The 57,671-nt window shown below is 73.2% G+C and carries 50 protein-coding genes and 1 pseudogene (2 of these 51 running past the window's edge); 27 read left to right on the top strand and 24 right to left on the bottom strand.

Translation table 11 applies throughout. The features are described 5' to 3' along the window. The 6 genes from BJ961_RS10335 to BJ961_RS10310 form a co-directional block, all read left to right on the top strand. A protein-coding gene (locus BJ961_RS10335) for a sulfate adenylyltransferase subunit 1 (RefSeq protein ID WP_271321028.1) crosses the window boundary here: on the top strand, window positions 1-201 show its 3' end. 1,155 nt of this gene lie to the left of the window's left edge; the window shows 201 of its 1,356 coding nt (coding positions 1,156-1,356); the start codon falls outside the window, past its left edge; the stop codon is at window positions 199-201. A gap of 233 nt (window positions 202-434) precedes the next feature. Then, window positions 435-1,538: an aliphatic sulfonate ABC transporter substrate-binding protein gene (locus tag BJ961_RS10330; RefSeq protein ID WP_271321027.1), complete on the top strand. Its 1,104-nt coding sequence runs from the start codon at window positions 435-437 to the stop codon at window positions 1,536-1,538. Window positions 1,539-1,570: 32 nt separating this feature from the next. Then, on the top strand, window positions 1,571-2,365 hold the full coding sequence (locus BJ961_RS10325; protein ID WP_271321026.1) for an ABC transporter ATP-binding protein: 795 nt from the start codon (window positions 1,571-1,573) through the stop codon (window positions 2,363-2,365). Continuing rightward, entirely contained in the window at window positions 2,352-3,254 is a 903-nt protein-coding gene (locus BJ961_RS10320) for an ABC transporter permease (RefSeq protein WP_271321025.1), read from the top strand. The genes BJ961_RS10325 and BJ961_RS10320 overlap by 14 nt, the downstream gene beginning before the upstream one ends. Before the next feature lie 8 nt (window positions 3,255-3,262). After that, window positions 3,263-4,015, top strand: coding sequence for a sirohydrochlorin chelatase (locus BJ961_RS10315; protein WP_271321024.1), 753 nt, complete (start codon window positions 3,263-3,265; stop codon window positions 4,013-4,015). A gap of 389 nt (window positions 4,016-4,404) precedes the next feature. Then, window positions 4,405-6,675, top strand: a complete 2,271-nt coding sequence (locus tag BJ961_RS10310; protein ID WP_271321023.1) for an MMPL family transporter — start codon at window positions 4,405-4,407, stop codon at window positions 6,673-6,675. A 71-nt stretch (window positions 6,676-6,746) separates the two neighbouring features. On the opposite strand, the gene BJ961_RS10305 is transcribed toward BJ961_RS10310, so the two are convergent. The 5 genes from BJ961_RS10305 to BJ961_RS10285 all read right to left on the bottom strand — a co-directional run bounded on the left by BJ961_RS10305 (window position 6,747) and on the right by BJ961_RS10285 (window position 12,154). Continuing rightward, window positions 6,747-8,000 carry a glycosyltransferase gene (locus BJ961_RS10305; protein ID WP_271321022.1) on the bottom strand — a complete coding sequence of 418 codons (1,254 nt, stop codon included), beginning with the start codon at window positions 7,998-8,000 and terminating at the stop codon, window positions 6,747-6,749. Further along, window positions 7,997-8,776, bottom strand: a complete 780-nt coding sequence (gene erm(O) / locus BJ961_RS10300) for a 23S rRNA (adenine(2058)-N(6))-methyltransferase Erm(O) (protein ID WP_271321021.1) — start codon at window positions 8,774-8,776, stop codon at window positions 7,997-7,999. The genes BJ961_RS10305 and erm(O) overlap by 4 nt, the downstream gene beginning before the upstream one ends. Window positions 8,777-9,084: 308 nt before the next feature. After that, a complete protein-coding gene (locus BJ961_RS10295) occupies window positions 9,085-10,377 on the bottom strand; it encodes an ABC transporter substrate-binding protein (protein ID WP_271321020.1) in 1,293 nt (430 codons plus the stop codon). Beyond that, the gene (locus tag BJ961_RS10290; protein WP_271321019.1) at window positions 10,377-11,210 is read right to left on the bottom strand and encodes a carbohydrate ABC transporter permease; all 834 of its coding nucleotides are present in this window, start codon (window positions 11,208-11,210) and stop codon (window positions 10,377-10,379) included. The genes BJ961_RS10295 and BJ961_RS10290 overlap by 1 nt, the downstream gene beginning before the upstream one ends. Beyond that, on the bottom strand, window positions 11,207-12,154 hold the full coding sequence (locus tag BJ961_RS10285; RefSeq protein WP_271321018.1) for a carbohydrate ABC transporter permease: 948 nt from the start codon (window positions 12,152-12,154) through the stop codon (window positions 11,207-11,209). The genes BJ961_RS10290 and BJ961_RS10285 overlap by 4 nt, the downstream gene beginning before the upstream one ends. Window positions 12,155-12,399: 245 nt before the next feature. On the opposite strand from BJ961_RS10285, the gene BJ961_RS10280 reads away from it, so the two are divergent. Beyond that, window positions 12,400-13,266, top strand: a complete 867-nt coding sequence (locus BJ961_RS10280; protein ID WP_271321017.1) for a phosphotransferase enzyme family protein — start codon at window positions 12,400-12,402, stop codon at window positions 13,264-13,266. Between the two features lie 25 nt (window positions 13,267-13,291). Here BJ961_RS10280 and BJ961_RS10275 read toward each other — a convergent pair whose 3' ends face one another. Together BJ961_RS10275 and BJ961_RS10270 are read right to left on the bottom strand one after the other, a co-directional pair. After that, on the bottom strand, window positions 13,292-14,026 hold the full coding sequence (locus BJ961_RS10275; RefSeq protein WP_271321016.1) for a 3'-5' exonuclease: 735 nt from the start codon (window positions 14,024-14,026) through the stop codon (window positions 13,292-13,294). Window positions 14,027-14,142: 116 nt separating this feature from the next. Then, complete coding sequence (locus BJ961_RS10270; RefSeq protein ID WP_271321015.1) at window positions 14,143-15,390, bottom strand: SAV2148 family HEPN domain-containing protein; 1,248 nt, start codon at window positions 15,388-15,390, stop codon at window positions 14,143-14,145. A gap of 365 nt (window positions 15,391-15,755) precedes the next feature. On the opposite strand from BJ961_RS10270, the gene glgX reads away from it, so the two are divergent. Then, window positions 15,756-17,864: a glycogen debranching protein GlgX gene (glgX, locus tag BJ961_RS10265; RefSeq protein ID WP_271321014.1), complete on the top strand. Its 2,109-nt coding sequence runs from the start codon at window positions 15,756-15,758 to the stop codon at window positions 17,862-17,864. A 147-nt stretch (window positions 17,865-18,011) separates the two neighbouring features. Then, window positions 18,012-20,489 carry a malto-oligosyltrehalose synthase gene (gene treY, locus BJ961_RS10260; RefSeq protein WP_271321013.1) on the top strand — a complete coding sequence of 826 codons (2,478 nt, stop codon included), beginning with the start codon at window positions 18,012-18,014 and terminating at the stop codon, window positions 20,487-20,489. A 108-nt stretch (window positions 20,490-20,597) separates the two neighbouring features. Here the strand turns inward: treY and BJ961_RS10255 are convergent, their stop codons facing one another. Both BJ961_RS10255 and BJ961_RS10250 read right to left on the bottom strand, forming a co-directional pair. After that, window positions 20,598-21,923 (bottom strand): M14 family zinc carboxypeptidase, encoded by a 1,326-nt coding sequence (locus BJ961_RS10255; protein WP_271321012.1) that lies wholly within the window; start codon window positions 21,921-21,923, stop codon window positions 20,598-20,600. A 248-nt stretch (window positions 21,924-22,171) separates the two neighbouring features. Further along, a complete protein-coding gene (locus BJ961_RS10250; protein ID WP_271321011.1) occupies window positions 22,172-22,723 on the bottom strand; it encodes a DUF1707 and FHA domain-containing protein in 552 nt (183 codons plus the stop codon). A 175-nt stretch (window positions 22,724-22,898) separates the two neighbouring features. Between BJ961_RS10250 and treZ the strand changes: the two genes are divergently transcribed. After that, entirely contained in the window at window positions 22,899-24,644 is a 1,746-nt protein-coding gene (gene treZ / locus BJ961_RS10245; protein WP_271321010.1) for a malto-oligosyltrehalose trehalohydrolase, read from the top strand. 100 nt (window positions 24,645-24,744) lie between these two features. Here the strand turns inward: treZ and BJ961_RS10240 are convergent, their stop codons facing one another. Beyond that, window positions 24,745-25,683: an aminoglycoside phosphotransferase family protein gene (locus BJ961_RS10240; protein ID WP_271321009.1), complete on the bottom strand. Its 939-nt coding sequence runs from the start codon at window positions 25,681-25,683 to the stop codon at window positions 24,745-24,747. 55 nt (window positions 25,684-25,738) lie between these two features. Beyond that, entirely contained in the window at window positions 25,739-26,869 is a 1,131-nt protein-coding gene (locus BJ961_RS10235) for an aminopeptidase P family protein (protein ID WP_271321008.1), read from the bottom strand. Between the two features lie 181 nt (window positions 26,870-27,050). Here BJ961_RS10235 and BJ961_RS10230 point away from each other — a divergent pair, with 181 nt between their 5' ends. Then, window positions 27,051-27,806: a phosphodiesterase gene (locus tag BJ961_RS10230; protein WP_271321007.1), complete on the top strand. Its 756-nt coding sequence runs from the start codon at window positions 27,051-27,053 to the stop codon at window positions 27,804-27,806. Here the strand turns inward: BJ961_RS10230 and BJ961_RS10225 are convergent. The 4 genes and pseudogenes from BJ961_RS10225 to BJ961_RS10210 form a co-directional block, all read right to left on the bottom strand. Further along, window positions 27,799-28,397 (bottom strand): annotated as a pseudogene (locus BJ961_RS10225) (PDZ domain-containing protein). The gene BJ961_RS10230 and the pseudogene BJ961_RS10225 overlap by 8 nt on opposite strands. A gap of 75 nt (window positions 28,398-28,472) precedes the next feature. Then, complete coding sequence (gene cyc2 / locus BJ961_RS10220; protein ID WP_271321006.1) at window positions 28,473-30,689, bottom strand: germacradienol/geosmin synthase Cyc2; 2,217 nt, start codon at window positions 30,687-30,689, stop codon at window positions 28,473-28,475. A 127-nt stretch (window positions 30,690-30,816) separates the two neighbouring features. Next, window positions 30,817-32,028 (bottom strand): damage-control phosphatase ARMT1 family protein, encoded by a 1,212-nt coding sequence (locus tag BJ961_RS10215; RefSeq protein ID WP_271321005.1) that lies wholly within the window; start codon window positions 32,026-32,028, stop codon window positions 30,817-30,819. Between the two features lie 17 nt (window positions 32,029-32,045). Next, window positions 32,046-32,693, bottom strand: coding sequence for a ScbR family autoregulator-binding transcription factor (locus BJ961_RS10210; RefSeq protein WP_271321004.1), 648 nt, complete (start codon window positions 32,691-32,693; stop codon window positions 32,046-32,048). Between the two features lie 385 nt (window positions 32,694-33,078). On the opposite strand from BJ961_RS10210, the gene BJ961_RS10205 reads away from it, so the two are divergent. The 5 genes from BJ961_RS10205 to BJ961_RS10185 all read left to right on the top strand — a co-directional run bounded on the left by BJ961_RS10205 (window position 33,079) and on the right by BJ961_RS10185 (window position 38,100). Then, window positions 33,079-34,092, top strand: a complete 1,014-nt coding sequence (locus tag BJ961_RS10205) for a substrate-binding domain-containing protein (RefSeq protein WP_271321003.1) — start codon at window positions 33,079-33,081, stop codon at window positions 34,090-34,092. A gap of 248 nt (window positions 34,093-34,340) precedes the next feature. After that, complete coding sequence (locus tag BJ961_RS10200) at window positions 34,341-36,716, top strand: sensor histidine kinase (protein WP_271321002.1); 2,376 nt, start codon at window positions 34,341-34,343, stop codon at window positions 36,714-36,716. Next, window positions 36,713-37,132, top strand: coding sequence for a roadblock/LC7 domain-containing protein (locus BJ961_RS10195; protein WP_224302313.1), 420 nt, complete (start codon window positions 36,713-36,715; stop codon window positions 37,130-37,132). The genes BJ961_RS10200 and BJ961_RS10195 overlap by 4 nt, the downstream gene beginning before the upstream one ends. A 1-nt stretch (window position 37,133) precedes the next feature. Continuing rightward, window positions 37,134-37,493, top strand: a complete 360-nt coding sequence (locus tag BJ961_RS10190; protein ID WP_271321001.1) for a DUF742 domain-containing protein — start codon at window positions 37,134-37,136, stop codon at window positions 37,491-37,493. Further along, window positions 37,480-38,100 (top strand): GTP-binding protein, encoded by a 621-nt coding sequence (locus BJ961_RS10185; RefSeq protein WP_271321000.1) that lies wholly within the window; start codon window positions 37,480-37,482, stop codon window positions 38,098-38,100. The genes BJ961_RS10190 and BJ961_RS10185 overlap by 14 nt, the downstream gene beginning before the upstream one ends. A gap of 26 nt (window positions 38,101-38,126) precedes the next feature. On the opposite strand, the gene BJ961_RS10180 is transcribed toward BJ961_RS10185, so the two are convergent. The 4 genes from BJ961_RS10180 to BJ961_RS10165 all read right to left on the bottom strand — a co-directional run bounded on the left by BJ961_RS10180 (window position 38,127) and on the right by BJ961_RS10165 (window position 41,675). After that, the gene (locus tag BJ961_RS10180; RefSeq protein ID WP_271320999.1) at window positions 38,127-39,089 is read right to left on the bottom strand and encodes an ABC transporter substrate-binding protein; all 963 of its coding nucleotides are present in this window, start codon (window positions 39,087-39,089) and stop codon (window positions 38,127-38,129) included. 74 nt (window positions 39,090-39,163) lie between these two features. Continuing rightward, window positions 39,164-39,829, bottom strand: coding sequence for an ABC transporter permease (locus tag BJ961_RS10175; protein WP_271320998.1), 666 nt, complete (start codon window positions 39,827-39,829; stop codon window positions 39,164-39,166). Continuing rightward, window positions 39,826-40,527, bottom strand: coding sequence for an ABC transporter permease (locus BJ961_RS10170; RefSeq protein ID WP_271320997.1), 702 nt, complete (start codon window positions 40,525-40,527; stop codon window positions 39,826-39,828). The genes BJ961_RS10175 and BJ961_RS10170 overlap by 4 nt, the downstream gene beginning before the upstream one ends. Next, window positions 40,524-41,675, bottom strand: coding sequence for an ABC transporter ATP-binding protein (locus tag BJ961_RS10165; protein ID WP_271320996.1), 1,152 nt, complete (start codon window positions 41,673-41,675; stop codon window positions 40,524-40,526). Before BJ961_RS10165 ends, BJ961_RS10170 begins: the two co-directional genes overlap by 4 nt. Before the next feature lie 196 nt (window positions 41,676-41,871). Here BJ961_RS10165 and BJ961_RS10160 point away from each other — a divergent pair, with 196 nt between their 5' ends. Then, complete coding sequence (locus BJ961_RS10160; RefSeq protein ID WP_271320995.1) at window positions 41,872-42,588, top strand: response regulator transcription factor; 717 nt, start codon at window positions 41,872-41,874, stop codon at window positions 42,586-42,588. Next, a complete protein-coding gene (locus BJ961_RS10155; protein ID WP_271320994.1) occupies window positions 42,585-44,024 on the top strand; it encodes a sensor histidine kinase in 1,440 nt (479 codons plus the stop codon). Before BJ961_RS10160 ends, BJ961_RS10155 begins: the two co-directional genes overlap by 4 nt. 54 nt (window positions 44,025-44,078) lie before the next feature. On the opposite strand, the gene msrB is transcribed toward BJ961_RS10155, so the two are convergent. The 4 genes from msrB to BJ961_RS10135 form a co-directional block, all read right to left on the bottom strand. Next, window positions 44,079-44,486, bottom strand: a complete 408-nt coding sequence (gene msrB, locus BJ961_RS10150) for a peptide-methionine (R)-S-oxide reductase MsrB (protein ID WP_271320993.1) — start codon at window positions 44,484-44,486, stop codon at window positions 44,079-44,081. Window positions 44,487-44,500: 14 nt separating this feature from the next. Beyond that, the gene (gene murC / locus BJ961_RS10145; protein WP_271320992.1) at window positions 44,501-45,898 is read right to left on the bottom strand and encodes a UDP-N-acetylmuramate--L-alanine ligase; all 1,398 of its coding nucleotides are present in this window, start codon (window positions 45,896-45,898) and stop codon (window positions 44,501-44,503) included. Between the two features lie 61 nt (window positions 45,899-45,959). After that, window positions 45,960-46,433: an indole-3-glycerol phosphate synthase gene (locus tag BJ961_RS10140; protein ID WP_271320991.1), complete on the bottom strand. Its 474-nt coding sequence runs from the start codon at window positions 46,431-46,433 to the stop codon at window positions 45,960-45,962. 124 nt (window positions 46,434-46,557) lie between these two features. Further along, window positions 46,558-47,439, bottom strand: coding sequence for a pyrimidine reductase family protein (locus tag BJ961_RS10135; RefSeq protein WP_271320990.1), 882 nt, complete (start codon window positions 47,437-47,439; stop codon window positions 46,558-46,560). Between the two features lie 245 nt (window positions 47,440-47,684). Between BJ961_RS10135 and zapE the strand changes: the two genes are divergently transcribed. From zapE to BJ961_RS10090, 9 genes are all read left to right on the top strand, one after another. Beyond that, window positions 47,685-48,797: a cell division protein ZapE gene (zapE, locus tag BJ961_RS10130; protein WP_271320989.1), complete on the top strand. Its 1,113-nt coding sequence runs from the start codon at window positions 47,685-47,687 to the stop codon at window positions 48,795-48,797. 190 nt (window positions 48,798-48,987) lie between these two features. Then, window positions 48,988-49,413: a hypothetical protein gene (locus tag BJ961_RS10125; RefSeq protein ID WP_271320988.1), complete on the top strand. Its 426-nt coding sequence runs from the start codon at window positions 48,988-48,990 to the stop codon at window positions 49,411-49,413. A gap of 86 nt (window positions 49,414-49,499) precedes the next feature. Then, window positions 49,500-50,081 (top strand): carbonic anhydrase, encoded by a 582-nt coding sequence (locus BJ961_RS10120; protein ID WP_271320987.1) that lies wholly within the window; start codon window positions 49,500-49,502, stop codon window positions 50,079-50,081. 8 nt (window positions 50,082-50,089) lie between these two features. Further along, window positions 50,090-51,580, top strand: coding sequence for a SulP family inorganic anion transporter (locus tag BJ961_RS10115; RefSeq protein ID WP_271320986.1), 1,491 nt, complete (start codon window positions 50,090-50,092; stop codon window positions 51,578-51,580). A gap of 173 nt (window positions 51,581-51,753) precedes the next feature. Beyond that, window positions 51,754-53,121, top strand: a complete 1,368-nt coding sequence (locus BJ961_RS10110) for a PhoX family protein (protein ID WP_271320985.1) — start codon at window positions 51,754-51,756, stop codon at window positions 53,119-53,121. Between the two features lie 75 nt (window positions 53,122-53,196). Beyond that, window positions 53,197-54,720, top strand: coding sequence for an FAD-dependent oxidoreductase (locus tag BJ961_RS10105; protein WP_271320984.1), 1,524 nt, complete (start codon window positions 53,197-53,199; stop codon window positions 54,718-54,720). 89 nt (window positions 54,721-54,809) lie between these two features. Beyond that, entirely contained in the window at window positions 54,810-55,688 is an 879-nt protein-coding gene (locus BJ961_RS10100; RefSeq protein ID WP_271320983.1) for a polysaccharide deacetylase family protein, read from the top strand. An 18-nt stretch (window positions 55,689-55,706) separates the two neighbouring features. Beyond that, entirely contained in the window at window positions 55,707-55,901 is a 195-nt protein-coding gene (locus BJ961_RS10095) for a hypothetical protein (protein WP_271320982.1), read from the top strand. 74 nt (window positions 55,902-55,975) lie between these two features. Then, window positions 55,976-56,722, top strand: a complete 747-nt coding sequence (locus BJ961_RS10090; RefSeq protein ID WP_271320981.1) for a peptidyl-tRNA hydrolase — start codon at window positions 55,976-55,978, stop codon at window positions 56,720-56,722. 3 nt (window positions 56,723-56,725) lie between these two features. Here the strand turns inward: BJ961_RS10090 and BJ961_RS10085 are convergent, their stop codons facing one another. Next, window positions 56,726-57,671, bottom strand: the 3' portion of a protein-coding gene (locus BJ961_RS10085; protein WP_271320980.1) for a DUF2804 domain-containing protein. It continues 110 nt past the right edge of the window; 946 of the gene's 1,056 nt are visible here — the last part of the coding sequence; its start codon lies beyond the right edge, outside the window; its stop codon occupies window positions 56,726-56,728.

Genomic DNA, 57,671 nt, shown 5'->3' with positions numbered 1-57,671 from the left:
GCCAACGACATCGGCCGGGTGAAGATCCGCACCGCGGAGCCGCTGCCCGCCGACTCCTACGCCGACTCGCGGCGCACGGGTTCCTTCATCCTGATCGACCCCAGCGACGGCACCACCCTCACGGCCGGCATGGTCGGCGAGTCCTTCGCCGCGCCGGAGCCGGTCAAGGACGCGGCGGACGACGACGGGTGGGACTTCTGAACATGTCCTCCCCCGACTTCTACTCCATGTTCGCCAAGGAGGGCGGCCGCGTCGGCAGCGGCGCCCTCGGCAGCGGGCAGGGCGGAGTGTCGCGATGTGCGCGCTGACGTACGCGCACCGCTCGCGCGCCCTCGCCCCCCACAGCCGAAGACCTGCCGACCTCCCGGCCACGACCTGACCCCTCGGACCAACCGACAGGCGTGCGAGCCGGACCAACGAGAGGAACACCTCCCGTGCCTGCCACCAACGCCCTGCGCCGCACCCTCGCGGTCATAGCCGCCCTTCCCCTGCTCACCCTGGCCGCCTGCGGGTACGGCTCCGAGGCGAAGGACGACGACACCGCCAAGGTCGCCGAGGGCGCCGAGAAGATCGACGGCCTCGACTCCGTCCGGATCGGCTACTTCGGCAACGTCACCCACGCGACGCCGCTGGTCGGCAACCAGAAGGGCTTCTTCCAGAAGGCACTGGGCGCCACCGAGGCCAAGTACGCGACCTTCAACGCGGGCCCGTCCGAGATCGAGGCGCTGAACTCCGGCTCCATCGACATCGGCTGGATCGGCCCCTCCCCCTCGATCAACGGCTACACCAAGTCCGGCGGCAAGAACCTGCGCATCATCGGCGGTTCGGCCTCGGGCGGCGTGAAGCTCGTGGTGAACCCGGACAAGATCAAGACGCTCGACGACGTCAGGGGCAAGCGCATCGCCACGCCGCAGTTGGGCAACACGCAGGACGTGGCGTTCCTCAACTGGATCGCCGAGCAGGGCTGGAAGGTCGACGCGCAGAGCGGCAGGGGCGACGTGACGGTCGTCCGCAGCGACAACAAGGTCACGCCGGACGCCTACAAGGCGGGTTCCCTGGACGGGGCCTGGGTGCCCGAGCCGACTGCCTCCAAGCTGGTCGCCGAGGGCGGCGAGGTGCTGCTCGACGAGTCGACGCTGTGGCCGGACGAGAAGTTCGTCATCACGAACATCATCGTGTCGCAGAAGTTCCTCGCGGAGCACCCGAAGGCCGTGGAGGCCGTGCTCAGGGCCTCGGTCGACACCAACGAGTGGATCAAGGCCAACCCGGACGAGGCGAAGGAAGCGGCCAACAGGCAGTTGGAGAAGGACACCGGCAAGGCCCTGCCGGCCGAGGTCCTGGACCCGGCGTGGAAGTCGATCGAACTCACCGACGACCCGCTGGCCGCCACCCTCGACGCCCAGGCGGAACACGCCGTGAAGGCGGGCCTGCTGGAGAAGCCCGACCTGAACGGCATCTACGACCTCACGCCGCTCAACAAGGTCCTCAAGGCCAAGGGCGAGCCCGCGGTCGACGACGCCGGACTCGGCGTCAAGTAAGCCCGGATCCGACCACCCAGGAGGTGACGACCATGGCCACGACCACGACCCTCGCCAAGGCCGCCGACGGCACCGAGCCGGCCACGTACGCCGCCCGCATCGAGCACGTATCGAAGTCCTTCGCGGGCCCCGCCGGGCAGCAGCTCGTCCTGGACGACATCACCCTCGATGTGGCGCCCGGCGAGTTCGTCACCCTCCTGGGTGCCTCCGGCTGCGGCAAGTCCACACTGCTCAACCTGGTGGCGGGCCTCGACCGGCCCAGCGCCGGCGAGATCACCACGGACGGGCGACCGGCCCTGATGTTCCAGGAGCACGCCCTGTTCCCGTGGCTGACCGCGGGCAAGAACATCGAACTCGCCCTGAAGCTGCGGGGCGTGCCCAAGGCGGAGCGCCGGGACAAGGCGGAGGAGCTGCTCGAACTCGTCCGGCTGACGGGCGCGTACGGCAAGCGGGTGCACGAGCTGTCGGGCGGTATGCGCCAGCGGGTCGCGATGGCCCGGGCGCTGGCGCAGGAGAGCAGGCTGCTGCTGATGGACGAGCCGTTCGCGGCGCTGGACGCCATCACGCGGGACGTGCTGCACGACGAGCTGACCCGGATCTGGCGCGAGACGAAGTTGTCCGTGCTGTTCGTGACGCACAACGTGCGCGAGGCCGTGCGGCTGGCCGAGCGCGTGGTGCTGCTGTCCTCCCGTCCCGGGCGGGTGGCGCGCGAGTGGACGGTGGGCATCCCGCAGCCGCGCCGTATCGAGGACACCGACGTGGCGGAGCTGTCCGTCGAGATCACCGAAGAACTGCGTGGGGAGATCCGCCGCCATGGCCAGCACTGACACGACGCGTCCCGCAGGCGCGAAGGACGGCGGCGATCTCGCCGGCCTGGAGGCGGGCCTGGACGCGCTGGACTCGGTGCAGCAGGGGCGCACGCCGTGGCGGCAGACCGTCGTGGAGAAGATCCTGCCGCCCACCGTCGCCGTCCTGCTGGTGCTGGCGGTGTGGCAGGCACTGGTCTCCTTCGAGATCGTCGACGACCCGACCAAGCTGCCCGCCCCGGCCGACGTGTGGGACGTCCTCCACCAGGCGTGGCTCGAGGGGGAGTTGCTCGGCTACATCTGGACCAGCGTCTCGCGCGGTCTGCTCGGCTTCTGCTTCGCGCTGCTCATCGGTACCCCGCTGGGGCTGCTGGTGGCGCGGGTGAAGTTCGTGCGGGCGGCGATCGGCCCTATCCTGTCCGGCCTCCAGTCGCTGCCGTCGGTGGCCTGGGTGCCGCCGGCCGTGATCTGGCTGGGCCTGAACAACTCGATGATGTACGCCGTGATCCTGCTCGGCGCGGTGCCCTCCATCGCCAACGGCCTGGTGTCCGGCGTCGACCAGGTGTCCCCGATCTTCCTGCGCGCGGGCCGCACCCTCGGCGCGACGGGACTGAGGGGAACCTGGCACATCGTGCTGCCGGCCGCGCTGCCCGGCTACGTCGCCGGTCTCAAGCAGGGCTGGGCGTTCTCCTGGCGCTCGCTGATGGCCGCCGAGATCATCGCCTCCTTCCCCGATCTCGGGGTGGGCCTGGGCCAGTTGCTGGAGAACGGCCGCAACGCCAGCGACATGGCCATGGTGTTCGAGGCGATCCTGCTGATCCTGGTCGTCGGCATCGCCATCGACCTGCTGATCTTCAGCCCGCTGGAGCGGTGGGTGCTGCGCAGCCGCGGTCTGCTGGTGAAGGGCTGAGGCACATCATGTCCGCTCCGGTCCGCCCCGTACTCCTGGTCGTCGCCCACGGCAGCCGCGATCCGCGGCACGCCGCGACCGTGCACGCCCTGGTCCGCCGGGTCAGGGCGCTGCGCCCGGACGTACGGGTGGAGACCGGTTTCCTGGACTTCAACGTCCCCTCGGTGCGGGGCGCGCTGGAGTCCCTGGAGACGGAGGGCGTGCGGGACGTGGTGGCTCTCCCGCTGCTGCTGACCCGGGCCTTCCACGCCAAGGCGGACATCCCGGCGGTTCTGGCGGCCGCGCCTTCGAGGCTCAGGATCCGGCAGGCCGAGGTGCTCGGTCCGTCGCCGCTGCTGCTGTCGGCGCTGGAGCGGCGCCTGTACGAGGCGGGTCTCACGCCCGCCGACAAGTCCTCGACCGGGGTCGTGCTGGCCTCGGCGGGGTCCTCCGACCCGGAGGCGATCGCAGTGATCGCTGACATCGCGCGGGAGTGGCGGCTCACCGGTTGGTGCGCCGTGCGGCCTGCGTTCGCCTCCGCATCCCTTCCGCGCACCGAGGACGCCGTGCGGCGGTTGCGCGAGCTGGGCTGTGCGCGCGTCGCCGTCGCGCCGTACGTCCTGGCGCCCGGTTTCCTGCCGGACCGTATCGCGCGCGGCGCGGCCGGGGCGGACGTGCTGGCGGACGTCCTGGGCCCGTCGCCGGAGGTGGCGCGGGTCCTGCTGGAGCGGTACGACGCGGCGCGGGTGCGACGCCGGGTGCGGGTGGCCGTCGGGGCCTGACGGCCACGACGGGCGGATGCGGGCGAGGCCACCGGTCCGCCGGTCGGCGTCCGGTCCGCCGGTCTGCTCCGGTCCGCCGGTCGGCCCCTGCCCCCGGGAACGAGACGGCCGTCGTGCCCCGTGGGGGTGGGCACGACGGCCGGTCCGCGCACGACTCCGCGGAAGGCCCCCGGTGCGTCACCGTACCCTGATCCGGCACCCCTGGAACCCCCGGTAGATGTAAGGGGCCGGGATCCTCCTCAGCGGTGAGGGCGGCGGTACGGAGGGATGAGCCGACGGCCGCCGCACGTCACCGGAGAGCACGACGCGACGTCCTTACAGCGGCCATACCTTCGAAACGCAAGGTGACGGCAGGGGGCCGGCACCGCTCACGAGGGGGCAGGCCCGTCATGCGGAACCGAGAGACACGGGTGCGGGGCATAGCCGCCCGGGCCGGCGGCTGGAGCGCCCGGCACCGATGGGCCGCCGTCGGGATCTGGGTGCTGTTCGTCGTCCTGGCGATGGGGCTCGGCTCGGCGGCCGGCCGGGTCGACGTCAAGGACAGCGACCAGATGGGCGGCGAGACGCACACCGCCGCCCGCATCGTCGAGGACGCCGGGATCGACGAACCGGCCAGTGAGAGCGTCCTGATCCAGGCGAGGGACGGCGGGCCGAAGGCGACGGACGCCGAGTTCCGGGCGGCGGTCACCGCGGTCGTCGCCGCGGTGGAGGGGACCGGGAAGGTCACCGGCGTGACCTCGCCGTACGACGCGCGGACGATCTCGAAGGACGGCCGCAGCGCGCTGGTGCAGTTCGACATGCGCGGCGAGGCGGACACGGCGGGCGAGCGGGTGGAGCCGGTCCTGGAGGCCGTCGCGGGCGTCCAGAAGGAGCACGGGTCGCTGCGGATCGAGGAGATCGGCGGCGCCAGCATGATGAAGACGTTCGACGACGCGTTCGGCGACGACTTCAAGAAGGCCGAGTACTCGGCGGTTCCGGTGGCCCTCGGCATCCTGCTCGTGGCGTTCGGCGCGCTGGTGGCGGCGCTGGTCCCGGTGGCGCTGGCGATCACCGCGATCGTCGCGACGATGGGCCTGATGGGCCTGGTCAGCCACTTCCAGCCGATGAGCGACACCGCGAACTCCGTGATGCTGCTGGTCGGTCTGGCCGTCGGCGTCGACTACTGCCTGTTCTACCTGCGCCGCGAGCGCGAGGAGCGCGCCGCCGGCCGGGACGCGCAGACGGCGCTGCGGATCGCCGCCGCCACCAGTGGCCGGGCGATCGTCGTCTCCGGGGTCACGGTGTGCGTGGCGATGGCGGGCATGCTGTTCACCGGAATCTCCGAGTTCGAGGCGATGGGCCTGGCCTCGCTGATGGTGGTCGCGGTCGCCATGGTGGGCTCGGTGACGGTGCTGCCGGCGCTGCTGTCCCTGCTGGGCGAGCGGGTGGAGAAGGGCCGCGTGCCGTTCCTGCGCCGGCGCCGGCCGGGCGGTGGCACCGGTGAGGGCAGCCGGTTCTGGACGGCCGTGCTCAAGCGCGTACTGGCCAGGCCGCTGCTGGCGGCGGTGGTCGCCGTCGGCGCGCTGCTGGCCGTCGCCGCACCGGCCCTGGGGATGAAGACGCAGAACCTGACGCTGGACCAGGAGTTCGGCGACTCGCTGCCGATCGTGCAGACGTACAACCGGGTCAACGAGGCCTTCCCCGGCGGCTCCGACCCGGCCGAGGTGGTCGTGAAGGCCGACGACATCAACGCGCCCGAGGTGCGGGCCGCGCTCGCCGACTTCCGGGAGCGGGCGATCAGTTCGGGGGCCTCGCGCGGTCCGGTGGACATCACGACGCACGACGAGCAGAACGTCGCGCTGGTGTACGTCCCGCTGGTGGGCGGCTCGGACCAGGACAGGGCGGGCGAGAGCCTGGACAGGCTGCGGGACGACGTGCGTCCTGCGACGCTGGGCAAGGTCGAGGGTGTCGAGGCCCCGATCACCGGTCAGGTGGCCGGCAACAAGGACTTCAACGACCAGCTCGTCGGATCGGTCCTGCCGGTGTTCGTGTTCGTGGTGGTCTTCGCCTTCCTGCTGATGCTGCTGTCCTTCCGCTCGCTGACGGTCGCGATCACCTCGATCGTCCTCAACCTGCTGTCGGTGGGCGCCGCGTACGGCATCCTGGTCGCCGTCTTCCAGCACGGCTGGGGCGCCTCGCTGGTGGGGGCGGAGGGCGTGGGCGCCATCATCACGTGGCTGCCGCTGTTCCTCTTCGTGATCCTGTTCGGCCTCTCCATGGACTACCACGTGTTCGTGGTCTCCCGGATCCGCGAGGCCCGGCTGCGCGGGCGCTCCACCCGGGACGCGATCCAGCACGGGGTGGTCACCACGGCGGGGGTCGTCACCAGTGCCGCCGTCATCATGGTCGCGGTGTTCGCCATCTTCGGGACGCTGTCCATGCAGTCCATGAAGCAGATGGGCGTGGGCCTGGCGGCTGCGGTGCTGATCGACGCGACGATCATCCGCGGCGTCCTGCTGCCGGCCGTGATGTCCCTGCTCGGGGAGCGCAACTGGTACCTGCCGAAGTGGCTGCACCGGCTGCCCGACCTGACCCACGACGAGGCGCCCGAGGCGATCGCGCCGACGGCCCGGGACGGCGTGGGCGAGCGCGGGGAGCGGGGTGAGCGGGTCGGGGTCTGATCCGCCGCTCCTGCCGCAGGACCCGTCGGTTTGGGGGGAACCGACGGGTCCTGCGGTGGTGTGGTGCGGGGTCAGCCCTTCGCGGCGGCCAGCTGCGCCTCGATGAGGTCCGCGGCCCGCCCGGTGCCGCCCTCCTGGGCCATCTGCGCCTGGATCTCCTTCAGGCGCCCGGCCACCTCCGGGTCGTCGACCAGGGCGAGGGCGGCGGTGCGCAGCGCCTCGGCGGTGGCCTCCTCGGTCGCCAGCGTGCGGGCGACGCCGAGGCCCTGGAGCATGTCGGCGTTGCCGAACTGGTCCGCGGCCTGCGGTACGGCGATCATCGGCGTGGCGGTCGCCAGGCCCTCCTGGCTGCCGCCGGCGCCCGCGTGGGTGACGAACAGGTCGGCCTGCTGGAGGATCGCCAACTGCGGTACCCAGGTGCGCACGTCGACGTTGTCCGGTACGTCACCCAGCTCGGCCCGGTCGACGTGCCTGCCGACCTGGAGCACCGTGTGCCAGCCGGGCAGCTCGCCGAACGCCTTGACGCACTCCCGGTAGAACGCCGGCTGCTTGGTGAAGGCGGACCCGAGGGAGACGAGGGCGACCTTCTCGGCGTCCTCGGGGCGCGTCCAGTCGCCCTCGGCGGTGCGGTCCCCCTGGCAGGCGCCGACGAAGGTGTACGCCTTCTCGTCCACCCGGTCGGCGTTGGGTTGGAGCGCCTTGGGGATCAGGACCAGGGAGCGGTCGGGGCGGCCGAGGAACGAGTCGGGGTGCTCGGTGATCCCGTTCTCCTCCAGCCAGGCGTGGAAGCGGGCGTAGTACGCCTGCCCGCGCTCGGTCTTCAGCGGCTCCTCCCACATCGGCTCGCCGACCTCCTGCTCGTACCCCTCCCAGCCGACCATGCAGGGCGACAGGGAGATCGCCGGCACGCCCCAGCGGTGGCCGAGGACGCGGGCGGTGTAGGAGGCGATGTCGTGCAGGATCAGGTCCGGTTCGTCGCCCTCGTACGCCTCGGTGAGCTGGGGGAGCGACTGGATCGCGTCGTCCAGGAAGGGCTCCACGTTGTCCAGCAGGGTGCTCCCCCACGCCTCGGGATCGGCGTCGGGGCCGGGCAGGGTGCTGTGCCACAGCTTGGGTTCGGCGCCCGCCTCGGCGACCTTCTCCGCGAGGAGCGGCGGGATCGCGTACGTCACCCGGTGCCCTCGCGCGACGAGCTCGCGGATCACCTCCAGGCTGGGGTTCACGTGGCCGTAGGCGGCGATGGAGAACATGGCGATGTGCGCGGGACTGGTCATGCGACGACCGTATACGAGACGAGACGTCTCGTACAACTTGTTTGGGGTCATGCCGTCAGCTCCTCGTGCAGCCGCAGCCACCGCTCGGGCGCGACCTCGCCGACGAGTGCGCCGGGGTCGAGCCGCGCGGCCCGGAAGGCGGCGTCCACCCGGCGCCGCGGGTGGGCACGCCGCAGGGAGGCGTGCAGCGAGCCGCCGACGCCCGAGAACCCCAGCTCGACCAGGTCCGCCCAGCCGCGCCCGGCGGCGCCGCCGATCAGCGGGGCGGGGCGGCGTTCGATCCGGAGGATGCCGGCGTCGACGCGTGGCGCGGGACGGAAGCGGTGCCGGTCCACGCGGCCCACCAGCCGCCACTCGTGGCGCGGCCAGGTCAGGACGGTGAGCCGGGTCCAGCGGCCGTAGTCGCCGGTGCGTCTGCGGGCGTACTCGAGTTGGGTGAGGAGGGTGGCGTCGGTGAGGCCGGGGGCGGTCAGGCACCAGTCGACGATGTCGGCCGTGCGCGAGAAGGGCACGTTCCCGGCGACCGAGAACGGCGTGCGCGGGGGCCGGGCGGCGAGGAAGTCACCGGCGACGACGTGGACGTGCGGGCGGCGTCCGAAGCGGGCGCGGAGTCCGGGGACGAGCCGGGGGTCGATCTCGTAGGCGTGCAGTTCGCGGCTGCGGCGGGCGAGCGGCTCGGTGAGGGCGCCCTTGCCCGCGCCGACTTCGAGCAGGAGGGGAGGGCGCCGGTGGTCGGGGGCGGCGAGCCGGGCGACGCGTTCGGCGGTGGGGCGGTCGGCGAGGAAGTTCTGCGAGAGCGTGCGGGCACGCTGGGTGGGGCGGGCCATGGCCTGCGGTCCTTGTCTTCCGTGACAGGGGGAAACGGGCAGCCGAAGGCCCTGACCGGAAGACGGGGGCAAAAGGGAACGCGGAGGCTCAGCCCCGCCACGCCCGCCTGGGGCGTGTCCTGCGCGCCGGGCGCGTCAGTGGCGGGGGGACCCCGGGCCGGTCAGGACTCCGGGGCCGCGACGCATCCTGATGGAGTACGTGCAGCCCCGGCCGAGACCGGAGTCGAAGATCGCGTTGAAAGCTGCCACGGGCGCGACGTTAGACGGCCGTGCGCCGAGCGGGCAACGGGTTTTCGCGCGGACGGCCGTCAGCGCTGGTACCGGGCGAGTACCAGGTTCCCGTCCTCCTCCAGTCTGTGGCGCAGCTCGTCCATGCCGATCGCGCCGCTGTAGTACTCCTGGAGTGCCGGGGTCGCCACCTTGTCCTTCCACTCGGCGTAGCCCCGTACGGACTGCGCGGGCGCCGAGCGCAGGTGGGCGGCGAGCGCGGTGCCGGTGGCCCAGCCGCGTTCGGCCGTGTGCAGCGCGGGGTCCTTCAGGGCCTGCTCGCCGGTGGGGAGCATCCAGTCGCCGAGTGCGAGGCGCACCGTGTTGTCCGGCTGGAGGAGGAAGTCGACGAACGCGGCGGCCTCCTTCTTGTGCGGGCTGTCCTCGGCGATCGACAGGGTCTGCGGGCTGACGCCCTGGGCGAGCCCGTCGGCGCCGGCGGGGGCGGGCAGCACCTGCCAGTCGAAGCCCTCGGGGGCCTGCTGCTCGATCTGCTGGCGGTAGGAGAAGCCGAGCGGCACCATGGCGTACTTGCCGGCGAAGAAGCCGGGCAGGGTGTCGGAGCCGCCGCTGCCCAGGGTGGTGGGTGAGGCGCTGCGGTCGGTGTCGACCTGGTCGTGGATGGTGCGGGGCACCACCTGGTCGCCCTCCTCGAAGCGGACGGTCACCCTGCCGTCGGCGCCCCGGTGGAACAGCTCGCCGCCGGTGGACAGGGAGAGGTTCAGCGTGGCGGAGACGGGCTCCTTGAGCGGCCAGGCCACCCCGTACCTTCCGTCGCCGCTCAGCTCCTTCGTCACCTGCCGGAACTCCGCCCAGGTCCAGGGGTGTTCCGGGGTCGGGATCCGGACGCCGGACTTCTTCAGCAGGGCCGCGTTGGCGATCAGTACGCGCGGTTCCTGGAGGAACGGCACGCCGTAGACGCCGTCGCCGAACGTGACCGTCTCCCAGCTGCGCCGCGGGATGTCCGACCTCAGCCGCGCGGGCAGCAGTTCGGTGAGGTCGGCGAGGTAGCCGCCGTAGGCGAAGTCGGCGAGGTCGTCGGAGGCGTCGTGGATGATGTCGGGCGCCTCGCCGCCCTCGAAGGAGGTGAGCAGTTGGTCGTGGACGCTGTCCCAGCTTCCCTGGACGTACTCGACGCGCACGTCCGGGTGTGTGGCGTTCCACTCCCGCACCAGGTCCTTGTTGGCCTGCACCGACTCGTCCTGCCAGGCCAGGGACTGGAAGCGCAGGGTGATCCGGCCGCCGTCCGCCCCGTCGCCGCCGCCCGAGCAGCCCGTGAGCAGCAGGACGGCACAGGCGAACAGGGTGAGGATCCTCGTGGGCGTCCGCGTCATCAGCTCTTCACCGCCCCGGCGAGCATGCCGCCCGTGATCCGCCGCTGGATGAGCGCGAAGACCAGCAGCGAGGGCAGCGTCGCGAGGAAGGCCGCCGCGGCGAGCGGTCCCAGGTCGGCGACGCCCTCGGCGCCGATGAAGTGGGTGAGGATCACGGGCAGCGTCTGTCTCTCCGGTGTCTTCAGCAGGACCAGCGCGAAGAAGAACTCGTTCCACGCGGTGATGAACGCGAACAGGGCCGTCGCCACGATCCCCGGCGCGAGCAGCGGCGCGGTCACCGAGACCAGGGTCCGCAGCCGCCCGGCGCCGTCGACGGCGGCCGCCTCCTCCAGCTCGGCCGGGACGGCGCGGACGTATCCGGAGAGCATCCACAGCGCGAACGGCAGCGACCACACGACGTACACCATCACCAGGCCGGGGACCGAGTTGATCAGGCCGAGGTTCTTCAGGACCAGGAACAGCGGGATGATCAGCAGGACGAAGGGGAAGGCCTGGCTGACCACCACCCAGCCCGTGGCCGCCTGGGTGAGCCGGCCGCGGCGGCGGGCCATGACGTACGCCATCGGTGTCGCGATCACCACCGCGATCAGGGCGGCGCCGAGTGCGGCGAGCAGGGAGTTGAGCGCGGCGTGCAGCAGCGGCTGTTCGTCGAAGGCCTGCCGGAAGTTGTCGAGGGTGGGGTTCTTGGGGATCCAGGTGGGGTGCAGACTGGCCAGCTCGCGCGGCGGTTTGAAGGCGAGGGAGATCAGCCAGAGGAACGGGAAGGCGAGGAAGACGAGATACGCGAGCAGCGCGGCGTACTGGCCCACGCGGGCCCCGGTCGAGGTCCTCATGCCGGGCTGCCTCCCTTGGTCGCGCCCCGGATCCGGCCGACGAGGAAGACGGCCAGCAGGATCGAGATCACGGCGACCATGACACAGCCCATCGCCGCCGCGTACCCGAACTGTCCGTAGCGGAAGGCCTCTTCGTAGGCGAAGAGCATGGGCAGCCGGGTGCGGCCGCCGGGTCCTCCGTTGGTCAGCACGTAGACCAGCGCGAAGGAGTTGAAGTTCCAGATGAGGTTCAGCGCGGTGATGGCGAGGGCGACGGGTCTGAGGGCGGGCCAGGTGACCGTGCGGAAGCGGCGCCAGGCTCCCGCGCCGTCGACCGCGGCGGCCTCGTGCAGTTCGCGCGGGGTGTTCTGGAGTCCGGCGAGCAGGGCGACGGTCGTCTGCGGCATGCCGGCCCAGACGCCGACGACGATGACGGCGGGCAGGGCGGTGCCGAGGCCGCTGAGCCAGTCGCGGCCGTCGCCGAGGCCGAGGTCGCGCAGGGTCTCGTTGAGGATGCCCGCGTCCGGGTTGTAGACCAGGCGCCACATGATGCCGACGACGACCTCGGGCATCGCCCAGGGAATGATCGCGAGGGCGCGGGCCAGCCAGCGCAGCCGGAGGTTCTGGTTGAGCAGCAGGGCGAGGCCGAGGGCGAGCAGGAACTGCGGCACGGTCACCCCGACGGCCCACACCAGGCCGATGCGGAACGACTCCCAGAACAGCGTGTCGTGCAGCAGGTCCCGGAAGTTCAGGGCGCCGATCCACTGGGTGGCCCGCGTACGGCCGGACTGGGCGTCGGTGAACGCCAGCGAGATGCCGTAGAGCAGCGGCCCCACGCTGAGGACCAGGATCGGGATCAGCGCGGGCAGCACCAGGAACCAGGCGCCGTGGTCCGGGCCGCCGGGCGGGCGGTCCGGACCGGGCGCACGACGCGCCGGTCTCCTCGAATCGGTCGCCGATGTCACGTGTGCAACCCCTTCGCGCGGCTCGGGCGGGCCTGGTCATGGTCGTGAAGTGACCGCGTCCCGTCAAGTGCCCGCGTACACCCTCCCACCTGTGCGAATGCGACACTGGCCGACGGACGGCGGGAAGCCCGCGGGCCCGGCGACCGCGAGGGACGCCGCGAGGGACGCCGCGAAGACGGCGGACCCCAGGACCGCGCGGACGAAGACCGCACGGACGAAGACGGCAGACACGGAGGCGCGAGACGATGGACGAGGCACGGGCGCGGGAGGTGCTGGCCGCGGCGGGGGTACTGCCCGGCCCGGCGCGGGAGGCGCGGCTGCTGGCCCTCGGCGAGAACGCGGTGTTCGCCGCCGGCGACCTGGCGGTCAAGGTCGGCCGCGACGCCGAACTCCTCGCGCGGGCGTGCCGGGAACTGGCCGTCGCCGTCTGGCTGGAGGAGGCCGGTGTGCCGGCGGTACGGGCGGCCGATCCGGCGGCGCTGATCGTCGACGGGCATCCGGTGACGGTGTGGCGGCGGCTGCCCGAGCCGGTGCGGCCCACCGAGCCCCGGGACGTGGCCGCGCTGCTCCGGCTCGTCCACGAACTTCCCCTCCCCTCCTCCTTCGAGCTGCCGCCCCGCGAGTTGCTGGGCGGTGTGGAACGCTGGCTGCGCCTCGCGGGCGACGTGATCGACCCGGCGGACGCCGCGTTTCTGCGCGAGCGCCGGGACGGCTTCGCGTCGGCCGCCGCGGCGCTCACCCCGCACCTGCCGCCGGGCCCCATCCACGGGGACGCGCTGCCCCGCAACGTGCACGTCGGTCCCGACGGGCCGGTCCTGATCGACCTGGAGACCTTCTCCGCCGACCTGCGCGAGCACGACCTCGTGGTGATGGCACTGAGCCGGGACCGCTACGGGCTGCCCGCGAAGGCGCACGACGCCTTCACCGCGACCTACGGCTGGGACGTGCGCGAGTGGGACGGCTGCGCGGTCCTGCGCGGCGCCCGGGAGACCGCCAGCTGCGCATGGGTCGCCCAGCACGCACCGAGCAACCCGAAGGCGCTGGCCGAGTTCGAACGCAGGGTGGCGTCCTTGCGGGACGGGGACACGACGGTGCGGTGGTATCCCTTCTGACGCCGGGGTGTACGACGGTGCGGGGTCAGACCCGCTCGTCGGCCGGCTCCTCGGCCGGGTCGCGCACCGGCCACGTGCCGTCGACGACCGCGGTGGCGTCGCCCTTGCGGCGCAGGAAGCTCTGGAAGTCGGCCGCCCACTCGGCGTACCACTCGATCTGGCGGCGGTGCAGGTCCGCCGGGCCGAGGGACGCGACCTTGGGGTGGCGGCCGGCTATCGCGCGGGCCAGCCGGGCCGCGGCGAGGGCGTCGGCCGTGGCGTCGTGGGCGGCGTCGAGGGGGACACCGTACTCCCGGCAGACCGCTTCGAGGTTGCGCTTGCCCCGGCGGTAGCGGTCGACGGAACGGTCGATGGTGTACGGGTCGATGACCGGGGCGGGATCCGTCCCGCCCAGACGCTCGCGCAGGGACGGCAGTGAGTGGCGCCGCAGTTCGGCGGAGAGGAGGGTGAGGTCGAAGGCCGCGTTGTAGGCGACGACCGGAACTCCCGCCTTCCAGTGGTCCGTGAGGACTTCGGCGATGGCGTCCGCGACCCGGTCGGCGGGCAGGCCCTCCCCGGCCGCGCGTTCGTTGCTGATGCCGTGGACCGCGACCGCGTCCGCCGGGATCTCCACGCCGGGGTCGGCGAGCCACTCCCGCCGGCCGAGCGGCTCTCCGCCCCTGACCTCGATCACGGCCCCCGTGACGATGCGCGCCTCGCGCGGATCGGTGCCCGTCGTCTCCAGGTCGAAGCCGATCAGCAGCTCCCGGTGCCAGCCCATGGGCGATCCCCCTTCTTGGTGGTGCGTTCCCCCAGTGGTCTCCACCTTCCCACGGGCCACTGACAATCAGAGGATCGCATTCCGCTTACGCCCGCCTTGACGCCGGGGGGCGGCGCTCACGACACCGGGCGCGAATCCGCCCACATCAGCTCGAACTCCTCGCGATAGGTGGGGAAAAGTCCGCTTTCATCAACGCCGTCCGACTTCAGGACCTTCCCGCCGTTGCGTCCGTTGCGCAGGACGAGGACCGGTGCCTCCATCCCCCGCGTCCGGCGCAGGTAGGACTGCACGATCGCGATGCCGTCGGAGCCGTCCCCGTCGACGAGGTAGGCCGTGAAGCGGGGCGTCTCGTCGAAGACCTGGATCTCGAAGGCGCCCGGGTCCCGCAGCCGGGCGCGGACCCGGCGCATGTGCAGGATGTTCATCTCCACGGCGCGGCTCAGCTCGCCGCGCTTGATGCCCAGTTCGCGCTCGCGGCGTTTGATCGCGCTGGAGGCCGGGTTGAGGAAGAGCAGCCGCACCCGGCCGCCGGCCTCGGCCATCCGCAGCAGGCGGCGGCCGGAGAAGTTCTGCACGAGCAGGTTGAGGCCGATGCCGAGGGCGTCCACGCGGCGGGCGCTGCCGAACAGGTCCTCGGCCGGGAACTGCCGCAGCAGCCGCACCCGGTCCGAGTGCACGGCGACGACGTCGGCGTAGCGGTCGCCGACCAGGTCCTCCACCGCGTCGACCGGCAGGCGGCGCGCGGACGGCACGTCGCTGCCGGCGCCGAGGACTTCGAGGAGCCGCGCCGAGGCGCGTTCGGCCTGGCCCAGGACGGCCTCGGACAGGGCCCGGTTGCGGGAGACGACGTTGCGGGTCACCTCCAGCTCGTCCAGGGCGAGTTCGACGTCGCGGCGCTCGTCCACGTAGGGCTCGAAGCAGGGCCAGTGCTGCACCATCAGCTCGCGCAGCTGCGGGAGGGTGAGGAAGCTGAGGACGTTGTCGTCGGCCGGGTCGAGGAGGTAGCCCTTGCGGCGGCTGACCTCGCGGACGGCGACGGCCCGCTGCACCCACTCCTGGCCGGCGGGCCCGGCGGCGGCGACCACCCAGTCGTCGCCGTGGACCGGTTCGTAGACCGGCCGCAGAACGGCGGCCACGACGGCGCGCAGCCGCTGTTCGACGAGGTTCAGCCAGATGTAGGCCCGGCCGGCCCGCTGCGCACGGGTGCGCACCTCGTGCCAGGCGTCGGCGTCCCAGTCCAGTTCCGGACCGATCGCGCCCGCGTCCATCGGCCGCGCCAGGGACACCGCACCGGGCGGGACGTCCGCGGAGTTCCCCTGATGACCGTCGTCACCAGGAGGCAGCTCCAGCCCTCCCGAGCCCACCCGAGTACCGCCTTCCGCTCCCCCGGACCCTGCCCGGGGACACCCCGTCCCAACGATCAAGGAAGGGTACTCCGCGAGCGGTCCGCGGTGCAGCCCGATGGACGGGCCGGTTTTCCCAACATCCTTGATCCACAAGCGTGTTCCGGTCGCCCTGACTCCTGGGAGTGAGCGGATTCATAGCGGTGACGTGGGGCGGGCAGGACGAAGCGGACCGGGCACCCGCGCACGGCGCGGTCGGAGCAGAACGCCGACGGGTGGGTAGAGGACATACGTGCTAGGTCGTCGCCTCACTTTCGGGGAGACTTCCGAGGGACTCGGAGCCAAGGCGTCCGCGCGGGCGCCCCACACCTGAAAGAGTCGTGTTCATGCAGGTCTGGCCTGGAGAGGCGTATCCACTGGGTGCCACGTACGACGGCGCCGGCACCAACTTCGCGGTCTTCACGGAGGCCGCCGACCGAGTAGAGCTGTGTCTGCTGCACGACGACGGCTCGGAGACGGCGATCGAGCTGCGGGAGAGCGACGCGTTCGTGCGGCACGCGTACGTGCCGGGCGTGATGCCGGGGCAGCGGTACGGGTACCGCGTGCACGGCCCCTACGCCCCGGAGCGCGGTCTGCGCTGCAACAGCGCCAAGCTGCTCCTCGATCCGTACGCGCGCGCGATCAGCGGGGCCGTGCAGTGGGGCGAGGAGGTGTACGGCTACCACTTCGACGAACCCGAACGGCGCAACGACCTCGACTCGGCGCCGCACACGATGACGTCGGTCGTGGTCAACCCGTACTTCGACTGGGGCGACGACCGGCGCCCCCGGACGGAGTACCACCACACGGTGATCTACGAGGCCCATGTGAAGGGCCTGACCATGCGGCACCCGGGGCTCCCGGAGGAGCTGCGCGGCACCTACGCGGCCCTCGCGCACCCGGCGCTCATCGAGCACCTCACGGGGCTCGGGGTGACCGCGCTGGAGCTGATGCCGGTCCATCAGTTCGTCAACGACCACCGCCTGGTGGACATGGGGCTGAACAACTACTGGGGCTACAACACGGTCGGGTTCTTCGCCCCGCACAACGCGTACGCCTCGTGGGGCGACCGGGGCCAGCAGGTGCTGGAGTTCAAGTCGGCGGTCAAGGCGCTGCACGAGGCGGGGATCGAGGTGATCCTGGACGTGGTCTACAACCACACCGCCGAGGGCAACCACCTGGGCCCGACGCTGTCCTTCAAGGGCCTCGACAACCCCTCGTACTACCGGCTGACCGACGACCCCCGCTACTACATGGACACGACGGGGACCGGCAACTCGCTGCTGATGCGGTCCCCGCACGTACTCCAGATGATCATGGACTCGCTGCGGTACTGGGTCACCGAGATGCACGTCGACGGGTTCCGCTTCGACCTGGCGGCCACCCTGGCCCGGCAGTTCCACGAGGTGGACCGGCTGTCGTCGTTCTTCGACCTGGTGCAGCAGGACCCGGTGGTCTCGCAGGTGAAGCTGATCGCCGAGCCCTGGGACGTGGGCGAGGGCGGCTACCAGGTGGGCAACTTCCCACCGCTGTGGACCGAGTGGAACGGCATGTACCGGGACACGGTGCGGGACCTGTGGCGCGGCGAGCCGCGCACGCTGGCGGAGTTCGCGTCCCGGCTGACCGGGTCGTCCGACCTCTACCAGGACGACGGGCGCCGACCGCTGGCCTCGATCAACTTCGTGACCTGCCACGACGGCTTCACCCTGCACGACATGGTGGCCTACAACGACAAGCACAACCAGGCCAACGGCGAGGACAACCGGGACGGCGAGAGCCACAACCGCTCCTGGAACTGCGGCGTCGAGGGCGACACCGACGACCCGGCGGTGCGGGAGCTGCGGGCGCGGCAGATGCGCAACTTCATGGCCACCCTGCTGCTCTCCCAGGGTGTCCCGATGATCAGCCACGGCGACGAGTTCGCCCGCACCCAGCGGGGCAACAACAACGCCTACTGCCAGGACAACGAGCTGGCGTGGGTGGCGTGGCCCGACGACGACCACGGCCTTCTGGAGTTCACCCGCGCGATGGTGTGGCTGCGCAAGGACCATCCGGTGCTGCGCAGGCGCCGCTTCTTCCACGGCCGCCCCGTGCAGGGCACGCACGACGAGCTGTCGGACATCGCCTGGTTCACCCCGGAGGGCGCGGAGATGACCCAGCGGGACTGGAACTCGGCGCGGGCCTCCGCGCTCACGGTGTTCCTGAACGGCAACGCGATCTCCGAGCCCGGCTCGCGCGGGGAGCGCATCGCCGACGACTCGTTCCTGCTGATGTTCAACGCCGCGCCGAAGCCCCTGGACTTCGTGGTGCCGGTCGACCACGGCCGGCAGTGGGAGGTGGTCGTCGACACGGCCCTGACGGAGGGGGTGCCCTCGGGCACCGGCCCGAAGGTGCAGGCCGGGGACCGGCTGACCCTGCTGGACCGCAGTCTGACGGTGCTGCAGCGGCCGGTGTAGGGGCCGGTGCGGCCGGTGTAGGGGCCGGTGCGGCCCGTGCGGGCCGGTGCGGGGACCGGTTCCGCGGCAGGCCCCCGCGCCCGGCCCCCTGCACCCGTGCAGGGGGCCGGTGACAGGAATGGCCGCAGGGCGGGTACGTAGGTTTCCATGACACCTGAGCGACCCGACCCGGTGCCGTCCACGACCTCTCCCGCCTCCGCCGCCTCCTCAGTCTCCGCCGCCTCCCCCGGCCCCCCGTCCGCCTCCGGTGCCCCCTCGGCCACCTACCGGCTCCAGCTGCAGCCGTCCTTCCCCTTCGCGGCCGCGGCGGCGGCCGTGCCGTACCTGGCCTCGCTCGGCGTGTCGCACCTGCACCTGTCCCCGGTCCTGGAGGCGGTCCCGGGCTCGCCGCACGGCTACGACGTCGTCGACCCCGCGCGCGTGCGCGAGGAGCTGGGCGGCGAGGAGGGGCTGCGGGGGCTGGCCCGCACCGCGCGGGAGCACGGCCTGGGCCTGGTGGTGGACATCGTGCCCAACCACATGGCGATGTCCCCGCGCCACAACCGCGCCCTGTGGGAGGTGCTGCGCGAGGGGCCCGAGTCGCCGTACGCGCGGTGGTTCGACATCGACTGGCGGGCGCAGGGCGGTCAACTGCTGCTGCCGGTGCTGGGCGCCCCCGTCGGCGAGGTGCTGGACGACCTCCGGGTCGACGGCGGCGTCCTGCGCTACCACGAGCACGCCTTCCCGCTGCGGGACGGCACCGCGGAGCTGGGGCTGCCGCGGCTCCTCGACGCGCAGTGGTACCGCCCGGTGTGGTGGCGGCTGGCCCGCACCGAGCTGAACTACCGGCGCTTCTTCAGCATCTCGGAGCTGATCGGCGTACGCGTGGAGGACCCGGAGGTCTTCGAGGCCACGCACGCCACGATCCTGCGGCTGCTGCGCGAGGGCGTGATCGACGGGCTGCGCGTCGACCATCCCGACGGCCTCGCCGACCCCGACGCGTACCTGGACCGGCTGCACCGGGCGAGCGGCGGCCGGTGGATCGTGGTGGAGAAGATCCTCGCCGACGGGGAACGGCTGCCCGCCGCCTGGCCCGTCTCGGGCACGACCGGCTACGACGCGCTCCGGCACGTCGACGGGCTCTTCACCGACCCCGCCGGTCACGGCGAACTGCTCGGGCAGTACCGGCGGTTCGCCGATCCGCGGGCGGACCGCGGCGGGGACTGGGCGCCGACGGTGCGGCGGGCCGCGTACAAGGTACTCACCCATGAGCTGGCCACCGAGATGGAACGGCTGACCCGGGTGGCGCACCGTCTGTGCGTCGCCGCGCCGGACCCCGCGCTGCGCGACCGGGCGCCCTGGGCGCTGCGCACGGCCCTGCGGGAACTGCTGGTCCGGCTGGAGGTGTACCGGCCGTACACGTCGGTGGACCCGGCGACGGTCGTCACCGCTCAGGCGGCGGCCGAGGCCCGGCTCGCCTTCGCGGTGCCCGAGGAGTCCGGTGCGGTGGACGTCGTACGGGGCCTGCTGCTGGGGCGGTACGGGGACGGGCCGGACCATGCGGAGTTCCGGGCGCGGTTCGCGCAGACCGCGTCGGCGCTGCGCGCCAAGTCCGTCGAGGACACGGCCTTCTACCGCTACGTGCCGCTGCTGTCGGCGACCGAGGTGGGTGGCGACCCCGGCCGTCCGGCCGTGTCGCCGGCGGAGTTCCACGCCTACTGCGCGCGCGTGCAGCGCGACTGGCCCGCGACGGGCACGGTCGTCTCGACCCACGACACCAAGCGCAGCGCCGACGTGCGCGCCGCGCTGGCGGTGCTCACCCAGTGTCCCGGGCGGTGGGCGGACGTCCTGACGGAGGTCACCCGCACGGGCGAGGGCGTGCCGGACGCGCAGATGGCGTGGGCCGCCTGGCAGACGGTGTTCGGGCTGGGCCCGGCGGACGGGGAGCGCGTGCGGGAGGCGCTCCTGAAGCATGTGCGCGAGGCGGGGATGCACACCAGCTGGACGGAGCGGGAGCCGTCGTACGAGGAGGCGGTGGCCCGGTTCGTGGCGGCGGGGCCGTGCGGTGCGCCGGGCGGGCGGGTGGCCGCGCTCCGCGACACGCTCGGGCCGCACATCCGGGCCAACGTCCTGGGCACGGCCCTGGCCCACCTCACGATGCCGGGCGTACCGGACCTCTACCAGGGCACCGAGCACGAGTACCGGGCGCTGGTGGACCCGGACAACCGCCGGCCGGTGGACTTCCCCGCCGCGGGCGGCGAGGGCGAGGACGCCGGTCAGAAGACGGCCGTGACCCGGGCGGCGCTGGCGCTGCGGGCACGACGGCCCGACGCCTTCGGCGACACGGCGACGTACGAGCCGCTGACCGCCGAGGGCCCCGCGGCGGCGCACTGCGTGGCGTTCGCCCGCTCCGGGCAGGCGGTGACTGCCGTGACCCGGCTGTCGCTGCGGCTGGCGGAGGCGGGCGGCTGGCGCGACACGATCCTGCCGCTGCCGCCCGGCCGGTGGGCCGACGCGCTGAGCACCGGACGCGAGTACACGGGGCACGCGCGCGTGGCGGACCTCTTCGCGGACACGCCGGTGGCGCTGCTGGAGCGGGTCGGGGCGGCGGAGGGGACACGGGGAACGGACGGGGACGGACGCTGACCGCCTCCGTCCCGGCACCTCGACTGCCACCGGCCGACGCACCGACGCGGCGGCACCCGAACGGGAAGCCCACGGGCACGCGCGCGTGGCGGGCCACTTCGCGGGGTGTCAGTCGCGGTGCATCGGCACCGTGGCGCCGGGGCCGCGGCCCGGCTCGCCCGAGCGGGAACCGGCGGTGGGGCGGCGGCCGGCGAGTTCGAACGCGGCGAGTACGACCCGGGTCTGGTACTCGACCTGGCGTCCGACCGGTATCCAGTGGGCCGCGCAGCCGTCGCGGTAGTCGGCGCAGCCCTCGTCGACGAGCCGGTCAAGTTCGGGCAGGACGCCCGCCGGGTCGCCCCCGGTGCGGGTGACGAGTTGGTGCAGCAGTCCGGCGGTCCGCAGCGCCAGGCGGCGCCCGGCGAGCCGGAGCGCGACCAGGTGGGCGGTGTTCATGGGCGGCAGCGAGCGGCCCGAACCGTCGTCGGTGTCGGGGTCCCACGCGTCGGCGAGCCGGGGGCAGACCAGCAGGTAGTCGTCGACCGGCGCGAGGAGGTGCGCCGCCTCCGGCACCGCCGCGAGGTGGGGCCGCACGCGGGCGAGGACGCGGTGCAGGCTCCGGGTGTCGTGGCGCAGGGTGCGGCTCACGGAGCGCAGCACCGCGTCCCGGTCGGAGGGGGGCGAGCCGTCCGCCACCGCGGCCACGCCCCACATGGGGGCCTCGACGACCGCGGTGACGGTGCCGTAGCCGCGCGGATGGCACCACGTCGAGTCGACGGCGGCCTCGGTGATGGCGGCGGTGAGGTCGCCGCGGCGGGGCGGCGGTATGCGGTAGACGGCGGGTCCGAGGTCGGGCCAGTACAGGGTGTCGTAGGCGCCCAGTTCCCGCGGTATGCCTAGCCGGGTGGCGGTGTGGGCGACGCGCTGGGCGAGGCCGGGCAGGTCGTGCGTCAGCTCGACGAAGCCGCCCCCGACGTCCACGCCGTGCAGGGAGCACTGCAGGAAGGGCCGCAGTTCGTCCTGGAGTGCGAGCAGCGTACGGGTCTCGGGCAGCGTGGCGCGGTCCGGGCCGTCGGGCAGCCACTCGGGCTGCTCCAGGAAGCCGGGCCGGAAGAAGTTCCGGGCGTAGCGGCCGAGGGTGTACGGCCCGGTCAGCCAGCCCTCGTTGCGCCGCAGCCCGTCGGGGTCGACGCACAGCAGCAGGTTCCAGGTGGCGTCGGCGCCCTCGGTGAGCCGGGGGTCGGCCACGGCGCGTTCGGCCAGCCGCAGGACGGTGGCGCCGCCCACGGGCTCGTTGGCGTGCGGTCCGGCGACGACGAGGACCTGGCGGCTGCCGTGGCCGACGGAGAGCAGCAGCAGCGGGATGCCCGCGCGGGAGGTGCCGACGCGGCGCAGCCGGGCCTGTCGGGGATGCCGGGCGGCGAGTGCGGCGGCCCGGGCTCCCAGCTCGTCCACGGTCGGGTAGCGCAGGAGGGGCGGCAGGGCACACCTCCACGAAGCGGGCCGTCGATTCACCTGGTGTGCGCGGTGTACGCACAGTCAGTCACGACTTCAGGGGTACGTCAACAGTGTGCGGAGCAAAGGGATGTGGCCCACGGACACGGGCGCGAGGCGGGCCAAGACACTGCGTGATGCCCAGGCCAGGGATCTGTTCGACGGTCCGTTCGGCCCCTTCGCTCCGCTCCGGGACTTGAGCCGTCGCGTCAGTTCGCCGCCAGGCGGAAGGCCATCCGGCCGAAGCCGATCTGGTCGCCCTCACGGACGACGGCCGCGCCGATGACCCGCCGCCCGTTGACCGTGGTGCCGTTGGTGGAGCCCAGGTCGCGCAGCACCCACAGGCCGGCCTGGAGGCTGAGTTCCGCGTGCACGCGCGAGACCGTCTCGTGGCTCAGCCGCAGCCCGCTGCCCGGGTCGCGCCCTATGCGCAGCGGATGACCGGCGCCGGGGTGCGGCAGCAGCAGCTTGGGCAGCCGCTCGGCCCGCCAGGCCCTGCCGAGCCGTACGCCGAACCCGGACACGGCCTCGACGGTGCCGAACACCATTCTGGACAGCCGGCTCTCGGTGGCCAGGTCGGCGGTGAGTTCGGTCAGCTCCTCCGAGCGGCGGGCGACGAGCGCCAGCTCCATGCGGCGGATGAACGTGTCGTGCGACAGGCGCCCCATGGCGGCGCCGTCCCGCAGCGCCTTCAGCGCCTTGTCGCGCTCCGCGTCGGACAACCGCGCGGGGTAGGTGTGGAACTCGAAGGACGACGTCACGCAGCTGATTGTCGGTCAGCCGGGCCGGAGTGTCCAGAAGAGGGGGCCGGCGGGCCGCCCCGCGCGCGTATGGCACGACACCCGTCACCGGCCGGGGCAATCCCCAGCGGAACGATCACTTTTGCAGGACCATGAGTGGGCTACATCACGGTGAGCAGACGAAGGGGAACCGTCCGTGCAGTTCGAGGTGTGGGCACCGCAGGCCGGCCGAGTGACGTTGCAGTGCGACGGCGCCACGCGCGCGCTGGAGCGCGATCCGGAACGGCCGGGGTGGTGGTGCGGCGAGGCGCGGGCGCGGGACGGCTCGCGGTACGGCTTCGCGGTGGACGACGGCCCAGTGCTGCCGGATCCGCGCTCGCGCCGGCAGCCGGACGGGCCGGACGGGCTCGGCGCGGTCGTCGACCACGGTCGGTACGCGTGGCGTACGCCGTGGGCCGGGCGTCCGCTGCCGGGCGGCGTCCTGTACGAGCTGCACGTGGGGACGTACACCCCCGAGGGCACCCTGGACGCCGCCGCCGGACGCCTCGAACACCTGGTGCGACTGGGCGTCACCCACGTCGAGTTGATGCCGCTGTGCCCCTTCCCCGGCCGGCACGGCTGGGGGTACGAGGGGGTCTCGCTGTGGGCGGTGCACGAGCCGTACGGCGGGCCCGAGGCGCTGAAGCGGTTCGTCGACCGGGCCCACGAACTCGGCCTCGGGGTGGTCCTGGACGTGGTGCACAACCACCTGGGCCCCTCCGGCAACCATCTGCCCGCGTTCGGCCCGTACTTCACCGACACGCACCACACGCCCTGGGGCGTCGCCGTGAACCTGGACGCGCCCGGCTCGGACGAGGTGCGGGCGTACCTGGTGGACAGCGCGCTGGCGTGGCTGCGGGACTACCGGGTCGACGGGCTGCGCCTGGACGCGGTGCACGCCCTGGCCGACACGCGCGCATGCCACTTCCTGGAGCAGTTGTCGACGGCCGTGGACGGCCTCGCCGCCGACCTGGACCGGCCACTGTTCCTGATCGCCGAGTCCGACCTGAACGACCCGCGGATCATCACCCCGCGCGCGGAGGGCGGCCTGGGGGTGCACGCGCAGTGGAACGACGACTTCCACCACGCCCTGCACACCGCGCTGACCGGGGAGTCGCAGGGCTACTACGCCGACTTCGCGCGCGACCCGCTGGGGGCGCTGGCCAAGACGCTGACCCGGGGCTGGTTCCACGACGGCACCTACTCCAGCTTCCGGGGCCGTTCGCACGGGCGGGCGCTGGACCGCGGCCGCATGGCCGCGCACCGGCTGACCGGCTACAGCCAGACCCACGACCAGGTCGGCAACCGCGCCCAGGGCGACCGTCTGGCGTCCCTGGTCCGGCCCGGCCTCGCGGCCTGCGCGGCCACGCTGACGCTGACCGCGCCGTTCACGCCGATGCTCTTCATGGGTGAGGAGTGGGCGGCCGGAACACCGTGGCAGTTCTTCACCGACCACACCGATCCGGAGCTGGCGGAGGCGGTACGGCGCGGCAGGCGGCGGGAGTTCGCCGCGCACGGCTGGCGGGAGGAGGACGTGCCCGACCCGCAGGACCCGGCGACGCGCGAGCGCTCCTGCCTCGACTGGTCGGAGCCGGAACGCGAGCCGCACGCGCGCGTACTGGACTGGTACCGGCGGCTGATCGCCCTGCGCGCCGAGCAGCCGGACCTGACCGATCCCGACCTGGGCGACACCAGGGTGGCGTACGACGGCGCGGCGCGCTGGCTGGCCTTCCGGCGCGGCGACATCCGGGTGGCCGTCAACCTGGGCAGCGAACCGGCTGCGATCCCGCTGGGCAACCGCCCCGCGCGCGTGCTCGCGGCGTGGGAACCGGTGGAGGGGCCGGGCGCGGACGGGATCCTGCGCGTACCGGGCGAGTCGAGTGTGGTGCTGTCGCAGGAGTGAGCCGGCCCGTGCACGGGGTCCGGCCCGCACTCGGGTGCCCCGTCCGCACTCGGGGCTCGCACGGGACGCCGTGCCCCTCGTACCGGGGCGTGCGGGCCGGTCAGGCCGGGTCGCTCGGGCCGTTCCCGCGCAGTTCCGTCACCCGCTCCAGGAGGATCGGTTCCCAGGCGCGTCGCAGCCGGGTTCCGAGCGGGGGCAGGGACAGCGGCTCGGCGGGCCGGCCCGCGAGTGCTCCGGCGAGCTGGACGACCGCGTCGCAGCGGGCCAGCCACAGGCCGCGCAGGCAGGGCCGGGCTCCGTAACCGGCGAGGGTGGCGGCACGGACGGCGGCCGGTGAGCCGACGGACAGGGCGAGCCCGGCGATGTCCTCGGCCGGGTCGCCGAGGACCGCGTCGCTCCAGCCGAGGACGCCGCGCAGCCGGCCGTCGACGCTGACCACGAGGTGCTCGCCGGTCAGCCCGTGGTGGACGAGGGCCGCCGCGCCCGGCTGGACGCCGAGCTGGGCCGCCGCCTCCCGGGTGAGCCGCTCCGGCCGCGCGGCGTCGAACTCGTCGGCGGCGGCGAGGCGTTGGGCGGCCCGCTCGGCGGTCTGCCGCAGGGTTTCCAGGGAACGCGGGGCCGCACGCGGGGTGCCGAGTGTCTCCGCCTGACGGACCGGCACCTCGCGCAGGCCGGTGAGCAGCGCGGCGAGGTCCGCCTCGCCGAGGGCGGACACGGCGTGGTCCTCGCCCGAACCGCCGGGCACCCTGGCGTCCAGCGTGTACGTGAGTCCCGGCGCCCACTCGCCGTGCGCCACGCTCGTCGGCAGCGCGACCGGGACGTACGGCCGGACCAGTTCGCGCAGGCGCAGTTCGCGGCGTCTGCGCACCGCGGTCTCCCGGTCGGGGGCCAGCCGCAGTACGTGCCGGGCGCCGACCCACCACGTGCCGGCTTCCACGCCCTCGGCGACCGGCCGGACGTCGGGTTCCGTGCTCCCGCCCAGCAGGGAGCGGACCAGTCGGCGGACGGTGTCCGCGGTGGGTGTCGGTGCCTGGGTCATGTCGCGCCGTCGTCTTCCGGGTCTGCCGGTGCGTTCGGGGTCCGTCCGTCGCCGGTCACTCGACGACGACCAGCTCCCGGGTGGTGTCGTTGAGCCTGCGGCCGCCGTCCTGGGTGACGGTGACGATGTCCTCGATGCGTACCCCGAACCGGCCGGGCAGATAGACGCCGGGCTCGACGGAGAAGCACATGCCGGGCACGAGGGGCCGTTCCTCGCCCTCGATCATGTAGGGCGGTTCGTGGGTGGTGACGCCGATGCCGTGCCCGGTGCGGTGGATGAAGTACTCGCCGTACCCGGCGTCGGCGATGACCGTGCGGGCGGCCCTGTCGACGTCCTGGCAAGCGGCGCCGGGCCGCACCGCGCGGAAGCCGGCCTCCTGCGCCTCGCGGACCAGGTCGTGCACCCGGCGCTCCTCGTCGGTGGGTTCGCCGACGTGGACGGTGCGGGAGGTGTCGGAGCCGTAGCCGTCCTTCAGACCGCCGAAGTCGAGGACGACCATGTCGCCGTCCTCGATGACGCGGTCGCCGACCTCGTGGTGCGGGTTGGCGCCGTTGGGCCCCGAGGCGACGATGGTGAAGTCGACCCGGGAGTGCCCGAACCGGCGCAGCAGGCCGGCGAGGTCGGCGGCGACCTGGGACTCCCGGCGCCCGCCGAAGCGGACCTTACGGATCTCCTCGAAGGCGGCGTCCGCGGCCGCGCCCGCCGCCGCCAGCAGCTCCAGCTCCGCCGTGTCCTTGACGGCGCGCAGCATGGGAAGCGCCTCGGTGAGGGAGGCGTACGACGTGTCGGGCAGCGTCCGCTGGAGGGCCAGCAGGTGCATGGCCCAGGCGTTGTCGCTGATGCCGAGCCGGCCGGAACCGTCGAGGAGGGTGGCGGTGGCCGCGTAGGGGTCCTTGCCGTCGGTCCAGTCGCGCAGGGTCAGGGCGGGGGCGCCTGCCGCCTTCGCGGCGTCGGCGGCTTCGAGCGCGGGTACGACGAGGACGGGGTCGCGGCCGGGGGCGAGGACGAGCAGGGTGAGCCGTTCGGTGTCCGCGGTGGGCGCGTAGCCGGTGAGCCACACCAGGTCGGGGCCGGGGGCCACCAGCAGCCCGGCCAGACCCGCGTCGGCGGCCGCACGCGCGGCGCGCTCCATGCGGGCCCGGTAGTCGTCGGCGGTGAAGGAAGCGGCGGGCCTGCTGCCGGTCATCCGGGCCTCCCGGGGCGGAAGAGTGAAGGGACCACGGGCAGCATCCTGCCCTCAGGAAGGTGGCGACGCGACCCGATTGGCATTGATCAACCACGTGACTAATGCTTGGATGCGTCATAACCATTAACACAGCATCAGTGACGGGGCGTCGCGGTCCGGACGCCCGGAGGAGGCCGACACCGTGCTCGTACTCGCGCACATCAGCGATCTGCATCTGGACGCAAGCCCGCGGGCGACCGAGCGCGCCGAGCGGGTGCGCGACCTGCTGTGGCGACTGCCGGGGCGGGTGGACGCGCTCCTGGTGACCGGGGACGTCGCGGACCACGGCACGGAGGCGGAGTACGAGGAGGCCGCCCGCATCCTCGGACTGCGCGACGGTTCCGCGCCGTTCCCCGTGCTCGTCTGCCCCGGCAACCACGACAGCCGCGCCCCCTACCGCAAGGCCCTGCTCGGCCGGCCCGCCGCCGACGGCCCGGTCAACGAGATGCGCGTCTTCGACGGCGGCGCGGTCCTCATGTGCGACTCCAGCATCCCGGGCAGCGACGAGGGGGAACTGGACGAGGAGACGTACGCCTGGATCGAGGCGTCGCTCGACGGCCTGGACGCCGACCGCCCGGCCCTGCTCGCGTTCCACCATCCGCCCACGGCGCTGCACCACCCCCTGCCCGACTCCTACCGACTGCGAAACCCCGGGCGCCTCGCCGCGCTGCTGGACCGCAGGCCCTCGATCGCCGGGCTGATCACGGGCCACGCCCACACGCCCGCCGCCACCGTGTTCGCCGGGCGCCCCCTGATGGTCGGCCCCGGGGTGACGTGGACGCTGCGGCTGCCCTGGGAGGGCGACCAGATCGCGGACCGGGACGCGCCGGTCGGACTGGCCTACCACGTACTGGACGACACCGGGCTGCTCACGAGCCACTTCCGTACCGTCACGTGACGACCCCCGGCACGGCCGTCAGCTGCTGGTAACCGCCGCTCTTGTGGCGCACGGTGACCTTGACCTCCTTGCCGGGCCTGGCCCGGGACACGGCGTGCGCGAGGTCGGCGGCCGAGTCGACGCGGGCCGTGCCGACCGTCAGCAGCACGTCGCCCCGCACCAGGCCCGCCGCGTACCCGGGCCCCGGCACGTGGACGCCCACGACCAGGGCCCCGGGCTTCTCGTCGTCCACGGCCTCCACGCCGAGGGTCGCCCCGGCCGGCGCCGGGAAGGGGTGGGAGCGGCCGAGGGGTGCGCCGGGGCGGCCCGGGTGCCCGTCGGCGCCCCCGCTCCGCCGGCCGCTCCCGGCCCCGCCGCCCCGGCCTGGCGTTGCAGCTCGGCGAGCTTGCTCATGCCGGCCACCGTGGCGGCCACCGTGCCGAGTCCCACGCCCGCCAGGAGGAGGACGACCGCGGCGAGCACGCCGAGCAGGACGGTGGTGAGCCGCCGACGGCGGCGTCCGGCATGCGGACGCCGGGCGGTGTCGGGCTCGGCGCCGGGGCCCGGCTCACGACCGGGCATCGGCTTGGGACGCAACGCTGTCTGTTCCATGGATCGCCTCCGGCAGGTGCTCTACCCGGCGCACCGGCGCGTGACGAGCCACGAAAGAGTGAGACTGAACGTCGGTCAGGGCGTCGGAACGGGACTGCTCCTCTGCATGGGCATGGGCATGGGCATGCGCGCGGGTACGGGCACGGGCATGGTCGGGATCCGGTCCGGAAGGAAGCCGTGGGTGCGTCCCGCCAGGTACTCGGCCTGGTAGCGGGGCACGTTCCGGTGCCAGTTGAGGATGCCGGCCATCCAGTTCTGCAGGTCGGCGACGTAGCCGCGCATGATGGTCCGCGCCTCGTCGGACAGCTGGAAGTCGTCGTAGACGACGGGGAGTTCGTGTGCGACGACGTGCTCGAACTGGCGCATGCGCTGGTTCATCAGATCCTGCACGACCGTGAGGGCGGCCGGGTAGTCGACGCCGAAGAAGTTCTGCACGACGAGGACCGCGTTGTGGATCTCGCCCTCGTACTCGATCTCCTTCTGGTACGAGAAGACGTCGTTGAGCAGGCAGGCGTAGTCGATCGCCGCGTTCTCCAGGGAGCGGACGGGACCGCTGCGGTAGACCTCGGGCGGCACCGCCGGGCCGTGTCCGGCGCGGCACAGGCCGAGGGTGAGGTCGGAGCCGAAGGTGGCGCGGCGCATCTCCAGGTAGTCCACCGGGTCGGGGACACGGTTCTGGATCTGGTTGGACAGCTCCCACACCCAGGCCTCGGTCATGTCGTCGACGGCCTTCCTCAGCGGGCGCCGCTCCTCGGGCGTCATCCCGGCCGTGGTACGCGCCCACAGGTCGATCAGGGAGCGTTCCATCGCGTTGGCGGGCGGCGGGGCGGGCTCGCCGTCGAGCGGCATGCACGCCGAGAGGCGCGCGGTGGTCAGGCGGGCGGCGGCGAGGTCCCGGCGGTGGCCGTAGACGAGCGGGTAGTAGTCGTCGCCGTACGTGCCGAAGGCCAGCCAGCCGGAGGCGAGGTCGAGTTGGTCCTGGGTGGCGTCCGGGTCGAGGCCGGCGGCGCACAGAGGGAGGTCGCAGCTCTCCAGCTTGTCCTCGTCCCAGACACCCTCGCTGAGGATGCCCATGCTCCGGCACCACTGGGACAGGTGCCGCCGGGAGCCCTCCAGGGCGGGGCTCAGCTCCAGCGGGTAGGGCATGTGGATGTCGGGGATGACGGACGGGCCGACCTTCTGGTACGGCACGTGGGTGTAGGGGCGGGCGCGCTGGGCGGCCGCCGCGGCGAGCAGCGCGCCCACGTCCGCGGCGGAGGTGCCGGGCCCGGTCAGCGCCTGCCAGCCGGCCAGGGGGCGCTCGCCCTTGTTCATGTAGCGGCTGGAACGCATGTGCCATTCGTGGCCGCCGGACTGCCAGTCCTGGAGGCCCTTGGTGTACGCGCCGACGGCGACGACCTCGGGCGGGGTCAGGCCGTTCTCCAGGGCGACGGCGGGCACCTCGGTGAACGCGGTGTGCTCGAACTGGTGCAGCCGCGAGGTGAGGACGTCGTTGACCAGCTCGGCGGCCTCCTGGGTGGTGCAGCCGAAGAAGGTCTCCAGGACCAGCACCCCGTTGCTCAGCTCGCCCTCGTCCTCGACCTCCCGCTGGTAGGAGAAGAGGTCGTTGCGCAGATGCACGGCGTCGGAGAACGTCTCCATCAGCACCCGCAGCGGCCTGGTCCCGGCGACGGCCGCGGGCACCTCGGCCGTCGCGTACTCCACGAGCCCGGCCGACCAGGGGGCGCCGCCGACCTTGCGGCGCATCTCGATGTACTCGACGGGGTTGGAGACCCGTCCCTCGTTGATGTTGGACAGCTCCCACATGGACTCGTTGAGCAGGTGCTCGGTGGCGACGGCGAAGCGGCGGCGCCAGTCGGCCGACATCGCGGGCACCGTGCGGGTCCACAGGTCGGCGAGACCGGCCTCGACCGGGTTGCGGGGTTCGGGCATCCCGGTGGCCCCCTCGAGTGGCATGAACAGGGGGAGCCGGTCCAGATGGGCCTTGCCCGCGGCGCGGTCCTGACTGCGTTTGAACCTCTCCAGGAAGTGGTCGTCGAAGAAGAACACCCACACGTACCAGTCGGTGATGAGGGAGAGGGCCGGCCCGTCGCAGTCGGGGTGAGTGTAGGCGCAGAGCAGGCCGTAGTCGTGGGCGTCGAGGTCGGACTGCTCCCAGACCCCGGAGCCCTCCAGCATGCCCATCTCGCGCGCCCACGTCGTCGAGTGGGCGCGGGCCTCGTCGAGATGCGGGTTCAGCCGCGCGGGATGCGGCAGGTAGAAGTGCGGGAGTTCGAAGGGCTGTTGCGTCATGGCCGGGCCCTACCCGCGGCCCTTCGGCCGCATCCACCGGGCGGGACATGATCACACCATCGCGTGAATCGAGGCGGTTCGCGGAACTTCGGGGCTCCGGATCCCCCGGGCTCCGGGGACTCCGTTCTCAGCGCCTGACCTGGATCAGCGCGTGCGTCCCGCCGGTGCGCCAGCGCGGCTCGCCGCTCGCTTCCAGCGCCGCCTCGGTCGCGGCGGACAGGCCGGTGATCACGTCGGACTTCAGGGTGCGCAGCGCGGCGACGGGGCCGGGGAAGTACGCGGTGGCGTCCGCGAAGGAGGTGGTCGGCGGCCACCAGCGGTCGCCCACCAGGCGCCGGTAGTTCAGGTCGCCCTTGAGGACGGTGACGGTGGCCGCGGCGAAGTCCTCGCGCAGGTCGCCGGGCATGTCCGCGTACGGCAGCGGCGCGCAGGAGAAGGGGTGGGCGCGGACGGTGACGCGGCCGTCGGCCAGCGCGGTCCAGAGCAGGTCGCCGTACGCGGCCGCGGCGCCGCCCGCCGCGCGAAGGCGCCACAGGGCGTCGAGCACGTCGCCGGGCGTGGCGTCGGAGACGTAGTACGGGTACGGCTTGACGTGCAGCACCGCCCGGTCGACCCGGCCCTCGGCGAGCAGGTGGGAGACGAGGAGGAGATCGGGGACGAGTTCGCGGCCGGCGTTGTCGGCGACGAGGCACAGGGTGGTCGGGCCCGCGGCGGCCGTCGCGGGGTGCGGGAGCAGGGACCAGAGGGTGTCGCTGTCGTCGGCGACGAGTGCGTCCACCTTCCCGGCGGTGTCGGCGCCCCGGTCGGAGAGGCGGAAGCCGAGGTCCGCGCGGTTGCCCCAGAGCGAGCCGTGCAGCAGGGCCCGGGTGCGTTCGCCGGCCGGCACGCGGTCCAGGCCGTCGAGCGCGGCGAGTTCCTCGTCGGTCTCCGGCGCGTCCAGTTCGGTGAGCTTGGCGGGCCGGAAGGGGTCGACGCCCTGCCAGGGGCCGGGGCCGAAGTAGCCGACGGCGTCGAGGAGCCGGCGGTAGAAGTGGCTCTCGGCCCACAGCCAGGGCACGTCGTACCAGGAGCGGCCGGCGTACGCGTCCATGCCCCAGGCCGCCCAGCGGTCCCGGTCGCGGCCGGTGGGGTCGGCGTCGGCGGGCAGCGGTTCGATCACGCCGTCGGCACAGCTCGCGAGGAGCGCGTCGAGCGCCTCGCGCCGTGCGGGGTCGTGGGGGAACGCGTCCCGCACCTGCCGCACGATGGCGGGGTGCCGCTCGGCCAGCACGCCGTGCGGGAAGGAGCCGGGCTCGTTGCCGAGGATGACGGGGGCGGACTCGGACGCGGTGTCGGGCATGTCCGTCACCGTACCGGTCAGGGCGTGCCCGTCTCCTGTTCCAGACGGGCCGCGAGGGTGAGGTAGCGGGCCCGCCGGGTCACCGGGACCATGCCGCGGATCAGGATGTACCACATCTCGGCGAGGCGGCGGGGCTGGCGTCCGGCCGGTTCCAGGGTGCCGCTCACGACGCGGGTGCCGACGATGGAGCAGACCAGGGTGTGGGCGACGGAGTCGACGTCGATGTCCGGATGCACGTCGGACTGCCGGACGGCGTCCAGGAGCCGGGAGGTGGCGATCTCCCGCCACTCGGTGAAGGGGTGCGGCAGCGGCGGCCGGACCGGCACTCCCCCGGTGGCGAGCCGCAGCCCGGCCCGCAGCACGGGGCCCTCCTCGCACAGCCGGGCCATGCCGAAGGTGAGGCGCATCAGCGCCTCCAGCGAGGAGTAGCCCCGCCCGTCCAGGTCCCTCGCCAGCCGGCGCGAGGTGCGGGACTGGATCTCCATGATGGCGTGGGCGAGGTCTTCCTTGGCCGCGAAGTGGAAGTACAGGGCGCCCTTGGTGACCCCGGCGTGGGCGACGATCTCGCTCAGGCTGGTCGACTCGTAGCCGTGCCGGTCGAACAGGTCGGCCGCGGCACCGACGATCGTCGCGCGGGTCTGCTCGGCGCGTGCCTGCCTCGCCATCGGCTGAACTCTCCTGGGCTGGAACTCAACAGGCCGTGCCGCCTGTCTTAACCCCCTGTACACGATAACTCACGGACTAACTGCCCGTCAGATCATCCTCCTTGCCCCCGGCGGCGACGCGCGTTCCGGACCCGCGTTCCGCGTATGGACGCCGACGGACGGACATACCGCCCGGGATTCCGCTTCGGCCCGCTTTCGCCGATCCCGTTCATCACGATGCGGCACCGACAACTGACAGCGGTTCCCAGGTCACTTGACTACCAGCGGTCACACACGGTTTGCTCCGGCCAGGCGAGTATCACCCGGTTGGCGCACTGACCCGCGGCTCCGGGCCACCTCGTCCCGTTCCTCCTGCTCGGCCGCACAGCGAGGTGCCCCAACCCCCATGAGTACAACTCCCCCGCCCCTTCACTTCCCCGGACGGCTGCGCGCCGCGGCCCTCGCCGCGGCCGTCTGTCTGCTGGCGGCCGGCTGCTCCGCCCTCGGCGGCGACGAGGACGACCCGGCCGCGGACGCCGCGGGCGGGGACGGCACGGACCCGATGAAGATCGTCATGGTCACCCACGGCGGTGAGGGCGACGCCTTCTGGGACCGGGTGCGCAAGGGCGCGGAGGCGGCGGCCGCCAAGGACGGCGTCGAGCTGACCTACGCCGGTGACGCCGACACCGCCGACCAGGCCGACCTGGTGCGGGACGCCGTCCGCGACAAGGCCGACGGCATCGCCGTGACGCTGGCCAAACCGCAGGCGATGAAGGCACCGGTGGCCGAGGCGAAGGCGGCCGGGATCCCCGTGGTCGGCCTCAACTCCGGTATCGACGCCTGGCGCTCCACCGGACTCCTGGAGTACTTCGGACAGGACGAGAGCGTCGCGGGCCGGGCCGTCGGCGACAAGCTGAACGACCTCAAGGCCGAGCACGCCCTGTGCGTCATCCACGAGCGCGGCAACGTCGCCCTGGAGGCCCGCTGCGCGGGGGTGAAGAAGACGTTCAAGGGCGAGAGCGAGATGCTGTACGTCGAGGGCACCGACATGAAGGCGGTCGGCGCGGCCGTCACGGCCCGGCTGCGGCAGAATCCCGGCATCGACGAAGTCGTCATGAACGGCGCGGCGTTCGCCCTCACCGCGGTCGAGTCGGTCCGCGAGGCGGGCAGCGACGCCGAGGTCGCCACCTTCGACCTGGACAACGACCTGGTCGACGCCGTCAAGAGCGGGGACATCCAGTTCGCCGTGGACCAGCAGCCGTACCTCCAGGGGTACCTGGCGGTGGACGCGCTCTGGCTGTACCGCACCAACGGCAACGTCAGCGGCGGTGGAGTGGCCCCCGTGCTGACCGGCCCCGCGTTCGTCACCCGGACGAACGCCGACGCGGTCGCCGAGTTCGCCGCGGGCGGCACCCGGTGACCGGACCCCGGGGTCGCCGGTCGCTGCGCGCCGCCCCCGCCGCCACCCTCCTCCACTGATCGCCTAGGACGACGATGTCTGCACGCAAGACACGCAAGACACGGAAGACGACAGGGACAACGACAGGGACAACGACGGGGACGACGGCAGGGACGGCTCGGAAGCCGCGGCAGTCGCGGCGGGCCCCGGGGAAGGGCGTCCGGCGCCGCCTCGGCTCCATACGTCTCTCCCTGATCCTCCTGGCGCTGGTGCCCGGCGTCACCCTGACGGCCGTGTGGGGTGTCACGACGATCCAGATGTTCTCGGAGGGCCTGCGGCTGCGCGCGCAGACGGAGTTGAGCCGTGACACCGGCGCCATGGGCACCGAGGCGGCCCTCGCCCTGCAGAAGGAGCGCAGTCTGTCCGCCGCCCGGCTGGCCGACCCGGGCGGCGACCGGTCGGAACTGGACGCGCAGCGCGAGAAGTCGGACGAGGCGGTCGCCCAGTTGGTGAGCCAGTCCGAGGCGATCGAGAGCGCGCCCGACCGGGTGTCGGACCGGCTGTACTCGGTGCTCGGCTCGCTGGGCAGCCTGGAGTACTACCGCAACCAGGTGGACGACCCCAGCGACATCACCGCCGAGCAGGCCCTCGACCAGTACACCGCGATCGTCGACGAGCAGATCCACGCCTTCCAGGAGCTCTCCCAGGTCGACGACGGCGACCTCACCTCGCAGGCGGGGCCGCTGGTAGCCATCGAACACGCCGCCGAGCTGGTCTCCCAGGAGGACGCCCGGCTCACCCTGGCCGGGCCGTCCGGCCGGATGGACGCGGCACAGTGGCAGCGGTTCTCCCAGCTGGTCCACACCCGGCGCTGGCTCGTCCAGGACCAGATCCTGCCCGCGCTGAGCGGCAGCGCGAAGGCGCAGACCGAGCGGATCCTCGCGAGCCCCGAGTGGCAGACCCTCCAGAAGGTCGAGGACGAGGTCCTCGCGGCCCGTGCGGCGGGCGGGGACGACCGGATCGACCTGCCGGACGTGCGTCAGCGGTGGGCCCCCGCCATGGCGAAGGTCTCCGAGCAGTACCGGCAGTTGATCGGGGAGCAGACCGACGGGCTGCTCGACCGCAGCGCCGACGAGGCACGCGGGCTGCTGATCACGGCCGCCTCCCTCAGCGCGGGCGGCCTGGTCGCCCTGGTGCTCTGCGTCGTCATGTCCTGGCGCATCACGCGCTCGCTGTCCCGGCGGCTGCGCGGGCTGCGACTGGCCACCCTGAGCCTGGCCGAGGAGCGGCTGCCCGACGTGGTGGCCCGGCTGGAGCGTGGTGAGACGGTCGACGTGGAGTCGGCGACCCCGCCGCTGGACTACGGGCGCGACGAACTCGGCCAGGTCGCGCAGGCGTTCAACACGGCCCAGCGCACCGCCGTGCACACCGCCGTCGAACTCGCCGACACCCGGCGCGGCTTCCAGAAGGTGATCCTGGGCATCGCCCGGCAGAGCCAGAACCTCGTCAACATGCAGCTCGGCAAGCTGGACGCCCTGGAGCGCGAGCACACGGACCCCGAGATCCTCAAGGGCCTGTACGAACTGGACTCCACGGCGAGCCAGCTGCGGCGCTACGAGGAGAACCTCGTCATCATCAGCGGCGAGCAGCCCCGGCGCACCTGGCGGGAGCCCGTGTCGCTGGTCGACATCCTGCGCAGCGCCGTCGGCGAGGTCGCCGAGTACCAGCGGGTGGAGCTGCACACCGACGAGGAGGTGGCCCTCGCCCCGCCGGCGGTGGCCGACGTGATCCATCTGCTGGCCGAGCTGATCGACAACGCGACCGCGTACTCCCCCGCCCCCAACCCGGTCGGGGTGCGGGCGGCGCTGGTGGCCAAGGGCCTGGCCGTCGAGATCGAGGACCGCGGGCTCGGGCTGTCGGAGGAGGACTACGCGTCGTTCAACGCCCAGTTGGCGGTGGCACCGCAGTTCGACGTGGTGGCGCTCGCCGGTGACCTGCGGCTCGGCATGTTCGTCGTCGCCCGCCTCGCGCACCGGCACGGCATCACCGTCACGCTGCGCTCCTCCCCGTACGGCGGGACCACGGCGATCGTGCTGATCCCGCACGACATCGTGGTGCGCGAGCCGGTGGGCGGGGCGGACGGCCCGCGGGCCGCCGGGACCCTCGAAGCGTCCGGGGACCGCGCCCCCGGCCGGGCCGCCGCCCCGGCCGCCCCGTCCTCCGCCGCCTCCGGGGCGGGAGCGGATCCGGCGGCGGGCGCGGCACCCGTACGGTCGTCCCGGCCCGCGCCCGCGCCCCGGTCCTCGGCGGCAGGTTCTCCCGACGCCGCACGCGGCGGTGCCACCGGCACGCCGGGCGGACCGGCGCCGCTGCCCCGCCGCGTGCCGCAGACCAGCCTCGCCGCGGAACTGCGCGACGACGACCACGGCGCCGGCCGGGACGCCCGGACCGGCGACTACGCCGACTTCACGGCCGAGCGCGCCGCCTCCTCCCTCGCCGGATTCCAGCGCGGCACGCTGCGGGCCCAGACCGGCGAGGACGCGGACGACACCGGCACAGACGCCGACGACGCCCAGGTCCTCTCCTCCGCCGCCCCCTCGACCCCGACCACCGACCGCAGAACGCCGACGAAGGACACGCGATGACCCGACCCTCCCCCGCCACGCACACCGAGCTGGACCAGTTGCTCACCGGACTCGTGGAGCGGGTCGCCGACGTGAACCAGGCCGTGGTGCTCTCCGAGGACGGACTGGTCGTCAGCAAGTCCACCGGTTTCCTGCGGGACGACGCCGAGCGGCTGGCGGCGACGGCGTCGGGCCTGATGAGCCTCAGCAAGGGCGTCAGCATGGACTTCCGGGGCGGCCCGGTGCGCCAGGCGCTCATCGAGATGGCCAACAGCTACCTGATACTCACCTCCGCGGGTCCCGGCGCCCACCTGGTCGTGCTGACCGGCCCGAACGCCGACGTCGGCGTGGTGGCGTACCAGATGAACATGCTGGTGAAGAAGATCGGCGAGCACCTGAGCGCGGCACCCCGGGCCACCGTCGGCCCCGGCGAGTGACGTGACCGGAGGCGACGCGGGGGGCCGGCTCGTGCGGCCGTTCACCCTGACCGGCGGCCGGACCCGGCCCAGCCGCGCCGACTTCACCCTCATCACGACGGTGACCGCCCTCGACCCGCAGCCGGCCCGGGCGGCGCGTCCGCAGCCGGAGCACCTGCGGATCCTGCGGCTGTGCGCCGAGCCGGTCGCCGTGGCGGAGGTCGCGGCCCGTCTCGACCTGCCGGTGAGCGTGGTCGTCATCCTGCTCTCGGACCTGCTGGAGGCCGGCCGGATCACCGCCCGGCCGCCGCACGTCGTCTCCCGCGCCGCCGGGGACCTGGACCTGCTGCAGAAAGTGAGGGACGGCCTTGGCCGGCTCTGAGCGCGTCGCCGAGACGCCCACGGCACCCGCCCGCCCGACCGCGACCGACGCGCCCGAGGCGGTGAAGATCCTGATCGCGGGCGGTTTCGGCGTCGGCAAGACCACCATGGTCGGGTCGGTCAGCGAGATCGCCCCGCTGCGCACCGAGGAGCCGCTGACCGCGGCGGGCCTGGACGTCGACGACCTCGCGGGCATCGAGGAGAAGCGGGCCACGACCGTCGCCCTGGACTTCGGCCGGATCACCATCGGCCGGGACCTGGTGCTGTACCTCTTCGGTACGCCCGGTCAGCAGCGGTTCTGGTTCATGTGGAACGACCTGGCGATCGGGGCGCTCGGCGCGGTGGTCCTGGTCGACGTGCGCAGGCCCGAGTCGAGCTTCGCCGCGATCGACTTCTTCGAGCGGCGGGGCATCCCCTTCGTCGTCGGCGTCAACGGGTTCCACGGACGCCATCCGTACCCGGCGGCGGAGATCCGGGAGGCCCTCGCACTGCCGGAGCACGTGCAGGTGCTGCTGTGCGACGTACGGGAGCGGACGTCCAGCCGGGACGTCCTCGTCGCCCTGATCGACCAGCTGATCGACGCCGCGGCCGGGGCCGCGGCGTCGTAGCGGCAGTACCCGCGGGACGAGACCCGTCAGACGAGACCCGCCGACTTCAGCCACTCCTTGGCCACGTCCAGCGGGTCCTTCTTGTCCAGCTGGACCCGGGCGTCCAGGTCGAGGAGCGTCTTGGTGTCCAGCTTGGCGGAGACCGCGTCGAGCGCGGCCACGCCCTCCTTGGACAGCCCGTCCTTGGTGACCAGCGGGGTCACGTTCGCGTGGCCGAAGAGGTTCTCCGGGTCTTTCAGGACGACGAACTTCTCCTTGATGATGGCCGGGTCGGTGGTGAAGACGTCGGCCGCCTGCACGTCGTTCTTGGTCAGCGCCGACTGGGTCAGCGGGCCGCCCGCGTCGAGCGCCTTGAAGGACTTGAACTTCAGGCCGTACACGGACTCCAGGCCCTTGAGTCCCTGCTGCCGGGTCTGGAACTCGGGTGACCCGCCGATCACCAGGTCCGGTGCGGCGTCCTTGAGGTCGGCGAGGGTCGACTCGGCGGTGAGCCCGTACTTCTTCGCGGTCTCGGCGTTGACGCTCACCGAGTCCTTGTTCTCGGCCGGCGACGACTCCAGCAGCGTCAGCTTCTTGTCGAGCTTGGCCTTCGCGGCCTCGTTCACCGCCTCGACGGACTTCTGCTCGGCCTCGGGGTCGAGGTAGGCGAGCAGCGAACCGTTGTACTCGGGCAGCACCGTGACGGAGCCGTTCTTCATCAGGCCGTACGTCGTCTCGCGGCTTCCTATGTTGTGCTTGTAGGAGACCTTGAGGCCCTTGGCCTTGAGCGCCTCGCCGTAGATGTCGGCGAGCAGGGTGGACTCGGCGAAGTTGTTCGAGCCGACGACGACGGTGCCCGCCTCCGCCTTGTCGCCCGCCAACGGGTTGTCGGAGGTGTCGTCGGAGTCGGAGGAACAGCCCGCGAGCAGCGCCGCCGCGGCGATGAGCGCGACGGCCGTCGCGCCGGTGTGCCTGGTCCTGGACCTGCTGCTCTGCGCGGTGGAAGTCATCCGTCGATCCAAACGAGCCACTCGCCGGTCAGTCAAGAACGGCCTGGTTACGGTTTCCCCGCCGCCGTGCGCCGTCAACGCCTGCGCACCCCCGGCGACACCGCGAACCGTCCCGCCGCCCAGAAGAGTGTGAGGGTGACGAGGGCGAGGGCGGCCACCAGCGTGGCGCCGCCGACCACCTTCTCGTAGTCGCGCTGGTAGAGGCCGTCGATGATGTAGCGGCCGATGCCGCCGAGGCTGACGTACGCGGCGATGGTCGCCGTCGAGACGACCTGGATGGCGGCCGAGCGCAGTCCGCTGAGGACCAGCGGGAGGGCGACGGGCAGTTCGACGCGGAAGAGGATGCTCGACTCGCGCATGCCCATGCCCCGCGCGGCGTCCACCGGGGAGGGGTCGACGGAGCGGACCGCCTCGTAGGTGGTCACCAGGATCGGCGGGATCGCGAGCACGACCAGCGGGACCATCACGGGCAGCAGGCCGATGCCGACGGCCACGGCGATCAGCACCAGCAGGCCGAAGCTGGGCAGGGCGCGGGCGGCGGTGGCGACGAAGGCGACGGCGTTGCCGCCGCGCCCGGTGTGCCCGGTCAGCAGCCCGGCGGGCAGCCCGATCGCGGCGGCGAGGCCGAGGGCCATCAGGGTGTACTGGACGTGTTCGACCAGGCGTCGGGGGATGCCGTCGTAGCCGTGCCAGTGGGCGCCGTCGCCGAAGAAGGCGTTGACGAAGTGGAGGACGTTCACCGGGCCGCCGCCTCCTGCGGTTCGGGCCGCGCGGCGGCCGCCTTCGGGCGTTGCCGCCTGCCCCGCGGCATCCACGGGGTCAGCAGGTTGCGGACCAGGACGAGGGCCGCGTCGCACAGGATCGCCAGTACGGCGGTGGTGAGGACGGAGTTCACCGCCAGTTCCGGCCGCCCGTACTTCTGGGCGTCGGCGAGCAGGTTGCCGAGGGCGCCCTGGTTGCCGATGAGGGCGCCGACGCTGACCAGGGAGATGCTCGCCGACACGGCCACCCTCAGCCCGGCGAGGATCGCGGGCACGGCGATCGGCAACTGGACCTGGAGGTAGCGCCGGACGGGGCCGAAGCCCATGGCGGTGGAAGCGGCCAGCGTCTCCTCGGGCACCGACCGGACCCCGTCGACGATCGCCGGGACGAGCACCACCAGGCTGTACACGGCCAGCGGGATCATCACGGTCAGCTCGGTCTGGCCGGTGTAGTCGATGAGGACCACGAAGACGGCCAGCGACGGGATGGCGTAGAACACGGTGGTCACGCCGAGCACGGGCGGGTACAGCCAGCGGAAGCGGACGCAGAGCTGGGCGACGGGCAGCGCGGCGAGCAGACCGGCGAGGACCGGCAGCAGCGCTTCGCGCAGGTGCAGCCCGATCAGGCCGAAGTAGGTGTTGTCCAGGTCGCTCGGGATGTCGAAGAAGCCGTTCACGGGGCGACCTTGGTGACGTCGGCGGACTCCTCGGCCGGCGCGTCGCCGGTGGCCCCCGCACCGTGGGCGGCGCGGATCGCCTCGCCGATGGTCTGCTGGGAGACGACGCCGGTGACCCGGCCGTCGGTGTCCACGGCGACGGCCCAGCCGGTGGGCGAGAGGACGGCGCAGTCGAGGGCGGCCCGCAGCGAGTCGGTGCCGGGCACGAACGGCCGCCCGTAGGGCAGCAGTCGCCCGGCCGCCGGGCCCCCGGCGGCGAGGTCTCCCGGCTCGGCCCAGCCCAGCGGCCTGCCCTCCGCGTCGGTCACCAGCAGGTGCGGGGCGTCGACCGCGGCCAGTTGCTCGGCGCCGGCGTCGGCGCGCACGACCGGGCCGGTGGTCAGCTCCAGGGCGCCGGAGGGGAAGAAGGAGAGGCGCCGGATGCCGCGGTCGGCGCCGAGGAAGTCCTCGACGAACTCGTCCGCGGGGTCGGACAGCAGCTCGGCGGGCGGTGCGAACTGGGCGAGCCGGCCGCCGGTGCGCATCACCGCGACCATGGTGCCCAGTTTGATGGCCTCGTCGATGTCGTGGGTGACGAAGACGATGGTCTTGCCCAGCTCGTCCTGGAGGCGCAGGAGTTCGTCCTGCAGCCCCTTGCGGACCACGGGGTCGACGGCGGAGAACGGCTCGTCCATGAGCAGCACCGGCGGGTCGGCGGCCAGCGCCCGGGCCACGCCGACGCGCTGCTGCTGGCCGCCGGAGAGCTGGTACGGGTAGCGCTTGCCGAGGGCGGCGTCGAGCCCCACGCGCTCCATCAGCTCCGCGGCCCGCTCGCGGGACTTCTGCTTGCCCCAGCCGGTCATGCGGGGCACGGTGGCGATGTTGTCGAGGATCGTCCGGTGCTGGAAGAGCCCGGCGTTCTGGATGACGTAGCCCATCGACCGGCGCAGGGTGGTGACGGGCTGCCGCTGGAGGTCCTCGCCGTCGAGCAGGATCGTTCCCTCAGTGGGTTCGACCATTCTGTTGATCATCCGCAGGGTGGTCGTCTTGCCGCAGCCCGAGGGGCCGACCAGGACCGTGATCGAGCGGTCGGGTATCTCCAGCGACAGCCGGTCGACCGCGACGGTGCCGTCCGGGTACCGCTTGGTGACTGATTCCATCCGTATCAAAACGCCGAATGCCCTTCGGGTCTGGCAGAAGCTGCCCGCTCCGGCCGCGGTCGGTGGGGCCGTCGCCGGTCGAGTGTAGACGGCTGTGCCGCCTCGGCCCGCTGCTCCGGGGCGACTCCTTCCCGCTGTTCGGACGTTCACACCGGAAACCTTCCCGGCCTGTCGGTCCCGCGGGGCGGTGGCGCAGTATGGGCGGGTGGACAAAGTGCGACTGCTCGTGGTGGACGACGACCCGCCCATCGCCGATCTCGTGGCCACCGTCGCCCGTTACGAGGGCTGGGAGGCGGTCACCGCGCACTCCGGTGAGCAGGCGCTGCGGCTGGCCGTCCGGTTCCGGCCGGACATCGTGGTGCTCGACGTGATGCTGCCGGACGTCGACGGCTTCGGGGTCCTGGACCGGCTGCGCGGTGCGGGCACGACGGTGCCGGTGGTGTTCCTCACCGCCCGCGACGGGGTGGCCGACCGGGTGGCGGGGCTGACCCGGGGCGGCGACGACTACCTGGTCAAGCCGTTCGCGGTGGAGGAGTTGATGGCCCGGCTGCGCACCGTGCTGCGGCGCGGCACCGGGCCGCTCCCGCGGCGGTCGGTGCTGCGGGTGGCGGACCTGGCGATGGACGAGGACACCCGTGAGGTGCGCCGCGGCGAGCGGCGGCTGTCGCTGACGCCGACCGAGTACGAGGTGCTGCGCTACCTGATGCGCAAGTCGCCGGCCGTGCTGACGAAGGCCCAGATCCTGGACCACGTGTGGGAGTACGGCTTCGGCGGCCGGTCCAACGTCGTGGAACTGGTCGTGAGCCGGCTGCGCCGCAAGCTGGAGCACGCGAGCGGCATGGACGGCGCGGACGGCGCGGGTGAGCCGCTGATCCGGACGGTGCGGGGCTTCGGCTACGCGATCCGGCAGGCGGCCGGGTGATACGCCGGTGGTGGCACGCCTACCGCGGGCTGCGGCTCGGCACCCGGCTGGCGCTGGGGCTGGGGGTGCTGGCGCTGGTGGTGTTCGCCGTGGTGGGCACGGTGCTGACCGCGTACATGCGGGACTACCTGGAGCGGCAGCTCGCCGACCAGATGAAGCTGGTGCAGGTGGTGCAGTCCAAGGACGCGGCGGCGCACGGCACGGTGGAACGCAAGCCCTACTACGGCTGGTACACGGCGGTGTACGACGTGTCCGGCGGCTCGGCGGACCTGCGCACGCCCGCCGAGGTGCCGGCCGACAGCCGGGCGCTGACCGACCTGGCGCGGACCATGGCCCGCTCGGGCGAGGACCTCACCCGCACCGTGCGGATCGACGGGCACGGCCCGTACCTGCTGCGGGCCTGCGCGGTCGGGCCCGGGGTGGTGCTGGTCAGCGCGGCACCCCTGGGCGATGTGGAGGACACGGTGCGGCAGCTGATCACGGTGCAGGTCGTCGCCTTCGGGCTCGCGCTGCTCGCGCTGGTGGTGTTCGGGCGGCGGATGCTGCGGCGGGGACTGGAACCGCTGAGCGACATGGCGAGCACGGCACACGGCATCGCCTCGCACGACCTGACCGAGTCGGCCGCGCGGCTGCCGCTGCGGGCCGACGGCCGGGACGGCGGCAGGGAGGTGGCGGAGCTGCGGACCGCGTTCAACACGATGCTGGAGCACATCGACGCGTCGCTGGCGGTGCGGGCGCGCGCCGAGCAGCGGCTGCGCCGGTTCGTCGCGGACGCCTCGCACGAGCTGCGCACCCCGCTGATGTCCGTACGGGGCTACGCCGACCTCTTCCAGTACGCGGCGGCCAACGCCCCCGAGGAGCGGGAGCGGCACCTGGCCCGGCTGCGTGCGGAGGCGGCGCGGATGGGGACCCTGCTGGACGATCTGCTGCTGCTCGCCCGGCTGGACGCGGACGAGGTGGAGGCGCCGCTGCGGTGGCGGGAGGCGGACCTGACGGAGCTGGTGCGGCAGGCGGCCGACGCCTTCCGCGCCGGTCGGCCGGACCATCCGCTGACGGTGACGGTGACGCCCGGGCCGGCGGGGGTGCGGCTGCGCCTGGATCCGCAGCGGATCCGGCAGGTGCTGGACAACCTCCTCACCAACGCGGCCGTGCACACGCCGCCCGGCACCGAGGTCGCCGTCACGGTGACCGTCACGGCCGAGGCGGCCCGGGTGTCGGTCGCCGACACCGGTCCCGGTGTGCCGGTGGCCGACCGGGACCGGATCTTCGACCGCTTCTACCGCGTCGACAAGGCCCGCAGCCGCGACCGGGGCGGCAGCGGCCTGGGCCTGGCCGTCGCCGCCTCACTGGTGCGGGCGCACGGCGGCACGATCGCTCTGGGCGGCGAACCGGGGGCGACGGTGTTCACCGTGACGCTCCCGGCCGCCCGTCGCTGACCCGGCCCGTCGCCGGCCCGGCCCGGCCCGTCGCCGGCCCGGCCCGTCGCCGGCTCAGCCCGCCGTCGGCTCCAACCGCAGCGAGATGCTGTTGATGCAGTACCGCTGGTCGGTCGGGGTCGCATACCCCTCGCCCTCGAACACGTGCCCGAGGTGCGAGCCGCAGCGGGCGCAGCGCACCTCGGTGCGGACCATGCCGTGGGTGCGGTCCTCGATCAGCTCGACCGCGTCGGTGTCCTTCGGGTCGAAGAAGGACGGCCAGCCGCAGTGCGACTCGAACTTGGTGGTGGAGGTGAACAGCTCCGCGCCGCAGGCCCGGCAGGAGTAGACGCCCTCGGTCTTGGTGTCGGTGTACTCACCGGTGAAGGCGGGCTCCGTGGCGGCCTCGCGCAGGACGGCGTACTCGGCCGGGGCCAGCTCCGCCCGCCACTGCTCGTCCGGCTTCTCGACGTCGTACGACATGAGTTCTCAGCCCCTTACTTCGCCTTGCTCGACAGCTCGTCCAGGATGCGCGGTCCGAGGTCGGTGACGTCGCCCGCGCCCATGGTGAGAACGAGATCACCGGCCTTCGCCATTCCCGCGACCACCGCGGGAGCCTCCTGCTTGTCGTGGACCGGCGTGACGTCGGCGCCGGCCGCCCGGGCCGCCTCGACGATCAGGTCGCTGGTGATGCCCGGGATCGGGTCCTCGCGGGCCGGGTAGATGTCGAGGACGGCCGAGGCGTCCGCGAGGTTCAGCGCCTGGCCCATCTCCTTGCCCAGCTCCTGGGTGCGGGAGAAGAGGTGCGGCTGGAAGAGGACCAGGATGCGGGCGTCGCCGACGGCGGCGCGCATGGCCTCCAGGTCGGCGGTCATCTCGGTGGGGTGGTGCGCGTAGGAGTCGACGACCTGGACGCCGGCCGCCTCGCCCTTGAGCTGGAGGCGCCGCTTGACGCCGGTGTACGCGGCCAGCGCGGGGGCCAGCTCGGCGGCGGGGACACCGAGGGCGGCGCCCGCGGCGAGGGCGGCGACGGCGTTGTGGGCGTAGTGGCGGCCGGGGACGGAGACGGCGAAGGTCAGCTCGGCCCCGTCCATGACGACGGTGACCTCGCTCCTGAGGCCCTGCGGGACGACGGACAGGATGCGCACGTCGGCGTCCTCGGACTCCCCGTACGTCACCGTCCGCACCCGGCCGGCCAGCCGCCGGGTCAGCTCCCGGGCCCCCTCGTGGTCGGCGGCGATCACCAGGGTTCCGCCGGGCACGATCTTGTCGGCGAAGGTCTCGAAGGACTCGTAGATCTCGTCCATCGACGCGTAGTTGGCGTGGTGGTCCAGCTCGACGTTGAGGACGATGGCGACCTCGGGGGCGTACGTGTGGAAGCTGCGGTCGCTTTCGTCCGCCTCGGCGACGAAGATCTCCCCGTCGCCGTGGAGGGCGTTGGAGCCCGGCGCGTCGAGGTCGCCGCCGATCGCGTACGACGGGTTCAGGCCCAGCTCGGACAGGGAGACCGCCAGCATCGAGGTGGTGGTGGTCTTGCCGTGCGTGCCGGCCACCGCGATCGGACGCAGGCCGTTCATCAGGGCGGCCAGGGCGTCGGAGCGGTGCACGACCGGGATGCCCCGTTCGGCGGCGCGGACCAGCTCCGGGTTGTCCTCGCGGATGGCCGAGGAGACGACCACACAGCTCGCGTCGTCGGCGAGGTGGTCCGCCGCGTGCCCGATGTGCACGGTGGCGCCCAGGGCGCGCAGTGCCTGGGCGGTCGCGGACTCCTTGGCGTCGCTGCCCGCCACGGCGGCACCGCGCTGGGCGAGGATCTTGGCGATGCCCGACATCCCGGCGCCGCCGATGCCGATGAAGTGCGGTCGGTCCATGGCGGTAGGAAGGCCGGGTGCCATGCGCTGTTCTCCCAGGGGTCTGTTGGTGGACGCGCCCCCTCGGCGGGGGCGCGGCACCAGCCTATGCCTTGCTGTGGGAGAAGAGTTTCAGGACCGGTACGCCGACCTTGTGCCGGGCCCGGGAGGCCCAGTCCCGGTGGAAGAACTCCTCCACGTAGTGGGGGTCGGTCAGGACGATCACCTCGTCGGCGCCGATCTCCATGGCCAGGGCCTTCAGCTCGTCCAGCGGGTGGTCCTCGATCAGCCGCCCCTCGGCCTGGGCACCGGACGCGCGCAGGGCGGTGAGGGACACCTCCAGGGCCCGCTCCCCGACGCTCTGCGCGTCCTGCCCCTCCGGGGTCTCCCCCTCCCGTACGGCGTCGTCGAGCTCGCCGAGCGCGACGTCGTCGATGGCCCGCAGCAGCCGGTCGGCCTGATCGCCGCGCGGCTGGAGCAGCACGTGGAAGGCGACCTCCTCGTCCCCGTGCAAAGTGGTGACGAACTCCACGTCGGCGGACGTCAGGGCCTTCTCGATCATCAAAACGCTTGTGAACACCAGGCGCCCCTTCTCCTTACGAGGACCCGTGGGCCCACCCTCCGTAGGCCGTACCGGACCCTGCGGAAACCATCCTGCCCCGTGATCGCACAGGTACTGCCGGAATCAGTGTGCCCGGCGCGGACTAAACGGAACGGGAGATTCCATCGATTCCCGGACGGTCCTCCGCACGCCGGTACCGGCCGAAGAGGAAACCTTCCTCCTCCAGCAGGGACGCCAGTGCGAACCGGCGCGGCACCTCGACCGCCGGTCCGCCCGCGATCCGCTGCGCGTCCCCGGCGGTCAGCATCGGCGAGACGGTCAGGCACAGCTCGTCGAGCACCCCGGCGGCGACGAACTGCCCCAGCAGCCGCGGACCACCCTCGGTCAGCAGCCGGGTGTGGCCGAGCGCGGCGAGCGCCCGCAGGGCGCGGGCGGGGTCCACGCCCACCCCGTCACCGGCGATCACCACCCGGGCGCCGGCCTTCTCGGCGGCCGCGATCCGGTCCGGGGCCGCGGCGGCCCCGGTCAGGAGCAGGGTGGGCACGAGGGGGGAGGTGAACAGCGGCAGGGAGAAGTCCAGCTCGAGGCTGGCGCTGACCACCGCGACCGCGGGCACGGGGCCCTGGCCCGCAGCCCGCCGCGCGTCCGCGAAGTCCGCCCGCGCCCGGGCCGGGCGGTACCCCTCCTGCCGCACGGTCTCGGCGCCGGCGATCACCACGTCCGCGAGGGCGCGCAGGGTGCCGAAGATCCGCATGTCGGCCGCGCTGGAGATGGGCTGGGAGCGGCCGTCGTGCTGGGCGGCGCCGTCGAGGGTGGAGACCATGTTGGCCCGCAGCCACGTCTCCCGCCGCCCGTCCGGCTCGGGATAGGCGTAGGCGGCGGCCAGCTCGGCCAGGCTCCACTCCCGGTCGGTCCCGTCCGCCCCGCCTGTCGTACCCGTCACGCCTGTCGCGCCCGTCACGTCTGTCGCGCCGGTCACGCCTGTCGCGCCCGTCACGTCTGTCGTGCCCGTCACGTCTGTCATGCCCGTCACGTCTGTCGCGCCTGCTCCGCCCGTCGCGCCCGTGCCGTCGCGGCCGCCCGGGCCGGCGGTCCGATCGGTCACAGGAGTGGCGGGGGGCACGGGGTACAGGCGTCGCATGCGGTGCAGTGTTCCACGCGTGCGGGCCGCGCACACCACGCCGGTCACCGGCCCGGTCCGGGGTGGTCACCGCCCCCTCCGGCGCCGGGACGGCGAGGCCCCCGGGAGAGGCTCTACCATTGACGATCGTGTCGTCCTCCTCCTCCGCCTCCGGTCCCGCCCCGATATCCGGGACGGCTCCGGCCGCGCTCTCGCTGTGCGCCCGCGAGCCCCACGTCCCGGCGGACCGCCTGGTCGCCGAGATGGTGCCCCCGCCGCGCTTCGACTCGGTCCGCTTCGGTACGTACATCCCGGACCCGGGCCAGCCCAGCCAGAGCGAGGCCGTACGGGTGCTGGAGGGCTTCGCGGCCGGACTGGGCGAGGCTCCCGGCACGGCGGGCGGCAGGCGCGGCTTCCTCGGGTTCGGCCGCGGCAGGACGCCGAAGACCCCGGCCGGACCCCGCGGCGTGTACCTCGACGGCGGCTACGGCGTCGGCAAGACCCACCTGCTGGCCTCCCTGTGGCACGCCACCCCCGCCGACCCCTCCCGCAAGGCCTTCGGCACCTTCGTGGAGCTGACCAACCTCGTCGGCGCCCTCGGCTTCCAGCAGACCGTGCGGACCCTCTCCGGGCACCGCCTCCTGTGCATCGACGAGTTCGAGCTCGACGACCCGGGCGACACCGTCCTCGTCTCCAGCCTGCTCGCCCGGCTCGTGGAGGCGGGCGTCGCGCTCGCCGCGACCTCCAACACGCTGCCCGGCAAGCTGGGCGAGGGCCGCTTCGCGGCGGTGGACTTCCTGCGCGAGATCCAGGGCCTGTCCGCGCACTTCCGCGCCCTGCGCATCGACGGCGAGGACTACCGCCACCGCGGTCTGCCGAAGGCCCCGGCGCCGTACTCCGACGCGCAGGTGACCCGCGCGGCGCAGGCCACCGAGGGTGCCTCCCTGGACGACTTCGCCGCCCTCCTCGACCACCTCGCCCGCGTCCACCCGAGCCGCTACGGCGCCCTGACCGACGACCTCGCGGCCGTGTGCCTCACCGGGGTGCGTCCGGTGCCGGACCAGTCGACGGCGCTGCGGCTCGTGGTGCTCGCGGACCGGCTCTACGACCGCGAGGTGCCCGTCCTGGCCTCCGGGCTGCCCTTCGACCGGCTCTTCAGCGAGGAGATGCTGAAGGGCGGGTACCGCAAGAAGTACTTCCGGGCGATCTCCCGGCTCACCGCGCTGGCCCGGGACGCGGCGCGACTCGTCGAGACCGCCTGAGTCCAAAACGGCCCGTTCCCGCCAACCCACCCGCGATTTTCAGGCGCACTTCCGCCCGTAACGCTGCGTTAACCCTGCAAAGCTCTTTGCAGGGTTAACGTGTTTCTTGACCGCGCATTGACCTTTCGTTGACCATGCGTTGGGCATGCCATGTCGGCGCACCGACCCTGCACCGACAGACAGTTGAGGCGTGAACCGCCTGGAGGGGGGCCACATGATCCCGCGCACCGCCGCGCGGACGCGGGTTCCGCTTCTCGCCGCCGTCCTGGTGGCCCTCCAGTTCTTCGCTCCGTCGGCATCCTTCGCATTCGCGCATACGAGCCGTGATGTCGTGGCCAACGCCCAGCCCGGAGTCGTCCTCTCGGGCCCGGCGTCGCACGAGGAGCGCGTCGCGTGCCACGACTCGGGCAGGTCCGGGAACGCCCACGGTCCCGCGCGCCTTCGCGACCGGCACCGCACCGCCTCCGCACCCCGGCCCGAGCCGGCCGAACGCCCGCTCCCGCACCGGAACACGTCGGCCGCGGAGGCGCCCGCGGCGTCCGGCACGGAGCCCGGTCACCGGTCCAGACCGCCGACGGACCACTCCCCGGCGGCACTTCAGGTCTTCCGCTGCTGACGGGCGGCCGGCACATCCCCCACCTCTGTACCTCTGTCCCACCCGTCCGACGCGCCCCCACCGCGCGCCAGGAGGAAACCAGCATCATGCAACCCCTCATCGACCACGCCCGTACGTTCGGCCGGCGCCCTGAGGAGTTCGCCGGGCACGCCGAGGGCCAGTCGCCCGAAGTCCTGTTCGTCACCTGCTCCGACTCCCGGGTCGTACCGGCCCTGATCACGGGCGCCCGGCCCGGCCAGCTCTTCGAGCTGCGCACCGCCGGCAACATCGTCCCGCCGCACGACGCCGAGCACCCCTCCGGCGAGGCGGCCACCGTCGAGTACGCCGTCCAGGTCCTCGGCGTCACCGACATCGTGGTCTGCGGTCACTCGCACTGCGGCGCCGTCGGCGCGCTGGTGCGCGGCGACGACCTCACCGCCGTGCCCGCCGTGCGCGACTGGCTGGCGCACGCGGCCGACGAGCCGGGACCGTGCGACCCCGCCGACCCCGCGGTCGCCGACGCCGTACGCCACCACGTACTGGCGCAGCTGCTGCGCCTGCGCTCCTACCCCTGCGTCGAACGGCGGCTGGCGGAGGGCCGGCTGCGGACGCACGGCTGGTACTACGAGGTCCACACCGGCCTCGTGCGCCAGTACCGCGCGGACACCGACACGTTCGAAACCCTGTGAGCGCCGGCATGGCCTCCATATCCGACCGGGGCCGGAGGTTCCCGCACTGGCGCCATGACCTCACCGCCTCGCTCGTCGTGTTCCTGGTCGCGCTCCCGCTGTGCGTGGGCGTGGCCGTCGCCTCCGGCGTCCCCGCCGAACTCGGCCTGGTCACCGGCATCGTGGGCGGCCTGGTCACCGGGTTCCTGCCGGGCAGCAGCCTCCAGGTCTCCGGTCCGGCCGCCGGTCTGACCGTGCTGGTCTTCGGCGCGGTCGACCAGTACGGACTGCCCGCGCTCGGTGTGATCGTGCTCGCCGCGGGCATCGTCCAGCTCGTGATGGGCGCCCTGAAGCTGGGGCGCTGGTTCCGGGCGATCTCCCTCTCCGTCGTCGAGGGCATGCTGGCCGGCATCGGCCTGGTGCTCATCGCCGGTCAGCTCTACTCGGCCGCCGGTCTGGAGGCGCCCGCCTCCGGCATCGACAAGCTCACCGGCCTGCCCGGGGCCGCCGCCGACGCGCTGGGCAGCACCGAGGCGCTCGTCTCGCTCGCCCTCGGCGCGGGCACCGTCGCCGTGCTGGTGCTGTGGAAGCGGCTGCCGGAGCGGGCCCGGACGCTGCCCGGCGCGCTGGCCGCGGTCGCGTCGGCCACGGCGGTCACCGCGGCGCTGGGTCTGCCGGTCGCCACGGTCGAGGTCAACGGTCTGCTGGACTCCCTCCAGCCGCCCGGCGCCGACGCGTTCGGCGAGCTGGCGAACGCGGGCTTCCTCGGCACGATCGTCGCCTTCACCCTGATCGCCTCGGCGGAGAGCCTGTTCAGCGCCGCCGCGGTGGACCGGCTGCACGACGGGCCGCGCACCCAGTACGACAAGGAGCTGATGGCGCAGGGCGCGGGCAACACGGTGTGCGGGGTGCTCGGCGCGCTGCCGATGACCGCGGTCATCGTGCGCAGCTCCGCCAATGTCGGCGCGGGCGCGCGGACCAAGGCGTCCCGGGTGCTGCACGGCGTGTGGCTGCTGCTGTTCGCGGCGCTGCTGCCGTCCGCGCTGGCCCTGATCCCGCTGCCCGCGCTGGCGGGCATCCTGGTCCACGCGGGCTGGAAGCTGATCCCGTTCCGCGGGCTCGTGTCGCTGTGGCGCGGGCACCGGGGCGAGGCGCTGATCCTGGTGGTCACGGCCGTCTCGATCGTCGCGGTGAACATGTTCGAGGGCGTGCTGATCGGTCTGGCCCTGTCCGTGGTCAAGACGGCCTGGGAGGCCTCGCACCTGAGGCTGGAGGTCGTCGACAAGGGCGCCGGGCCCGTCCAGGCCCACCTGACCGGCAACGCGACCTTCCTGCGGCTGCCGAAGATGCTGGAGAGCCTGGAGGCGCTGCCGCAGGACCGCCCCGTCGAGCTGGACCTGTCGGGGCTGCACCACCTGGACCACGCCTGCCGCACGGCCCTGGAGAACTGGGCCGAGCGGCACAGCGCCGCCGGCACCGACCCGGTGAAGGTCACGGAACCGGAGAAGGCGGCGGTGTAGCGCACCGACCCCGTCCGGCACTTCCCCGCGCGCCCCCGCGGGGAGGTGCCGGGCGGCTCCCCCGGCCACCCGGCCGAGGCGTGACACGAGCGACACGCGTGGTTCCCGGGACTCCTGGCAGGTGATAGACACAGCGGGGTCACAGTCCTGTCCGCCAGCAGGAAGGTTTCCCCATGTCCGCAACCCGACGCGAGGTGCTCGCCCGTACCGGAGCCCTGGGCGCAGGCATCGCCTTCACCGGCGCCCTCTCGGAACTCTTCGCCGGTACCGCCGCCGCCCAGTCCCTGGGCCACACCGGCTACGGCGCCCTCGTCCCCGACCCCGACGGCCTGCTCGACCTGCCCCGGGGCTTCCACTACCGGGTGCTGTCCCGCGAGGGCGACGACCTGCGCTCCGGCGAGGGCAGGGTGCCCTCCAACCACGACGGCATGTCGGCCTTCCCGGGCAGACACGGCCGCACCCACCTCGTCCGCAACCACGAGAACCGCGCCGACGGCCGGGTCCCGGTCCCGACGGTCAAGGGCCTGACGTACGACCCGGAGGGCAAGGGCGGCTGTACGGCGCTGGAGCTGGACTCCCGCAACCACGTCCTGTCCGAGCGGGTCGCCGTCGCCGGTACGGCCGTCAACTGCGCGGGCGGGCCCACGCCCTGGCACACGTGGCTGACCTGCGAGGAGACCGAGGACCGGGCCGGTACCAACGGCTACACCAAGGACCACGGCTTCATCTTCGAGGTCGACCCGGTCGAACCGCACCGCACGGGCGCGGTGCCGCTGACCGCCATGGGCCGCTTCCAGCACGAGGCGATCGCCGTGGACCCGCGGCGGGGCGTCGTCTACGAGACGGAGGACGCCTTCGAGCGGCCGTTCGGCCTCTTCTACCGGTTCCTGCCCGAGAAGCCGCTGGGCGGCCGGGGCTCGTTGCGGGCGGGCGGCAGGCTCCAGGCGATGCGCGTGCCCGGGGTGCCCGACCTGTCCTCGATCCAGGAGACGGGCGCCACCTTCGACCGTATCGAGTGGGTGGACGTCCCCGACCCGCTGGCCGACGGGACACCGATCCGCTTCCAGGACTTCGGCCGGGGCGGCATCACCCACGCGCAGAAGCTGGAGGGCTGCTACTGGGGCGGACGGAGCGTGTACTTCGTGTCGTCCTTCGCCCACAGCGACGAGGGATCGGCCGCCGACCACTACGGGCAGATCTGGCGCTACGACCCCGAGCGGCGCCGGCTCACCCTGGTGATCGTCTTCGGCCCGGACACCGACGTCCAGCTGCCGGGCGAGTCCCCGGACAACATCTGCCTCGCCCCCAGCGGCGGCCTCATGGTCTGCGAGGACGGCAACGGCGCCCAGCACGTCTTCGGCGTCACCCGGCGCGGCGAGGTGTACGCCATGGCCCGCGGCGCCCAGAACATCGGCACCGAGGAGGAGCCCGAGTGGGGTGAGTTCGCCGGCGTCACCTTCTCCCCCGACGGCGACACGATGTACGTCAACTGCTACACGCCCGGCACCACCTTCGCGGTGACGGGTCCCTGGCGCAGGTAGCGGCGGCGGCACGGCGGCGTCCACGGGGCGCACGGTCCGGCCACTGAAGCGGCGGCCCCGGGGTACTCGGGCCGCATGACTCAGAACGTGCAGGTCAACGGCTCGTACTGGCTTCAGACGGCACCGGGCGGTGCGCCCCGTCCCGCGCTCGCGGAGGACCTCGACGTCGATGTCGCCGTGATCGGTGCAGGGGTCGCGGGGCTCAGCACCGCCTGGGAGCTGGCGCGGGCCGGGCGCGGTGTCGCGGTCCTGGAGGCCGGGCGGGTCGCCGCCGGCGTCACCGGGTACACCAGCGCCAAGCTGACCGCGCAGCACACCCTGGTCTACGACAAGCTGCGCCGCACCCGGGGCCCGGAGGGCGCCCGGCTGTACGCCCGCTCGCAGTCCGAGGCGATCGAGCGTGCCGCCGGGATCGTCGCCGAGCTGGGCATCGACTGCGACTGGGAGACGCGCGACGCGTACACCTACGTCCGGGACCCGGGCCGCGTGGAGGAGCTGCGCGCCGAGGCGGCCGCGGCGAAGGAGGCGGGGCTGCCCGCGTCGTTCGTGACGGAGACCGGGCTGCCGTTCCCGGTGGCGGGGGCCGTGAAGGTGACCGGCCAGGCCCAGTTCCACCCCGTCAAGTACCTGCTGGCCCTCGCCGCGGATCTGGAGGCGCGCGGCGGGCGGATCTTCGAGGACACCACCGTCCAGGGCCTGGACGAGGGCGAGCCCTGCCGGGTGAGGACGGAGGCCGGGGCGACGGTCACCGCCCGGGACGTCGTGGTCGCCACGCACTACCCGGTCTTCGACCGCGCCCTGCTCTTCGCCCGCCTCTCCCCGCGCCGCGAACTGGTCGTCGCTGGGACCGTCGACGCCGACCGCGACGTCGACGGCATGTACATCACGCCGGAGGAGAACACCCGCTCGGTGCGCACGGCGCCCCTGACCGACCCGGGCCGCCGGCTGCTGATCGTCACCGGCGAGCACTTCACGCCGGGCACGGGCGACACCCGGGAGCGCTTCGAGACCCTGGCCGCCTGGGCGGACGAGCACTTCCCCGGTGCCGACCGCACCCACGCCTGGGCCACGCAGGACATCGACCCCACCGACACCGTGCCGATGGTCGGCCCGCTGCACCAGGGTGCCCGTCACGCGTACGTCGCCACCGGCTTCGGCGGCTGGGGTCTGAGCGGCGGCATGATGGCGGGCCGGCTGCTCACCGCGCAGATCAGCGGCGAGGAGTGCGCGTGGAGCGGACTGTACGACCCGCGGCGGCTGCGCACGGCGGTGCGGGAGGCGCCGGCGCTGCTCAGGACGCAGGCCGAGGTGGCCCGGCACTTCGTCGGCGACCGGCTGCGGTCCGCCCCTCCGGTGGAGGCGCTGCCGCCGGGCGAGGGCGCGGTGGTCCGGGCGGGCGGCGACCGGGTCGCGGTCTACCGGGACGAGGAGGGCGCGCTGCACGCGGTCTCCCCGCGCTGCACCCACCTGGGCTGCCTCGTCGACTTCAACGCGGCCGAACGCGCCTGGGAGTGCCCCTGCCACGGCTCCCGCTTCGACACGGACGGCAAGGTCGTCGAGGGCCCGGCGACGAAGCCGCTGGAGCAGCGGGACATCTGACACCGGTACGTGGGCCGGGCGGGTGACGGGGGCGGCACGTCACCCCTGATAGTCATACAAACCGAACATCTCACTCCTATGTTCGTGCGGTGATCACTCTCCGACGACTACGACGCGCGACCGCGCTCTGTGTCCTGGGCGCCGCACTGGCCGGCTGCGGAACCACCGAGGCAGGGCGTCAGGCCCCCCGCCCCGCGCCCTCGGCCCCCGCCGCCCCGTCCCCCTCCCGGACGCCCACGCTCGCCCCCGGCCCGGGGGGCCTCACCCCCGTCTTCGAACACGGCCCCCGCACAGACCGCGACAAGGCCGGGGCACCGGACGGCAAGCTGGTCGCCCTCACCTTCGACGCCGACATGACCGCCGACCAGGGGCCGCGGGCGGCGGCGGGCGAACACTTCGACAACCCCCGGCTGATCGCGACCCTGCGGAAGCTGAAGGTGCCCGCCACGGTGTTCATGACCGGCCGCTGGGCCGAGGAGTATCCGGACGAGGCCCGTTCCATCGGCCGCGACCCGCGCTTCGAGATCGCCAACCACTCCTACAGCCACTACGCCTACACCGACGACTGCTACGGCCTGCCCACCGTCTCCGAGGACCGGATGCGGTCGGACCTGGAGCGCGCGTACACGGCGTTCGAGAAGGCCGGGGTGGCGAACCCGATGCCGTACTTCCGCTTCCCCGGCGGCTGTTACGACAAGGCGGCGCTCAAGGAACTGGCCGCCACCGGCGTCACCGCCGTGCAGTGGGACGTGGTGAGCGGGGACGCGTTCGCCACGGACGCCGACGCGGTGACCCGGCAGGTCCTCGACGGGGTGCGGCCCGGTTCGGTCGTCGTCATGCACTGCACGCGCAGCGCCGCCCCGGTGACCGAGGAGGTGGTGCGGGCGGTGGTGCCCGAGCTGCGCCGCCAGGGGTACCGCTTCGTGAAGGTCTCCGAGCTGATCGGCGCCGCGAACACGCACCGCTGACGGGCCTACCCTGGAGGCATGAGCGACGACGACCGGGGTTCGGACGACTACTGCCTGATCGACGCGGTCCGGCCTCCCGGGGCCGCCGGACCGCCGTACGCCGACTGCGTCCTGTGCCGGGAGCCGACGGAGTACCCGGAGTCGTACAAGGGCATCACCCTCTGCCCGGTCTGCGAGTGGCAGGAGGCCCAGCGCACGGCCTGCTCGGGCTGACCTGCGCGGGCCGAGCGCGGTCGGTCGCGGCGGCGGCGAGCGGGGCCCGGCGCCGGGTTGGCAGACTGTAGGGCGTGAGCAACGATCCGACGACGCCCGTCCCCGCCCCCGTCTCCGCCCCCGACAGCCCCTTCCGTCCCGAGCCCGGCGACCGCGACCTCGCGCCGCAGTTCGTCCTGCCGCTGGTCGTACGCATCGAGCGGGCGGCGCCCCCGCCCCGTACCGACGCGCTGGAGACCGCGGCCCGGGCGGTGCTGGTGATGCTCGCCGACGAGCGGTCGGCCGGGGACGGCGAGTGGGCGCGGGCGATGCGGGACTGGCAGGACGCGCGGATCCGCAAGGTCGTGCGGCGGGCGCGCGGCGCCGAGTGGCGGCGGGCCGGGGCGCTGCCCGGCGTCACGGTCACCGGCAGGACCGCCGAGGTGCGGGTCTTCCCGCCGGTCCCGCTGGACGGCTGGCCGAAGGACCTGGCCCGCCTCCAGGTCTCCGGCACCGACCTCGCCGACCCCGAACCCCCGCTCGACGCGGACCCGTCGGCGCCGGTGCTGTGGCTGAACCCCGGCCTGGACATGTCGGCGGGCAAGGCGATGGCCCAGGCGGGCCACGGTGCGCAGCTCGCCTGGTGGGAGCTGTCGGGAGCCGAGCGGGCGGCGTGGCGCGACGCGGGGTTCCCGCTGTCGGTGCGCACCGCGGACCCCGCCCGCTGGGACGGCCTCACCACCGGCGGCCTGCCCGTGGTGCGCGACGCCGGGTTCACGGAGATCGCGCCGGGCTCCTGCACGGTGGTGGCGGACCACCCCGCGCTCGCCCGTATTGAGTGACGGTCACCAGCGCATGTGGACGTCCTCGGCCCAGCCCAGGAGCCCGTTCACGGCGATGCGCGTGCCGTCGTCGGTGCGGATCCGGCCGTCGTAGTGGCCGAAGCGCTGGTCGGTGCGGTTGACGACGAGGCCGGCGTTGGTGTGCGCGGAGCGGTTGTGGAACGGCGTGAAGGTCAGGTCGACCTGGTCGGACGACGGCGTACGGATCGTCCAGGGGGCCTGCGGGCCGGAGGGCGACCGGCGCCAGTCCAGCTCCTCGCCGATCTTGGTGAGGCGGCCGTCCACGCAGAGGCCGTTCTCGGTCGCCCCGGTGCCCGCGGTCCAGCGCCCCCCGAACTGGAGTCCCACCGTGTGCCCGTCCGTGCGGCCGGACGCGGCGCCCCAGTTCCAGTCGACCGTGCGCGGCCAGCGGCCCCGCCCGTGGTCCAGCACCGCCCAGGCCTCGCCGTCGTCCCCGCCGAAGCCGAGGACCTCGGTGCCGATCCGCACGCGGCCGGCGGCGGGGAGGGCGGTGTGCTTGGACGTGTACTGGAAGCGCCGCTCGCTCCACGGCACCACGACCGAGAGCGACTCGTGGCCCTCGGGCCGCGCGACCAGCAGGTCGACCTCGACGGGCAGCCGGTCCGGATCGAGGCAGCGGGCCCTCAGGCGCGTACCGCCGTGCTCGTCGCGGATCTCCACGCGCACCTTGCCCCGGGTCGGCCGCTCGGGGCCCACGACGACGTCCCCGGCGCCCGGGGTGCCGGCGACGGTGTCCGGGAGGCGGACGCCGCGGCCGGCCGGGACGATCGCGGCGCGCTCGAACTCGCGGCCCGCCGCCGCGTACTCCAGCAGGTACACCGTGTTCAGGGCGAGGTAGTCGAGGTCGCTGACGGTCAGGGCCACCAGGTGGGTGGGCGTGGTCACGCACCAGTACTCCCAGCGCTTGGTGCGACCCCAGCCCCGCAGG

It is taken from the genome of Streptomyces lienomycini (assembly GCF_027947595.1).
Lineage (GTDB): Bacteria > Actinomycetota > Actinomycetes > Streptomycetales > Streptomycetaceae > Streptomyces > Streptomyces lienomycini.
Note: the sequence above shows the minus strand (reverse complement) of the source record. Positions and strands in the feature narration are given on the sequence as shown.

Excerpts from the sequence above, each read along its gene's own strand:
- BJ961_RS10325 (WP_271321026.1), top strand. The coding sequence starts at position 1,571 with ATGGCCACGACCACGACCCTCGCCAAGGCCGCCGACGGCACCGAGCCG.
- BJ961_RS10320 (WP_271321025.1), top strand. The coding sequence starts at position 2,352 with ATGGCCAGCACTGACACGACGCGTCCCGCAGGCGCGAAGGACGGCGGC.
- BJ961_RS10315 (WP_271321024.1), top strand. The coding sequence starts at position 3,263 with ATGTCCGCTCCGGTCCGCCCCGTACTCCTGGTCGTCGCCCACGGCAGC.
- BJ961_RS10310 (WP_271321023.1), top strand. The coding sequence starts at position 4,405 with ATGCGGAACCGAGAGACACGGGTGCGGGGCATAGCCGCCCGGGCCGGC.
- BJ961_RS10305 (WP_271321022.1), bottom strand. The coding sequence starts at position 8,000 with ATGACCCCAAACAAGTTGTACGAGACGTCTCGTCTCGTATACGGTCGT.
- BJ961_RS10295 (WP_271321020.1), bottom strand. The coding sequence starts at position 10,377 with ATGACGCGGACGCCCACGAGGATCCTCACCCTGTTCGCCTGTGCCGTC.
- BJ961_RS10290 (WP_271321019.1), bottom strand. The coding sequence starts at position 11,210 with ATGAGGACCTCGACCGGGGCCCGCGTGGGCCAGTACGCCGCGCTGCTC.
- BJ961_RS10280 (WP_271321017.1), top strand. The coding sequence starts at position 12,400 with ATGGACGAGGCACGGGCGCGGGAGGTGCTGGCCGCGGCGGGGGTACTG.
- BJ961_RS10275 (WP_271321016.1), bottom strand. The coding sequence starts at position 14,026 with ATGGGCTGGCACCGGGAGCTGCTGATCGGCTTCGACCTGGAGACGACG.
- glgX (WP_271321014.1), top strand. The coding sequence starts at position 15,756 with ATGCAGGTCTGGCCTGGAGAGGCGTATCCACTGGGTGCCACGTACGAC.
- treY (WP_271321013.1), top strand. The coding sequence starts at position 18,012 with ATGACACCTGAGCGACCCGACCCGGTGCCGTCCACGACCTCTCCCGCC.
- BJ961_RS10240 (WP_271321009.1), bottom strand. The coding sequence starts at position 25,683 with ATGACCCAGGCACCGACACCCACCGCGGACACCGTCCGCCGACTGGTC.
- BJ961_RS10235 (WP_271321008.1), bottom strand. The coding sequence starts at position 26,869 with ATGACCGGCAGCAGGCCCGCCGCTTCCTTCACCGCCGACGACTACCGG.
- cyc2 (WP_271321006.1), bottom strand. The coding sequence starts at position 30,689 with ATGACGCAACAGCCCTTCGAACTCCCGCACTTCTACCTGCCGCATCCC.
- BJ961_RS10215 (WP_271321005.1), bottom strand. The coding sequence starts at position 32,028 with ATGCCCGACACCGCGTCCGAGTCCGCCCCCGTCATCCTCGGCAACGAG.
- BJ961_RS10210 (WP_271321004.1), bottom strand. The coding sequence starts at position 32,693 with ATGGCGAGGCAGGCACGCGCCGAGCAGACCCGCGCGACGATCGTCGGT.
- BJ961_RS10205 (WP_271321003.1), top strand. The coding sequence starts at position 33,079 with ATGAGTACAACTCCCCCGCCCCTTCACTTCCCCGGACGGCTGCGCGCC.
- BJ961_RS10195 (WP_224302313.1), top strand. The coding sequence starts at position 36,713 with ATGACCCGACCCTCCCCCGCCACGCACACCGAGCTGGACCAGTTGCTC.
- BJ961_RS10180 (WP_271320999.1), bottom strand. The coding sequence starts at position 39,089 with ATGACTTCCACCGCGCAGAGCAGCAGGTCCAGGACCAGGCACACCGGC.
- msrB (WP_271320993.1), bottom strand. The coding sequence starts at position 44,486 with ATGTCGTACGACGTCGAGAAGCCGGACGAGCAGTGGCGGGCGGAGCTG.
- murC (WP_271320992.1), bottom strand. The coding sequence starts at position 45,898 with ATGGCACCCGGCCTTCCTACCGCCATGGACCGACCGCACTTCATCGGC.
- BJ961_RS10135 (WP_271320990.1), bottom strand. The coding sequence starts at position 47,439 with ATGACAGACGTGACGGGCACGACAGACGTGACGGGCGCGACAGGCGTG.
- BJ961_RS10120 (WP_271320987.1), top strand. The coding sequence starts at position 49,500 with ATGCAACCCCTCATCGACCACGCCCGTACGTTCGGCCGGCGCCCTGAG.
- BJ961_RS10115 (WP_271320986.1), top strand. The coding sequence starts at position 50,090 with ATGGCCTCCATATCCGACCGGGGCCGGAGGTTCCCGCACTGGCGCCAT.
- BJ961_RS10110 (WP_271320985.1), top strand. The coding sequence starts at position 51,754 with ATGTCCGCAACCCGACGCGAGGTGCTCGCCCGTACCGGAGCCCTGGGC.
- BJ961_RS10105 (WP_271320984.1), top strand. The coding sequence starts at position 53,197 with ATGACTCAGAACGTGCAGGTCAACGGCTCGTACTGGCTTCAGACGGCA.
- BJ961_RS10095 (WP_271320982.1), top strand. The coding sequence starts at position 55,707 with ATGAGCGACGACGACCGGGGTTCGGACGACTACTGCCTGATCGACGCG.